The sequence below is a fragment of the Clostridioides sp. LIBA-7678 genome, from assembly GCF_056716065.1.
This window is the reverse complement of the sequence record NZ_CP196987.1, coordinates 4,152,350-4,195,724: the sequence shown is the minus strand read 5'-3', so window position 1 is coordinate 4,195,724 and position 43,375 is coordinate 4,152,350. Positions and strand designations below refer to the sequence as shown.

At 29.1% G+C, this 43,375-nt stretch carries 46 protein-coding genes and 4 tRNA genes (1 of these 50 only partly in view); 44 read left to right on the top strand and 6 right to left on the bottom strand.

Features of this window, described 5'->3' with window-relative positions; all coding sequences use genetic code 11:
* The first annotated feature begins 658 nt into the window (after positions 1-658).
* The 12 genes from rpmH to ACTG46_RS19385 all read left to right on the top strand — a co-directional run bounded on the left by rpmH (position 659) and on the right by ACTG46_RS19385 (position 10,930).
* Positions 659-796 (top strand): 50S ribosomal protein L34, encoded by a 138-nt coding sequence (gene rpmH / locus ACTG46_RS19440; protein WP_003420485.1) that lies wholly within the window; start codon positions 659-661, stop codon positions 794-796.
* Positions 797-873: 77 nt separating this feature from the next.
* The gene (gene rnpA, locus ACTG46_RS19435) at positions 874-1,218 is read left to right on the top strand and encodes a ribonuclease P protein component (protein ID WP_003420486.1); all 345 of its coding nucleotides are present in this window, start codon (positions 874-876) and stop codon (positions 1,216-1,218) included.
* A 32-nt stretch (positions 1,219-1,250) separates the two neighbouring features.
* Entirely contained in the window at positions 1,251-1,502 is a 252-nt protein-coding gene (gene yidD / locus ACTG46_RS19430; protein ID WP_021386578.1) for a membrane protein insertion efficiency factor YidD, read from the top strand.
* Positions 1,503-1,533: 31 nt separating this feature from the next.
* The gene (locus ACTG46_RS19425) at positions 1,534-2,241 is read left to right on the top strand and encodes a YidC/Oxa1 family membrane protein insertase (RefSeq protein WP_021386599.1); all 708 of its coding nucleotides are present in this window, start codon (positions 1,534-1,536) and stop codon (positions 2,239-2,241) included.
* Positions 2,210-2,839, top strand: a complete 630-nt coding sequence (gene jag / locus ACTG46_RS19420; RefSeq protein WP_054272092.1) for an RNA-binding cell elongation regulator Jag/EloR — start codon at positions 2,210-2,212, stop codon at positions 2,837-2,839. The genes ACTG46_RS19425 and jag overlap by 32 nt, the downstream gene beginning before the upstream one ends.
* Before the next feature lie 110 nt (positions 2,840-2,949).
* The gene (gene mnmE / locus ACTG46_RS19415) at positions 2,950-4,329 is read left to right on the top strand and encodes a tRNA uridine-5-carboxymethylaminomethyl(34) synthesis GTPase MnmE (protein WP_054272091.1); all 1,380 of its coding nucleotides are present in this window, start codon (positions 2,950-2,952) and stop codon (positions 4,327-4,329) included.
* Between the two features lie 92 nt (positions 4,330-4,421).
* The gene (gene mnmG / locus ACTG46_RS19410) at positions 4,422-6,317 is read left to right on the top strand and encodes a tRNA uridine-5-carboxymethylaminomethyl(34) synthesis enzyme MnmG (RefSeq protein WP_479923418.1); all 1,896 of its coding nucleotides are present in this window, start codon (positions 4,422-4,424) and stop codon (positions 6,315-6,317) included.
* Positions 6,310-7,029, top strand: coding sequence for a 16S rRNA (guanine(527)-N(7))-methyltransferase RsmG (rsmG, locus tag ACTG46_RS19405; RefSeq protein WP_074179467.1), 720 nt, complete (start codon positions 6,310-6,312; stop codon positions 7,027-7,029). Before mnmG ends, rsmG begins: the two co-directional genes overlap by 8 nt.
* Before the next feature lie 162 nt (positions 7,030-7,191).
* Complete coding sequence (noc, locus tag ACTG46_RS19400; RefSeq protein ID WP_054272088.1) at positions 7,192-7,977, top strand: nucleoid occlusion protein; 786 nt, start codon at positions 7,192-7,194, stop codon at positions 7,975-7,977.
* 136 nt (positions 7,978-8,113) lie between these two features.
* The gene (locus ACTG46_RS19395) at positions 8,114-8,887 is read left to right on the top strand and encodes a ParA family protein (protein ID WP_479923417.1); all 774 of its coding nucleotides are present in this window, start codon (positions 8,114-8,116) and stop codon (positions 8,885-8,887) included.
* 1 nt (position 8,888) lies between these two features.
* Positions 8,889-9,752, top strand: a complete 864-nt coding sequence (locus ACTG46_RS19390; protein WP_054272086.1) for a ParB/RepB/Spo0J family partition protein — start codon at positions 8,889-8,891, stop codon at positions 9,750-9,752.
* A 32-nt stretch (positions 9,753-9,784) separates the two neighbouring features.
* Positions 9,785-10,930 (top strand): aminotransferase class V-fold PLP-dependent enzyme, encoded by a 1,146-nt coding sequence (locus tag ACTG46_RS19385; RefSeq protein ID WP_054272085.1) that lies wholly within the window; start codon positions 9,785-9,787, stop codon positions 10,928-10,930.
* A gap of 103 nt (positions 10,931-11,033) precedes the next feature.
* Here ACTG46_RS19385 and ACTG46_RS19380 read toward each other — a convergent pair whose 3' ends face one another.
* Positions 11,034-11,609 carry a GerMN domain-containing protein gene (locus ACTG46_RS19380; RefSeq protein ID WP_479923416.1) on the bottom strand — a complete coding sequence of 192 codons (576 nt, stop codon included), beginning with the start codon at positions 11,607-11,609 and terminating at the stop codon, positions 11,034-11,036.
* A 259-nt stretch (positions 11,610-11,868) separates the two neighbouring features.
* Between ACTG46_RS19380 and rstA the strand changes: the two genes are divergently transcribed.
* The 19 genes from rstA (at position 11,869) to ACTG46_RS19285 (ending at position 24,703) form a co-directional block, all read left to right on the top strand.
* Positions 11,869-13,161 (top strand): toxin production/motility transcriptional repressor RstA, encoded by a 1,293-nt coding sequence (rstA, locus tag ACTG46_RS19375; protein WP_054272083.1) that lies wholly within the window; start codon positions 11,869-11,871, stop codon positions 13,159-13,161.
* Between the two features lie 104 nt (positions 13,162-13,265).
* Positions 13,266-13,868, top strand: coding sequence for a sulfurtransferase-like selenium metabolism protein YedF (yedF, locus tag ACTG46_RS19370; protein WP_054272082.1), 603 nt, complete (start codon positions 13,266-13,268; stop codon positions 13,866-13,868).
* A gap of 79 nt (positions 13,869-13,947) precedes the next feature.
* Positions 13,948-14,211 (top strand): putative Se/S carrier protein, encoded by a 264-nt coding sequence (locus tag ACTG46_RS19365; RefSeq protein WP_054272081.1) that lies wholly within the window; start codon positions 13,948-13,950, stop codon positions 14,209-14,211.
* A gap of 14 nt (positions 14,212-14,225) precedes the next feature.
* The gene (locus ACTG46_RS19360) at positions 14,226-14,411 is read left to right on the top strand and encodes a DUF951 domain-containing protein (protein ID WP_021386561.1); all 186 of its coding nucleotides are present in this window, start codon (positions 14,226-14,228) and stop codon (positions 14,409-14,411) included.
* Positions 14,412-14,513: 102 nt separating this feature from the next.
* Positions 14,514-15,710, top strand: a complete 1,197-nt coding sequence (locus ACTG46_RS19355; protein WP_054272080.1) for an aminotransferase-like domain-containing protein — start codon at positions 14,514-14,516, stop codon at positions 15,708-15,710.
* A 216-nt stretch (positions 15,711-15,926) separates the two neighbouring features.
* Positions 15,927-16,205, top strand: a complete 279-nt coding sequence (gene rpsF / locus ACTG46_RS19350; protein ID WP_003420522.1) for a 30S ribosomal protein S6 — start codon at positions 15,927-15,929, stop codon at positions 16,203-16,205.
* 36 nt (positions 16,206-16,241) lie between these two features.
* Complete coding sequence (locus ACTG46_RS19345) at positions 16,242-16,676, top strand: single-stranded DNA-binding protein (protein WP_021386628.1); 435 nt, start codon at positions 16,242-16,244, stop codon at positions 16,674-16,676.
* 18 nt (positions 16,677-16,694) lie between these two features.
* A complete protein-coding gene (gene rpsR / locus ACTG46_RS19340) occupies positions 16,695-16,922 on the top strand; it encodes a 30S ribosomal protein S18 (protein WP_003420527.1) in 228 nt (75 codons plus the stop codon).
* A gap of 142 nt (positions 16,923-17,064) precedes the next feature.
* Positions 17,065-17,385, top strand: coding sequence for a MazG-like family protein (locus ACTG46_RS19335; RefSeq protein WP_479923415.1), 321 nt, complete (start codon positions 17,065-17,067; stop codon positions 17,383-17,385).
* Positions 17,386-17,392: 7 nt separating this feature from the next.
* The gene (locus tag ACTG46_RS19330; RefSeq protein ID WP_479923414.1) at positions 17,393-18,349 is read left to right on the top strand and encodes a YybS family protein; all 957 of its coding nucleotides are present in this window, start codon (positions 17,393-17,395) and stop codon (positions 18,347-18,349) included.
* 10 nt (positions 18,350-18,359) lie between these two features.
* Complete coding sequence (locus tag ACTG46_RS19325; RefSeq protein ID WP_054272077.1) at positions 18,360-20,354, top strand: DHH family phosphoesterase; 1,995 nt, start codon at positions 18,360-18,362, stop codon at positions 20,352-20,354.
* Positions 20,355-20,804: a 50S ribosomal protein L9 gene (gene rplI, locus ACTG46_RS19320; protein ID WP_054272076.1), complete on the top strand. Its 450-nt coding sequence runs from the start codon at positions 20,355-20,357 to the stop codon at positions 20,802-20,804.
* Positions 20,805-20,822: 18 nt separating this feature from the next.
* Positions 20,823-22,151: a replicative DNA helicase gene (dnaB, locus tag ACTG46_RS19315; RefSeq protein ID WP_003420541.1), complete on the top strand. Its 1,329-nt coding sequence runs from the start codon at positions 20,823-20,825 to the stop codon at positions 22,149-22,151.
* 204 nt (positions 22,152-22,355) lie between these two features.
* A complete protein-coding gene (locus ACTG46_RS19310; RefSeq protein WP_054272074.1) occupies positions 22,356-22,664 on the top strand; it encodes a hypothetical protein in 309 nt (102 codons plus the stop codon).
* A gap of 81 nt (positions 22,665-22,745) precedes the next feature.
* A complete protein-coding gene (locus ACTG46_RS19305) occupies positions 22,746-24,035 on the top strand; it encodes an adenylosuccinate synthase (protein WP_479923413.1) in 1,290 nt (429 codons plus the stop codon).
* Between the two features lie 326 nt (positions 24,036-24,361).
* Positions 24,362-24,437 (top strand) — tRNA-Lys (locus ACTG46_RS19300).
* Positions 24,438-24,441: 4 nt separating this feature from the next.
* Positions 24,442-24,516 (top strand) — tRNA-Glu (locus tag ACTG46_RS19295).
* Between the two features lie 4 nt (positions 24,517-24,520).
* A tRNA-Val gene (locus tag ACTG46_RS19290) sits at positions 24,521-24,596 on the top strand.
* A 32-nt stretch (positions 24,597-24,628) separates the two neighbouring features.
* A tRNA-Thr gene (locus ACTG46_RS19285) sits at positions 24,629-24,703 on the top strand.
* A gap of 348 nt (positions 24,704-25,051) precedes the next feature.
* Here the strand turns inward: ACTG46_RS19285 and ACTG46_RS19280 are convergent.
* Complete coding sequence (locus ACTG46_RS19280) at positions 25,052-26,044, bottom strand: ATP-binding protein (protein WP_054277831.1); 993 nt, start codon at positions 26,042-26,044, stop codon at positions 25,052-25,054.
* Between the two features lie 8 nt (positions 26,045-26,052).
* Positions 26,053-27,111, bottom strand: coding sequence for a DnaD domain protein (locus ACTG46_RS19275; protein WP_479923412.1), 1,059 nt, complete (start codon positions 27,109-27,111; stop codon positions 26,053-26,055).
* A gap of 124 nt (positions 27,112-27,235) precedes the next feature.
* On the opposite strand from ACTG46_RS19275, the gene ACTG46_RS19270 reads away from it, so the two are divergent.
* Positions 27,236-28,699 carry a M1 family metallopeptidase gene (locus tag ACTG46_RS19270; protein WP_479923411.1) on the top strand — a complete coding sequence of 488 codons (1,464 nt, stop codon included), beginning with the start codon at positions 27,236-27,238 and terminating at the stop codon, positions 28,697-28,699.
* A gap of 235 nt (positions 28,700-28,934) precedes the next feature.
* On the opposite strand, the gene ACTG46_RS19265 is transcribed toward ACTG46_RS19270, so the two are convergent.
* Entirely contained in the window at positions 28,935-29,096 is a 162-nt protein-coding gene (locus ACTG46_RS19265; RefSeq protein ID WP_407814377.1) for a MerR family DNA-binding transcriptional regulator, read from the bottom strand.
* Positions 29,097-29,431: 335 nt separating this feature from the next.
* Here ACTG46_RS19265 and ACTG46_RS19260 point away from each other — a divergent pair, with 335 nt between their 5' ends.
* From ACTG46_RS19260 to rlmH, 4 genes are all read left to right on the top strand, one after another.
* The gene (locus ACTG46_RS19260; RefSeq protein WP_479923410.1) at positions 29,432-29,896 is read left to right on the top strand and encodes a GyrI-like domain-containing protein; all 465 of its coding nucleotides are present in this window, start codon (positions 29,432-29,434) and stop codon (positions 29,894-29,896) included.
* Positions 29,897-30,033: 137 nt separating this feature from the next.
* On the top strand, positions 30,034-30,831 hold the full coding sequence (locus ACTG46_RS19255; protein WP_479923409.1) for an MBL fold metallo-hydrolase: 798 nt from the start codon (positions 30,034-30,036) through the stop codon (positions 30,829-30,831).
* Positions 30,832-30,843: 12 nt separating this feature from the next.
* A complete protein-coding gene (locus tag ACTG46_RS19250) occupies positions 30,844-32,943 on the top strand; it encodes an EAL domain-containing protein (RefSeq protein ID WP_054277829.1) in 2,100 nt (699 codons plus the stop codon).
* A 67-nt stretch (positions 32,944-33,010) separates the two neighbouring features.
* Positions 33,011-33,490 (top strand): 23S rRNA (pseudouridine(1915)-N(3))-methyltransferase RlmH, encoded by a 480-nt coding sequence (gene rlmH, locus ACTG46_RS19245; protein WP_054272067.1) that lies wholly within the window; start codon positions 33,011-33,013, stop codon positions 33,488-33,490.
* 65 nt (positions 33,491-33,555) lie between these two features.
* Here rlmH and dpaL read toward each other — a convergent pair whose 3' ends face one another.
* Positions 33,556-34,773, bottom strand: a complete 1,218-nt coding sequence (gene dpaL / locus ACTG46_RS19240) for a diaminopropionate ammonia-lyase (protein ID WP_479924082.1) — start codon at positions 34,771-34,773, stop codon at positions 33,556-33,558.
* A 168-nt stretch (positions 34,774-34,941) separates the two neighbouring features.
* On the opposite strand from dpaL, the gene ACTG46_RS19235 reads away from it, so the two are divergent.
* Positions 34,942-35,835: an AraC family transcriptional regulator gene (locus ACTG46_RS19235; protein WP_479923408.1), complete on the top strand. Its 894-nt coding sequence runs from the start codon at positions 34,942-34,944 to the stop codon at positions 35,833-35,835.
* 107 nt (positions 35,836-35,942) lie between these two features.
* Here ACTG46_RS19235 and ACTG46_RS19230 read toward each other — a convergent pair whose 3' ends face one another.
* Entirely contained in the window at positions 35,943-36,824 is an 882-nt protein-coding gene (locus tag ACTG46_RS19230; protein ID WP_479923407.1) for a LysR family transcriptional regulator, read from the bottom strand.
* Between the two features lie 270 nt (positions 36,825-37,094).
* Between ACTG46_RS19230 and ACTG46_RS19225 the strand changes: the two genes are divergently transcribed.
* The 7 genes from ACTG46_RS19225 to tnpB all read left to right on the top strand — a co-directional run.
* The gene (locus ACTG46_RS19225; protein ID WP_479923406.1) at positions 37,095-38,483 is read left to right on the top strand and encodes an LVIVD repeat-containing protein; all 1,389 of its coding nucleotides are present in this window, start codon (positions 37,095-37,097) and stop codon (positions 38,481-38,483) included.
* A 26-nt stretch (positions 38,484-38,509) separates the two neighbouring features.
* Positions 38,510-39,466: a flavodoxin family protein gene (locus ACTG46_RS19220; protein ID WP_479923405.1), complete on the top strand. Its 957-nt coding sequence runs from the start codon at positions 38,510-38,512 to the stop codon at positions 39,464-39,466.
* 48 nt (positions 39,467-39,514) lie between these two features.
* Positions 39,515-39,724 (top strand): hypothetical protein, encoded by a 210-nt coding sequence (locus tag ACTG46_RS19215; RefSeq protein ID WP_219674269.1) that lies wholly within the window; start codon positions 39,515-39,517, stop codon positions 39,722-39,724.
* Positions 39,717-40,229 (top strand): DUF1097 domain-containing protein, encoded by a 513-nt coding sequence (locus ACTG46_RS19210; RefSeq protein WP_054277822.1) that lies wholly within the window; start codon positions 39,717-39,719, stop codon positions 40,227-40,229. Before ACTG46_RS19215 ends, ACTG46_RS19210 begins: the two co-directional genes overlap by 8 nt.
* Positions 40,230-40,265: 36 nt before the next feature.
* Positions 40,266-41,114: an acetyl-CoA hydrolase gene (locus ACTG46_RS19205; RefSeq protein ID WP_479923404.1), complete on the top strand. Its 849-nt coding sequence runs from the start codon at positions 40,266-40,268 to the stop codon at positions 41,112-41,114.
* A 273-nt stretch (positions 41,115-41,387) separates the two neighbouring features.
* Positions 41,388-41,621, top strand: coding sequence for an isochorismatase family protein (locus ACTG46_RS19200; RefSeq protein WP_479923403.1), 234 nt, complete (start codon positions 41,388-41,390; stop codon positions 41,619-41,621).
* A gap of 671 nt (positions 41,622-42,292) precedes the next feature.
* On the top strand, positions 42,293-43,375 hold the 5' portion of the coding sequence (gene tnpB / locus ACTG46_RS19195; RefSeq protein WP_479922843.1) for an IS200/IS605 family element RNA-guided endonuclease TnpB. Its footprint extends 27 nt past the window's final position; only the first 1,083 of its 1,110 coding nucleotides appear in the window; the start codon lies at positions 42,293-42,295; its stop codon lies beyond the right edge, outside the window.

The following is a 43,375-nucleotide window of genomic DNA, read 5'->3' as shown; positions in this document are numbered from 1 at the left end:
AATATAAACCTCCGAACAGAATAATTAATATTTTCCACAAAGTTATTAACAGAAAAGCAAAAACATATATAAATTTTACAGAATAACTAAATTTATGGATAATGGTGTTGATAAATTAATAATAGTATAAATTATTAAAAAAATATGAAAAGATATAAACAATATGTAGATAAAGTTATAAATAACATAAACATACAATAAATGGTGATTATAACTAGAGTATTGTCAGTAATCTTAAAAGTTATACACAAAAGTATCCACAAGCTGTGAATAATTTTTAATAAGTTGATAACATTTATGCACATTATCAACAAGTATATTTATAATATCAAAATATATGTCAAACTTCAATGATTTGTAACTAATTTATCCACAATATTAACTAATTGTTGATAAAAATATAAACATGTTAAAATTACTTTATTTGTGTATATAATTGAAAAAAATAATTTAGAATAAAATTAAATAGATTTTTACTAGTATTTTCAATAAAAAAAATACATAATATATATATGGTAGATTTTGTGATAGAAGCGTCCCAAAAACTCGTTGACAACAGTGGTAAAAGTATTTATAATTATATGTGTTATGTTTACTTTGAGGGTAAAGTTATTATTTTTATAAACGGAAAATGAAATCTGAAAGGCGGTGCAAAATAATGAGTAAAAGAACTTATCAACCAAAAAAGAGACAAAGAAGTAAAGAACATGGTTTCAGAAAAAGAATGAAGACGTCTAACGGAAGAAACGTGTTAAAGAGAAGAAGAGCTAAAGGAAGAAATAGATTAACTCATTAATTACAAAAGGGCCGCTGCAAAGGTGGCCTTTTTGTGTAAATAATTACAATTCATAGCTGTGTTTATGGAGGTTAACTATGGACTTTAATAGGACTAAAGGGTTAAAAAAGGACTCTGATTTTAGAAAAGTATATAAACACGGCAAATCTTTTGCAAACAAATATTTAGTAATATATATACTTAAAAATAAATCAGATTATAGTAGAGTGGGTATTTCTGTTTCGAAGAAAGTAGGAAAAGCCATCACTAGAAATAGAGTAAGAAGACTAATAAAAGAAGTCTACAGATTAAATATTGATGAAAAAATTAAGCCTGGATATGATATAGTATTTATAGCAAGAGTATCTAGTAAAGATGCTACTTTTAAAGACATAGACAAGTCTATAAAAAACTTAGTTAAAAGAACGGATATTTCTATTTAAATTGTATGCTATAAATATGGAGGTTCATAACTTTGAATAAAATAATTTATATATTAAAGGAAATAAGTAAGCATTTATCGAATTTATGTATTTATTTAGTGAGATTTTATCAAAAATATATATCTCCCTTAAAGGGACCTACCTGTAGATTTTATCCAACTTGCTCACAATATTCAATAGAGGCATTTAAGAAATATGGATTTGTAAAAGGTATGTATTTAACAGTAAGAAGAGTTTTAAAATGTCATCCTTTTCATCCAGGAGGTTACGATCCTCTAAAATAAAAGAGAGTAACTATTAGGAGGTATAAAAAAATTGAATATAATAGGAAATTTCTTAGGAATGATTCTTAAGGTAATATTTGAATTTGTTAACCACTATGGTATTTCTATAATACTTTTTACTATTCTTGTAAAGATTATTTTATTACCATTAACAGTTAAGCAGACTAAGTCAACAAAGGCAATGCAAGATATACAACCTCGTATAAAAGAGATACAAGAAAAATATAAAAATAAGCCAGAAAAACAAAATGAAGAAATTGTTAAGTTATATGGAGAGGCTAAAATTAATCCACTATCTGGTTGTTTACCTTTATTAATACAGTTTCCTATATTAATAGGATTATTTAGCGTTTTGAGAGAGCCAGTTGCTCATGGCGTTTTTGCAAATCAAGCTGCATTTTTAGCAGCTGATAATGGGTTTTTATGGATAAAAAGCTTAACAGCACCAGATTATGTACTAGCAGTATTTTCAGGAGCAAGTGCATATGTAATGCAAAAAGTAATGACTCCAAAAGATCAATTACAAGGCTCTATGAAAGTAATGACATATGTAATGGCAGGTATGTCTTTCTATTGGGGATTTATATTCCCAGCAGGACTTACATTGTACTGGACAGTAAGTAACTTATTCTCAATAGCTCAATATTACTTAATAATGAATCCTTTAAAAGCTAAACTGGCTGCTAACTCTAAGGAGGAAAAAGTTAATGAGAAAAAGCCTAAAATTAATAAAAAGTAAAAGCAAGGAAGAAGCTATAAGTAAGGCTATAGCAGAGTTAAATTTAAAAGCAGAGGATATAGAAGTTGAAATACTTGAAAATCCAAGCAAAGGGTTTTTAGGTCTTATAGGTGCTAAAGATGGTACTTATGAAATTTTTGTTATCGAGAGGGAACTAGATGTAGCTAAAAATTTTATAGAGGTAATGTTGAAAAATGCAAATGTTGATGCCAAAGTCAATGTATCTCAAAAAGATAATTTAATCATGGTTGATATTGAAGGCAAAGAAGCTGCAAGTTTAATTGGTAGAAGAGGGGAAACTTTAGATTCTATTCAATTTTTAACTGGATTAGCTCTTAATAAAATAAATAAGGATTCTCATACAAGAGTACTTGTAGATATAGAAAACTATAGATCAAAAAGAGAAGAATCTTTAATAAGATATGCTAATAAAGTTGCTAGAGAAGTAGCGAAAACAAGAAAAACTAAAAAATTAGATTATATGAATCCGTATGAGAGAAGAATAATACATTCAGCTCTTCAAAACGACAAATATGTAATTACATATAGTGAAGGTACCGATCCATATAGAAGATTAGTAATTGAGTGTAAAAGATAAAATCAACCTCCTAAACATTAGGGGGTTTTATTTTTTAATATTATTACATTATTGTGATTAGCCAAAAGTAAATCTATATGTAAAAAATTATAAATTAAGAGGTGATAAATTTGTTTATAGATGATACAATTGCAGCAATAGCTACAGCACCTGGAGAAGGTGGTATAGGAATACTTAGAATAAGTGGAGAAAAATCCTTAAAGGTTGCAGAAGAAATCTTTAAGTCTATGTCAGGAAAGAGTATTAAAGAATATAATAAGAGAACATTAATATATGGAAATATAGTAGACGATGAAAATGTAATTGATGAAGTTTTATTGGCATATATGAAAGGTCCAAATTCATATACAGGAGAAGATGTAATAGAAATCAATTGTCATGGTGGATTTATATCAGTAAAGAAAATATTAGAATTAATATTATCAAAAGATATTAGGTTAGCAGAAGCTGGAGAGTTTACTAAAAGAGCGTTTTTAAATGGGAGAATAGATTTATCACAGGCAGAGGCAGTAATTGATGTTATAAAGGCTAAAACAGATATAGCTCATGAAGTTGCTCAAAACCAATTAGAAGGCTCTTTATCAAAAAGAATAAGGGAACTAAGAGATAAAGTCACTGAGATATTAGCCCATGTAGAAGTTGCTATAGATTATCCTGAGGAAGATATTGAACATATAACATATCAGACTCTTAAGGAAAAAACTGATGAACTTAAAAAGGAAATTAAAAAATTATATGATACAGCTGAAAGTGGAAAAATACTTAGAGAAGGTTTAAAAACAGTAATAGTTGGGAAACCAAATGTAGGTAAATCTTCATTACTTAACTCTATTTTAGGAGAGAATAGAGCCATAGTTACTGATATACCAGGAACTACTAGAGATGTTATAGAAGAGTTTGTAAATATAAAAGGAATACCTTTAAAAATTGTTGATACAGCAGGTATAAGAGATACAGATGATATAGTTGAAAAAATAGGTGTTGAAAAGTCTAAAGAATCATTTACTAGTGCAGATTTGATTATAATGGTTTTAGACGCATCTAGAAAGCTATCAGAAGAAGATATAGAGATATTAGAAAATCTTAGAGATAAGCAAACAATAGTACTATTAAATAAGAATGATTTAAAACAGGAAATTGAAGAAGAAAAAATACTTAAATATGTAGAAAATAATAGTATAATAAAAATATCAGCTTTACAGCAAGAAGGTATAGAAGAATTACAAGATAAAATAGAGTCTATGGTATATAAAGGTAGTGTTAAAAATAACTCTAGTTTAGTAGTAACAAATTCTAGACATAAAGATGCACTTAATAAAGCATATAAATCTGCTACAGATGCTTTAATTGCTTTAGAACAAAGCATGCCATTTGACTTTGTAGAAGTAGACTTAAAAAATATATGGGATTATCTTGGTTATATTAATGGAGATACAGTAACAGAGGATTTATTAGATAATATATTCCATAACTTCTGTATAGGTAAGTAAGGTGTAAAACAAATTTGATTTTTTGATTATAGAGGTTTTAAAAAAATATAGTGTTTCTCATGAAACATTAATTTAAAAGAAAGGAATTATAAATGATAAAGTTTGAAGCAGGAAAATATGATGCTATAGTGGTTGGGGCAGGACATGCTGGATGTGAAGCTGCCTTGGCTACTGCAAGAATGGGATATAAAACTTTGATAATAACAATGTCTTTAGACTCTATAGCATTGATGCCTTGTAATCCATCAATTGGTGGAACTGGTAAAGGTCAATTAGTTAAGGAAATAGATGCCTTAGGTGGTCAGATGGGATTAAATATAGACAAGACATATATACAAAGTAGAATGTTAAACACTGCCAAAGGACCAGCAGTGCACTCTTTAAGAGCTCAAGCAGATAAATTTAAATATCATGAAGAAATGAAAAAGACATTAGAAAATGAACCAAATCTTGATATAGCTATGGATGAAGTTGTGGAAATTTTACATGAAGGAAATGTTGTAACAGGAGTTGGGACTAAGCTAGGATGTTCATTTAAATCTAAAGCTGTAATACTAGCTACTGGAGTTTATTTAAATTCAAAAATATATATGGGTGAGGTTGCATTTTATGAAGGGCCTAATGCATTAGGATATGCAAAATACCTTACAGATAGTTTAGTTGAATTGGGTCTGAGAATGAGAAGATTTAAGACAGGAACTCCAGCTAGAGTTCATAGAGATAGTATAGACTTTTCTGTAATGTCTTTACAGGAAGGTGATGAAAAAGTAACTCCTTTCTCATTTATGAATGAAAATATAGAAAAAGAACAAGAGCCTTGTTATTTAACAAGAACTACTGAAGAAACTCAGAGGGTTATATTGGAAAATTTAAAAAGGTCTGCTATGTATAGTGGAGTAATAGAAAGTACTGGGCCAAGATATTGTCCTTCTATAGAAGATAAAGTGGTAAGATTTAGTGATAAAACATCACATCAACTATTTATAGAACCAGAAGGTTTAAATACTAAAGAGATGTATATCCAAGGAATCTCAACTAGTTTGCCTTTTGAAGTGCAATTAGATATGTACAAGACGATAAAAGGACTTGAAAACTGTAAGATAATGAGACCTGCATATGCCATTGAATATGATTGTGTTGACCCAACACAACTAAAAATAAGTTTGGAAATAAAGGGAGTTGAGAACTTATTTAGTGCTGGACAATTTAATGGGACTTCTGGATATGAGGAGGCCGCAGCTCAAGGGCTTATGGCTGGCATAAATGCAGTTAGAAAGATAGAAGGAAAAGAACCTTTTGTATTAGACCGTTCAGAGGCATATATAGGTGTTTTATTGGATGACCTTGTGACTAAAGGGACTAATGAGCCTTATAGAATGATGACATCAAGAGCAGAATACAGATTGTATTTGAGACAAGATAATGCAGATATGAGACTAACTCAAAAAGGTTATGATATAGGATTAGTTAAAAAAGATAGATATGAAAGATTCATAAATAAAAAGACTGCTGTAGAGAAAGAATTTGAAAGATTAAAAAATGAAAGAGTTACACCAAAAGAAGTAAATAGCCTATTGGAAGCAAAAGGAGCGGCACCAATAAAGGTTGGAATTTCGTTATACGAGTTTTTAAAGAGACCAGAGGTTACTTATGAATTACTTGAAGAATTAGGAAAAGGCGCTGGCGAAGATGTTTCAAGGGAAGTCAAAGAACAATGTGTAATAATAACTAAATATGAAGGTTATATAGAAAAACAATTAAAACAAATAGATCAATTTAAGAAACTTGAAAATAAAAAGTTAGATGAAAAAATAAATTATGCATCTATAGAAGGACTTCGATTAGAAGCAAGACAGAAGTTGGATGATATAAAACCTATTTCAATAGGGCAAGCTTCTCGTATATCTGGAGTTTCTCCAGCTGATATATCTGTTTTGCTTATATATCTAGAACAAGTCAGAAGAACTAGAGGTGGCAAAGGTGAATAACATAGAACTTCTGAGAAATGGGATTGAAAGTTTTAACATAATTACTAATGAGAGTATGCTAGAAAAATTTAAAAAATATAGAGAAATACTAGTTGATTGGAATCAAAAAATGAATCTTACTGGTATAGAAGATGAAAAAGAGGTATATGTGAAGCATTTTTTAGATTCTATTTCAGCTGTAAAAAATGGATATATAAAAAATGGTATGTCTATAATAGATGTTGGTACAGGTGCTGGGTTTCCTGGTCTACCATTAAAAATATGCTTAGATGATTTAGAGCTTACCTTATTAGATTCTTTAAATAAAAGAATAAACTTCTTAGAGGAAGTTAGTAGAGAACTAGAGCTAGCTAATATTAAATTTATACATGGAAGAGCTGAGGATTTTGGTAAAGATGAAAAGTATAGAGAAAAATATGATATTGCTACAGCGAGAGCTGTAGCTGGATTACCAATTCTTATGGAATTTTGTGTACCATTTGTAAAGGTTGGAGGATATTTCATTTGTCTAAAGGGACCAAATGCTAATTTAGAACTAGAAGAATCACAAAAAGCTATTGATATTTTGGGGCTAGAATTTGTTGAAAAAATAGATGTCGAATTGCCAGAAATAGATTTAAATCATAATATATTAGTTTTTAAAAAAATAAAAGAAACACCAGTTAAGTACCCTAGAAAGGCTGGGAAACCAGCTAAGAATCCTATTATATAGTTAAAAGATTATTATAGGTAAGCTTAATTATTTCTCAGGAAATAATTAAGCTTATCTTAAACAAAACAAAAATAAAGGAATTATTAAAGTGGATGCAGAAATAAATTTGTATGTACATATAGAGAACAAAAATATTTATATCTAAAATAAGAGAGGTATGTTATGGAAGATAAAAGAGTTATGGAGATACCTATAGAAGATGTAGTTCCAAATCCATACCAACCAAGAAAAATATTTTCACAAGTTTCATTGGAGGAATTGAGTAATTCTATAAAGGTATATGGTATAATTCAACCTATAACAGTTAGAGCAAAAGATGGTAAATATGAACTAATTGCTGGAGAAAGAAGATTAAGAGCAGCTAAATTGGCAGAACTTAAAACTGTACCAGCAATTATAAATAATATGAACGATGAATCTTCTGCTGTTCTAGCGTTATTAGAAAATTTGCAACGAGAAGACTTAAATTTCATTGAAGAAGCAATTGGTTATGAAAACTTAATAAAAGAACATGCTTTTACTCAACAGCAACTAGCAGAGAAATTGGGCAAAAATCAATCTACTGTAGCAAACAAGCTTAGAATATTAAAGCTTCCAAACAACATAAAAATGAAGCTGATAGAGAATAACTTAACAGAGAGACATGCTAGAGCATTCCTTAAACTACCAAGTGAAGATTTAATGCAAAATGTACTAGATAAAGTTATAAAGAATGAATTAACTGTTAAAAAAACAGAGAAATTGATACAAGAGATATTAGAAGAAACCAAAATTCAAGAAGAGCCTGATAAAAAACAGAATATAAAGGGTGCTATGAGTATAAGAATTTACATAAATACTATAAAGCAGGCCTTTGATGCTATATCAAATACAGGAATTGATGCTAAGTATAATGAAATAGATAAGGGAGATTACATGGAAGTCGTTGTAAAAATTCCTAAAAAATAGAGATTACTGCTTACCAGTAATCTTTTTTTGTAATATAAGCCTTGTAATATAAATTGATTTATAGACATTATTTGTAATTATAAAATCACCTAGTCAACATTTAAAATTAATTTAATTCTTAAAGGGGGGGAACATCATGGGCAAAGTTATAGCTATATTCAATCAAAAGGGTGGAGTCGGAAAAACTACAACAAATGTAAATTTAAGTGCTAGTTTAGGAATCTTAGGAAAGAAAATATTAGTATTAGATTTGGACCCTCAAGGAAATACAACTAGTGGATATGGTATTAATAAAAATGAAGTAGAAAATACAATCTATGAAATTATGCTAGATGGGTTACATATTAAAGAAGCAATAATAAATACTGAGTTTGAAAATATCGATTTAGTTCCATCAGCTACTGAGTTATCAGGTGCAGAAATAGAACTTACTTCTAAAAGTAATAGAGAGTATATTTTAAGAAATTCCATAAAAGCAGTAGCAGATGAATATGATTATATATTTTTAGATTGTCCACCCTCACTTGGGATGCTTACAATAAATTGTCTAACTGCTGTAGATAGTGTCTTAATTCCTATACAATGTGAATATTATGCTTTAGAGGGAGTTAGTCAATTGATGGAGACTATAAAATTGGTAAAATCAAGATTAAATGCAGACATAGAGATTCAGGGTGTTGTTTTAAGTATGTTTGATGGGAGAGCTAATCTATCAATACAAGTAGTTGAAGAAGTCAAAAAATATTTTAAAGGAAGTGTATATACAACTCTAATTCCAAGAAATGTAAGGCTTGCAGAAGCTCCAAGTCATGGAAAACCTGTTATTTACTATGATAAAAGGTGTAGGGGCTCTATAGCTTATTTGGAACTAGCAGAAGAATTTATAGATTTAGAAGAGGAGGAATATTAGTATGGAGAATAAGTCTAAAAGAAGTAACAGATTGGGTAGAGGTCTTAGTGCATTGATACCAGAAATTAAAGGAGAAACTTCAGAAAAAGAGATAATCAACATCGATATAGACAAAATATATCCAAACGAAGTTCAGCCTAGAAAACAGTTTGATGAAGAAAAAATAAAAGTATTATCTGATTCTATAAAAAATTATGGCGTATTACAACCAATAGTAGTTAAGATGGATGAAAATGACAAATACATGATAATAGCGGGAGAAAGAAGATTTAGAGCATCAAAACTTGCAAATAAAAGTCAAATACCTGCTATAATTAAAGATATAGATATGAAAGACATAATGGAGATAGCTTTAATTGAAAATTTACAGAGAGAAGATTTAAACTCAATAGAAGAGGCCCTAGCATATAAAAGCTTAATAGAACATTATAATGTAACTCAAGAGGAAATATCAGAAGCTGTTGGTAAAAGCAGACCTCATATAACTAATACTCTAAGACTTTTAAATCTTGGACAAGATGTTATAGATATGATAGATAGTGGTAGAATTACAGCAGGGCATGGTAAGGCGTTGTTGAGAATTGTAGATAAGGATTTACAGCTACAAATAGCAAAAAAAGTAGAAGAAGAAGAGCTTTCTGTAAGAGAAGTCGAAAATATAGCTAAAAAAATATCTGAAAACAAAGAAGAAGTACCAAAAAAATCTAAGCCTAAGGATGTATTTATCTTAGATGTAGAAGATAAACTTAGAAATATATTTGGGACGAAGGTAAATATTTCTAAAGGAAAGAAAAAAGGTAAAATAGAGATAGAATACTACAATGATGATGATTTAAACAGTATTGTATCAATGCTTCTTGAATAAAACAAAACTATAAAACGGAGAGGAAGATTGTTATGATTTATTTAGATAATGCTGCAACTACATATCCAAAACCAGAAAGAGTGTATGATGCTGTTTTAGATTGTATGAAGAACTACTGTGCAAATCCAGGTAGAGCTGGACATAAGCTTGCTATGAGAGCTGCTAGGGAAATATATGATACAAGAGAGAATATAGCTAAGTTATTTAATGTGAGCAATCCTATGAATATAGTATTTACATCTAATGCTACAGATTCTTTAAATCTAGCAATAAAAGGTGTATTACAGGATGGTGACCATGTAATAACAACATCTATGGAGCATAATTCAGTAATAAGACCTATAAAAGCATTGGAAAAAAGAGGTATTGAAAATACTGTAGTAAAATGCGATTATGAAGGTTTTCTAGATTATGAAGAATTAGAGAAGTCAATAAAGGGAAACACTAAATTGATTGTAACGACACATGCATCTAATGTATGTGGTACTTTAATAGATATAAAGAAGGTTGGAGAAATAGCTAAAAAACATAATATATTATTTTTAGTAGATGCATCACAAACAGCAGGTGTCTATGATATAGATGTAAATGAATTTAATATAGACATGTTGGCAATGCCAGGTCATAAATGCTTATTTGGACCTCAAGGAACAGGTATACTATACGTAAGAGATGGTTTAAATCTAAATATATTAAAAGAAGGTGGAACAGGAAGTAAGTCAGAAGAAATGGTTCAACCAGAATTGTTCCCAGATAAATATGAGTCAGGGACTCATAATACTCCAGGTATAGCAGGTCTTAACCAAGGTGTATTATTTATATTTGAAAGAGGAATCAACAATATAAGACAACATGAAGAAGAATTATGTCAATATATGATAGACAAGTTAGAGGAAGTGCCAGATATAAAGATATATGGACCAAAAGATAGTAAAAAAAGAGCGTCTGTAATAGCTATAAATATAGGAAACATGGATTCTGGAGAGGTTACTTTTTTACTAGACAGTGATTATAATATAGCAACTAGATCAGGAATACATTGTTCTCCACTAGCACATACCACTTTAGGAACTTTAAAACAGGGTGCAGTAAGATTTAGCATAGGATATTTCAATACAAAAGATGAAATAGATAAAGCAGTAGAAGCTTTAAAGAAAATTTCAAAAAATAATAAGTAATATTAAGTATTATAGAATTAAAGAATATAAAAAATAGTGTAGATTATATAATCTACACTATTTTAGTATGCCTTAAATGTATCTTAAAGTGTGTCCTAAAAAATTACTTTAAGTAATCTCCTTCTTCAAGAACTATATGGCCACTTTCATAATTAGCACCATCAACAGTAAGTTTTATTTGTTCAACATTCATATTTTTTATGTAAGTACGAGCAACTGAATCAAGCATTAAAGTTTCTGCATCACTACCTAAGTTTGACTTTGTAAAATCAGAATTAACATCTAATATACCAGTTTTTACACCATCAATGTCTTTTGTAGTAAATGAGTTTAATTTTGCAGATTCTGGAACAACTTTAAGTTTTTGAAGCTCCTCAAATAAAGTATTTTCATCAACTTTGTTTAGGTCAACTTTGTTTTCTATTAAATCTGTCTGGTCTACATCGAAAGAGTAAATAATAACTGATTGAGTTTTATTTTCCTCTTTTGGAGTAGAAGTAGCTTTTTTATTAGGAACCTCTTTCTCGGCATTATTTTCTTCTTTTGGTTGCTCAACATTTGTATTACTCTTAGTTTCTTTTTTAGGTGTATCATTCCCAACTTGAGCATTAGTACAACCAATTGCGAATATAGATATAGATAATATACTTAACACTAACATTATTTTCTTATTTTTCATAAAAATTTCTCCTCTCATAAAAACTATTCTTATATATAATTATAGTCGTTATGAGCAAATATATGAATACAAAATAGTAACAAATTTAAAAAATGATTTATTTAAATTAATTAAATCCAAAATAAACTAAATTTTAGTCATTTTTATGGGAAATCATTTAATGTACACAGAAAATATTGTAAAATAAAAGTAGTGTTTTTAAAATAAATATAAGTTATAATTATATTATAAAAAAATGTCTTCAAAAGGTGGGAATAGTATGGAAATTTTGAGCTTAGGAGAAAAGATTAAAAAATTAAGAAAAGAAAAAAACATGACATTAAAAGAATTAGCTGGAGATAGGATAACAGCAGCACAAATAAGCCATATAGAGAGAGATAAATCTCATACTAGTTATGAACTGTTGGAATATCTAGGCGATAAGTTAGATGTAAGTGTAGAGTATTTATTAGAAACCAAAGAAATGCAGTCAAAAAAGATAACTGATAATTTAATACTACAGAGCGAAATCTACATAAAAGAAAATGAGTTAAACAAGGCTGAGGACCAAATAAAAGAAGTTTTAAATATATGTAAGAGATACGATTTAATGGAGAACTATGGCAGATGTAATTTTTTAATGGCTAATATTAACCTAAAAAAATCTGATTATAATGATGCTATAGAAAACTTTGAAAAGGCATTATACTTCTTTATAAAAAATAGTGATAGTGAAAATATACTTAAGTGCTATTTAAATATAGGAAAGATATACATGCAAGAAGACTTTTATAAAGGTGCTATAAGCCACTTTAATTTTGCAGAAGAAATTTTGTCAGAGAGTAAATTTGAGGATGTTAATATATACAAGGAACTATATAGTAAGATGGCATATTGTTACATAAAATTAGATAATCCAAATATGTCATTGAAGTACATAGATAAGATAAATGAAATAGACAATAGAAATGATAGAAAAGAAGATGTCGATATTTTGGTGTTAAAAGCAAATAACATGCTTGAGATAGGAAAATATGAGGAATCGAAAGATTATTTTAAAAAAGCATTAAAGATACTTGAAAATGAAGATAATAAAACTGGATTAGCAAATGTATATTTAACAATTTGTGATGTTTACAGAAAAATAGGTGAAACAGATAGAGTACTTGAATATTCACAAAAGGTATATGACATAAAGAAAAATGATGAAGATGAATATATGATGTCAGGATTATTCAAGATAATAGAAGCATATATAGATAAAGAAGATTATGATTTAGCTAGAAAATATTGTAAGATAGCCTTAGCTTCATCAATAAAAAATAAAAATAAGTTCAATGAATATAGAGCATTAAAATTCTACTCTAATATGTATAAGAATCAAAATGAGATTACCCTTGCAATTGAGTATTTAATCAAATGTATAAAAATAGTATCAGACCTAGGAAATAGTAGAATATTGGCTAATTTATATATAGACTTAGGTCAATTATATTCAAGTATCTCAAAAGAAAAAGAGTTAGAATATTATCAAAAAGGTGTATTTATGTATAAAAATCTAGAAATAATGTAAGAAAAATAAACCTATAAGGTTATAGAAACAATCTATAACAAGCAAGATAACATCTATGATAAAATATAAATTGTATGAATATTTTTAAGGAGATGAATCAAACAATGAGTATAAAAATAGATGCTAGAGGACTTGCTTGTCCTAAACCAGTTATAAATACAAAAAAGGAATTAGATAAAATAGAAGAAGGTATTGTAGTTACAACAGTTGACAATGAAACAGCTAAAGAAAATGTATTAAAACTTGCTAAATCTTTAAATTGTGAGGCAAGTATTGTTGACGAAAAAGAAAATTTTATATCTATAGAAATTATAAAAGGTCAAAATATCTTAGATAAACAAGATATTGTAGACAAGGAAGAATGTAAACTAGAAGATACATGTATATTTATATCTTCAGACAAAATGGGGCTTGGAAATGATGAATTAGGGAAAGTATTAATAAAAGGATTTATATATACTTTAACTGAATCTAAGCCTTATCCTAAATATGTACTTTTAGTTAATGGAGGAGTAACACTAAGTGCTGAAAATGAAGAAACTATAGAAAATTTAAAAATACTTGAAAATGAAGGCGTAGAAGTCTTATCTTGTGGTACTTGTTTAGACTACTACAATTTAAAAGACAAACTACAAGTAGGTTCAGTTACAAATATGTATACTATAGTTGAAACATTAAAGAATGCATCAAATACTATTTCTATATAATGTATGTTTGTTTAATAATATAAAAACTAATAATAATGATTAATTTAAAGAAAAACAGATAGTCAGAAAGGATTAAGCAATGAATCAGATGTATATAGTGTCATTTAATTCGACACATCATGCAATAAGATCAGAAAAGTTATTTGGTGAAAATGGTCTAAAGGTAATGGCTCTTCCAACACCAAGAGAAATAACAGCAAGTTGTGGGATATCAATTAAATTTTCTTTTGAAGACATGGAAAATATAAAAACAATTTTAACTGAAAATAATGTAGATATAAAAGGAATTTATTGTATAAGTAAATTAGAAGATGGTTCGAAAGAAGCAGAGAAGCTAGATTAGGAGGCTAATTATTTATGCCAATGGATTTAAAAATAGGAGACATTGTCGAATTAAAAAAACAACACGCATGTGGATGTAAAGAATTCGAAATTATAAGAACTGGAATGGATATAAAGATAAAATGTACCAAATGTTCAAGGTTAATAATGCTTGATAGAGAGACCTTAGAAAAGAGAGTAAAAAAGCTAATAAAAGAATGATATAAAATTAACATTTAAAAAATGTCAAATACCGTATATTAATATCCGAAATTTTGGTATAATAGAAAATGAAGAAAACATTTTCATGGGGGTGCTTTAATTATGGCAATTAAATATGCAAGAAGAATGGAAGGTTTACAAGGATCTGAAATACGTGAGCTTTTAAAACTTACTCAACAACCACAAATAATATCTTTTGCTGGTGGAATGCCTGCTCCAGAATTATTTCCAGTTGAAGAAATGAAAAAAGTATCAGTTGCAGTGCTTGAAGAAAATGGAAGATCAGCTATGCAATATACTACAACAGAAGGATATGAACCATTAAGAGAGAAAATAGCAGCTAGAATGAATGAGAAAAATCAAACTAATGTAGACAAAGACGATATATTAGTTACAAGTGGTTCTCAACAAGGTCTAGATTTTGCAGGAAAAGTATTTATTGATGAAGGTGATGTAATTTTATGTGAAAGCCCATCTTACATAGGAGCTATAAATGCATTTAAATCTTATCAACCTAAATTCATAGACGTTCCAACTGATTCTGATGGAATGATAATGGAAGAATTAGAAAAAATACTAGAAACAACTGATAGAATAAAAATGATTTACGTAATTCCTGACTTCCAAAATCCAACAGGAAGAACTTGGCCACTTGAAAGACGTAAAAAATTCATGGAAATAGTAAACAAATTTGAAATACCAGTAATAGAAGATAATCCATATGGAGATTTAAGATTTGAAGGAGAATCTTTACCATCTTTAAAATCAATGGATACAAAAGGATTAGTAATATTCTTAGGAACTTTCTCTAAAATATTCTGCCCAGGATACAGATTAGGATGGACTTGTGCTTCTCCAGAAATATTATCTAAATTTAACTTTGCAAAACAAGGTGCAGACTTACAAGCATCAACTATATCTCAAATGGAAGTAAGTAAATTCATGGATATGTATGACTTAGATGCACACGTTGAAAAAATTAAAGCAGTTTATATTAAACGTAGAGATGTAATGCTTAAGACTATGGAAGAAGAATTCCCAGAAGGATTAGTATTTACTCATCCAGAAGGTGGATTATTTACATGGGTAGAGCTTCCAAGTAATTTAAATGCTAAAGAATTAATGCCAAAATGCTTAGAAAAGAATGTTGCTTATGTTGCTGGAGGAGGATTCTTCCCTAATGGTGGTAGAGAAAATACTTTCAGACTTAACTATTCAAATATGCCAGAAGAAAAAATAATAGAAGGTATAAAAAATATAGCATCAGTTTTAAAAGAAGCTATGGGTGTTGAAGCTTAATTAAAAATAATAACTTATATAGATATATTATAGGGGATGGCTATTGCCATCCCTTGTTAATTTAAGAATATATAATTTGCCTTATATTAAACTTTGTCCAAAATTTAAATTGACATAAATGAGAATAAATGATAAAATGTGTAGGTATGAGATTTTAGTCTCATTTCTCTGCTCTAAGAGTGTAGAGCCGTTAAGTCCAAAGGGAGGTGAATTATAGTGAGAAATTATGAATTAGTTTATGTGGTAAAGCCAAACTCTGATGAAGAAGTAAGAGAGGCTATACTAAACAAAGTTAAGGAAGTTGTTGCAACTGACGGAGAAATAGTTAAAGTTGATACTTGGGGAACTAAAAAATTAGCTTATCCAATAGCTAAGTTTACAGAAGGTTTTTACGTATTAGTTAACTTTAAATCAGCAGTAGACGTTCCTAAAGAGATAGACAGAAACTTAAAGATAAATGAAAACGTAATAAGACACATGATAGTTGTTGCTTAATAACTGGTTTTATTATAAAAAATAGGTGGTGTTTTTATGAATCAAGTTGTATTAGTGGGAAGATTAACTAAAGACCCTGAATTAAGATACATCCCAGGTACAGGAACACCAGTGGCATCCTTTACAATAGCCATTGATAGAGACTATGTAAAAAAAGATGGATCTAAAGAAACTGATTTTATACCTGTTGAAGTAATGGGTAAATCTGCTGAATTTTGTGCTAACTACATAACTAAAGGTAGATTAGTTGCATTGCAAGGATCTATAAGAGTAGACAATTATCAGACACAATCAGGTGAAAAGAGAACTTTTACAAAAGTAAGTACTAGATCAGTACAAGCTTTGGATAGTAAGAATAAATCGGAAAATTCATATAGAGAAAGTGCTCCAGCTTTTGAGCCAAGCTTTGAACCTCAAGGTCTAGACCCACAAGGTTTCCAAGCTATAGATGATGACGATATACCATTTTAAAAAGGAGGGAAAAAAGTCATGATGAATAAAAAAAGACGTAAGAAAAAAAGAGTTTGTCAATTCTGTGCTGACAAAAACGCTAAAATAGATTACAAAAGTACTCAAAGATTACAAAAGTATATAACTGAAAGAGGAAAGATATTACCAAGAAGAATATCTGGAACTTGTGCTAAGCATCAAAGAGAATTAACAGTTGCTATAAAAAGAGCGAGAAATATAGCACTTTTACCATATACATTAGACTAAAAAAATGAGCCTTGTGCTCATTTTTTATTATAGGTATTTATATATCTAAATGAAGCGAGCTATAAAGCTCGTTTTTTTGTTTATATACTTAAATATATTATTATTTATGATATAATATTATATATTAAGGAGGGTTGTAAACGTGAAAATAGATAAAGGTTCTGAAATAACGAGAAACATAAAGATAATAGAATGGATGAAAACAGAAATATTAATGAGTATAAGTGATTTGTTTAACTTATTATTTAAAGGGGTAAAACCTTTAGATGAAGCAATTCAAGATACTCTAGCAAATATAATAATGATAACATATCTCTTAGCAAAGAGATTAGGAATTAGTTTTAGAGATGTGGATTATAAAGTCAAAGAAAAAATAAAAATTGGTATAGATGAAGAACATAGTGTTGAAAGATGGTATGGAGATTTATCTAATTTAAAAAAACATATGGATAATAGGGAGTGATATTAAATTGAATAATAAAATTAGACTATCTAAAGCAATGCATATAATAGTTTTAGCTGTAATAATCGCTTTAGTAATAGCCTATATTCCAATGCTAGGAATGTTTAGTATATTAGCAGCTGTTCCATATGTAATTATAGGTGCTATTACTGATAGAAGGTATTCTTTTATATCTATTTTGATTACATTTTGCGTACTAATTCTATTTGCAGACATTTCTTATGCATTAAATATATGTATAATGTATTCTTTACCAGGTATAGCAATAGGAAAGATGTTAAAGAGAAGTTTTGAACAAGAAGATAGCAATAAATTTGAACCCATATATGGTGGAACAATAATATTTGTACTTTCAATGCTTGTATATTTCTTTGTATTAAAAACATTTTTAAATGTAAATTTATTAGATGAAGTTTCTAAGATGATAGCAGAAATTGTAAACATCCAAAAGAATAGTTTTTCAGCAACTGAACTTAAAATATTTGAGAAGATGAAGCCAGATGAGATTGTAAGCTATTTTACAAACATGTTACCAATGATGCTATTTTTACAAGGGTTATTATCAGCATTTGTAACATATTATTTAAGTGTATTTTTTATCAAAAGAATTACAAAGATGGATATAAGATTTCCTAAATTTGCAGATTTTTATTTACCAGGAAATGCTATACTCACAACTTTCTTACTTTATTTGTTAGTCTTATTTATTCAAATTATTGGTTCAAAACTATATACAGAATTAATAATGACTAATTTACAGCTAGTTTTTAATTTAATGTTTGTAATTCAAGGTATAGCAGTTTGTATTTATTTTTTAAAGAAATGGATAAGACAGGGACCAAATAAAATTATGTTTCTTTCAGGGATAATTTTATGTTTATTTGGATTTATGGGAATATCTTTTGTTGGTATGGTAGATAGTATAATTGACTTTAGAAAGGTGAGAAGTTATAAATCCACTTAGGAGGATAGAAATGAGTAATAAACAAACCTTTAAATTAAATATGCCAGAAATAAATTTATATATAATTGTTATTGGTATTTCTAGTATAATTTTGCTTTATTACAACTTGTATGTAGGGTGTTTATTTTTCTGTATTTTTGTATATATGGTTTTTCACAATTGGAGAACAACTAATATTAGACGTCATGAATGGACAGAGTATATTCAAAATTTATCTTTAGACATAGATGAAACAACCAAGAAAGCCATAATAAATCTTCCAATACCACTGTGTATCTTGGAGTTTGATGGAAATATATCGTGGTATAATGGAAAGTTTTATGATATGATTGGTCAAAAAGATTTACTTGATAAAAATATAGAAGAGATAGTTAAAAATCTTAATTTAAGAAAAGTATTGAATGAAAATAAAGAGATGTACACAGAAATAAACTACAAAGAAAAAGAATATACAATAATTTATAATGTTATAAAAAATGATCAAGAAAAGAATCCTAAATATTTGATGATATTATACTGGATAGACAAGACAGAATATTTAAAAGTAAAACAAGATTATGATGACGAAAAAAATGCAATGATGCTAATACAAGTAGATGGATATGATGAAGTATTAAAAAGTGCAGCAGAAGACAAGAGAGCTTTAATTAATGTTGAAGTAGAAAAAATACTTTCTGCTTTAGAATTAAACTCAAATGGTGCATTGAGAAGAACTTCAAAAGATAAATTCTTCTTGGTAATGCATAAAAAAGAGTTAAAGAAATTAGAAACTGAGAAGTTCTCTATTTTAGATACAATAAGACATATTGATTATGGAAATAATCTTCCTGTTACTATAAGTATAGGAATTGGTATAGATGGAGATACATTAAATGAGAACCTAAAACTTGCTACAGGTGCACTTGATTTAGCACTTGGTAGAGGTGGGGACCAAGCCGTTGTAAAAACAAAAGATAAATTTGTATTTTATGGAGGAAAATCTAAAGCTGTAGAAAAGAAAACCAAAGTAAAATCTAGATTGATAGGTCATGCCTTAAGAGAGGTTATACAACAAAGTGACCAAGTTTATATAATGGGACATAAATATCCAGATATGGATGCTATGGGAGCTGCAGTTGGAGTTTATGACATATGTAAATCCTGTAACAAAACAGCAAACATAGTTTTACAATCGGTAAATGAATCTATAGAAATATTTATAAATAAAATAAATGAAAATAATTATTATAAGAAACTATTTATTGGAAAAGAAGATGCTATTGACAACTGTACTAAAAACACGTTGGTCGTGGTAGTTGATACTCATAGACCTAATTATACCGAATGTGAAGAGCTATTAAAGCTATCAGAGAAGATAGTGGTAATAGACCATCATAGAAGAGGTGTGGAATTCATAAATGATGCAGTACTTTTATTCCATGAGATATATGTATCTTCAACCTGTGAAATGGTTACAGAATTAGTTCAATATATGGATGAAGATGTAACAATAAATAAACTAACAGCTGAAGGTCTTTTAGCAGGAATAAGTCTAGATACTAAAAACTTTGCATTCAAAACAGGTGTTAGGACTTTTGAAGCTGCTTCTTATCTTAGAAAAGTTGGAGCAGATACTATTGAGGTCAAAAAATTCTTCAATTCTGATGTGAAAGATTTCATAATAAAAGCTGAAATAATTCAAAGTACTAAAATAATTAACAATAGAATATGCTTAGCATATTCAAGTACAGAGATAGATAGTATAAATGTTATAATAGCTCAAACTGCTGATGAGTTATTAAACATAAAAGAAGTAGAAGCTTCCTTTGTATTAGGTGAAAAAGATGATACGATATTTATAAGTGCGAGGTCTTTAGGACAAATAAATGTACATGTGCTTATGGAGAAATTAGGAGGCGGGGGACATATAGATATAGCTGGAGCACAGTTAAAAGATGTTTCTCTAAAAGAAGCTTATAAGATGGTAAATAAAATAATAGAGGAGTATTTGGAGGAGGAAGAATAGATGAAAGTTATATTATTAAAAGATGTAAAAGGAACTGGTAAAAAAGGGGAAATGAAAGAAGTAAGTGATGGATATGCAAGAAATTTCTTATTTCCTAAAAAGATGGCTGTGCAAGCAGATAATGTAGCAATAAAAGAGTTAAATGAAAAGAATAAGTCTAAAGAGATAAAAGCGAAAAAAGAATATGAAGAAGCTGTTTTATTAGGGAAACAAATGGAAGAAATCAATATAGAAATATACTCAAAAGCAGGAGAAGGTGGAAGACTTTTTGGTTCAATAACTGCTAAAGAGATTGCTGAGCAATTAAAGAAACAAAAAGATATAGATGTAGATAAAAGAAAAATATTATTAGATGAACCAATAAGAACTCTAGGTTCAACATTTGTAGAAATAAAAATACATCAAAAAGTAACTACTAAAATAAGAGTAGATGTAAAAGAAAAACAGTAATAACTAGAGGTGATAAAGATGGAAGATATGACGAGAATTCCTCCTCATAGTGTAGAATCAGAACAATCAATATTGGGTTCTATACTTCTAGATAAAGATGCTATAATAACAGTTACAGAAACTATAAAGCCTGATGATTTCTATAAAGAGGCTCACAAAATAATATATGAATGTATGATAACTTTAAGTAATAAAGGTGAGCCTATAGACTTGATAACACTGACAGAAGAACTAAGAAAACAAGGGCATCTTAATGATATTGGAGGAATCAGTTATATTACAAGTCTTTCTACTATAGTACCTACGACTTCAAATGTAAAATACTATGCTGACATAGTAAAAGAGAAGTCTGTGCTTAGAAAGCTTATAAAAGCTTCTAATGAAATAATAAATCTAGGATATAGTGGAGCAACTAAAATTGAAGATGTTTTAGAACAAGCTGAAAAGAGCATATTTGATATATCACAGGAGAAAACTAGTGATGATTTTAAATCTATAAACTTAGTTTTGATGGACGCCTATGATATGATAGAAAAATTATACACTAATAAGAGTGATGTAACTGGCATAACTACTGGTTTTAAAGATTTAAATAAAAAAATAAATGGTCTTCAAAGGACCGATTTAATATTAATTGCAGCCAGACCAGCAATGGGTAAAACTGCGTTTTCTTTAAACTTAGTACAAAATGCCGCCTTAAAAGGTGATGCGTCTGTAGCTGTGTTTAGTCTAGAGATGTCTAAAGAACAATTAGTACAACGTATGTTATCTTCACAGTCTAGTGTAGAATTAAAAAAGATAAAGACTGGAACACTTAATGATAATGACTGGCCTAGAATTATAGATGCTATGGCAGTGTTGTCAGATGCGAAAATACACATAGATGATACTCCTGGTATAAAAATATCAGAATTAAGGTCAAAGTGTAGAAAGTTAAAGATAGAAAAAGGTCTAGATTTAGTGCTTATTGATTATCTTCAACTTATGGAAGGAGAAGGTAATAACGAAAGCAGACAACAAGAAATATCTAAAATATCAAGGTCACTAAAGATACTAGCAAAAGAATTAAACTGTCCTGTTGTGGCATTATCTCAGTTATCACGTGCACCAGAACAAAGAGCAGACCATAGACCAATGTTATCTGACTTAAGAGAATCTGGAGCGATAGAACAGGATGCAGATATAGTCATGTTTTTATATAGGGATGAATATTATCATGCTGATTCTGAGAGTAAAAATATAGGAGAAGTAATAATAGCAAAAAATAGACATGGTGAAACTGGTTCTGTAGAACTAGTTTGGCTTGGTGAAGTTCAACGATTTGGGGATAAGTTGAGAGACCTATAATCTAATGAATATCCACAGAACATCCTTTCTTTCTACAGGAAAAATGTGGATACATGTCACTAAATATGTCTAAACCTTGAAATATAGCTAAAAAATTATCCACAGTATCCACAGATAGCCTGTTGATAAGTGTGAATAAGTAGATAAAGCAAGCTTTTAGCTTGCTTTATCTGTGTATAAATATTAATTATTAGGAGGAATAATATGGAGAAAATAAGCTTAACGTGTATATATCCCAATATAATTAAAGTACTTGATGAAATAAACTTATTTAGAGTAATTGATAATAACCTAAAGGAATCAATTGTTGTCTATGCTAGTATTGTGGATAGTCAATATTATATAAATATGACTAACACAAACTTTGGAAATATAACTAACATATGTAAGTTAGAAAAACTTCTAGATGTGGATAAATTTATGGAAAAAGTTATAAACTATGAAAAAGAAATCATAGAGAAAGATGAATTTTCAAAAATAGAAAAATATCTGTTAAATATTGGAGAACGCTAAAAAAGTTGAAAAAAATACGAATGTTTGATAGAATAAATAAGTAAAGCGTTCGAGAGTATATAAAATATAGAGGTGAATTACATGAAAACAGTTGCAATTGTTGGTTCTCAATGGGGAGATGAAGGTAAAGGTAAAGTTATAGATTATCTTGCTACTCAAGCAGATGTAGTAGTAAGAGGACAAGGTGGAAATAATGCAGGACATACATTAGTTGTAGAAGGTAAGAAGTATGCACTACATTTAATTCCATCTGGAGTATTAAATTCAAAAACAGTGAATATAATAGGAAATGGTATAGTATTTGACCCTAAAGGATTTTTAGAAGAATTGGAAATGTTTAAAGCGGATAATATAAATACAGAAAATATAAAAATAAGTGATAGAGCCCATGTCATATTCCCATATCATAAAGAACTAGATGCATTGTCAGAAGAAGCCAGAGGCGATTTAAAGATAGGTACAACAAAAAAAGGTATTGGACCTTGCTATATGGATAAAACAGAGAGATCTGGAATAAGAATCTGTGATTTAATGGACAAGGACAAATTTGCTATAAAATTAAAAGCTCAGATAGATGCTAAAAATGAAATAGTTAAGAATATATATGGAAAAGAAGAATTATTTGATTTTGAAACAATATATAATGAATATATCGGATATGCAGAACAAATAAGAAAATACGTTGCAGATACATCAGTTATTGTATATGATGCAGTGAGAGCAGGTAAAAAAGTATTATTTGAAGGAGCACAAGGTACTTTATTGGATTTAGATTTAGGAACATACCCATTTGTTACATCTTCTCACCCAACATCTGGTGGATTTGCAATCGGTGCAGGTATAGGACCAAACATGATAAAAGATGTTGTTGGGATAGTAAAAGCATATACTACAAGAGTTGGAGAAGGTCCATTTGTTACAGAACAAATAAATGAAACTGGTGACAAAATAAGAGAGCAAGGTCATGAATTTGGAGTAACTACTGGTAGACCAAGAAGATGTGGATGGTTTGATGCAGTTATAGTTAAGTATGCAGCTAGGGTTAATGGTTTAACTAGTATCTCATTTATGTTACTAGATGTTTTAACTGGATTTGATAAGATAAAAGTTTGTACATCTTATAAGATGGGTGATAAAATAATAACAGATTTCCCTGCATCATTAGACGACTTAGCAAAATGTGAACCTATATATGAAGAATTAGATGGATGGAATGAAGATATAACTCAAGTAGATAATTTTGATAATCTTCCAGAAAATGCAAAGAAATATATAGCTAAAATAGAAGAGTTGGTCGGAGTAAGTGTAGACATGGTTTCTGTTGGGCCTAATAGAGCTCAAACAATAATAAGAAAAAATATATTTGCTTAATATTTTATTAAACAATTTAAATTGTGAATAATAAGGAAAGAGTATCTCAAGATAATGATTATAGTTATTAGAGATACTCTTTTGTGTTAGATTTGTATTAAGTCTTTATTCAGTTAAAATTATTTATGTATGTTCTATGTGTAATTAAAGTTGAATTTCTGTATTCTAATTATATATTTTATTCAAAATGCTTGTTGAAAATAAGTAGTTCAAGAGGATTCTAATTATATGCTAAAAAAATAAAAAAACTATTGACTAAAAATTGTACAGCAGTTATAATATAACTTGTGAGTGAAAGAAACGACGAAAAAAGTCGAAAAAAATGTGGTCTATTAGCTCAGTCGGTAGAGCACCTGACTTTTAATCAGGGTGTCCCGCGTTCGAGTCGCGGATAGATCACCAAAATGGCTCGTTGGTCAAGAGGTTAAGACACCGCCCTTTCACGGCGGTAACAGGGGTTCAATTCCCCTACGAGTCACCAGTATGGGACTATAGCTCAGCTGGGAGAGCACCTGCCTTACAAGCAGGGGGTCACAGGTTCGAGCCCTGTTAGTCCCACCATTTTTGAATTAGAGATAAATACTAGATTATATGCTGGTGTGGCTCAACGGTAGAGCAGCTGACTTGTAATCAGCAGGTTGTAGGTTCGATTCCTATCACCAGCTCCACAAAGTACATAAATTCAAATTAATATAATTTTCTACGTTACAGGATACTTTTAAGTATCTTTTTTTGATTGAAAAATTAAATTTAATTACAATAAAGTATTAAGTTATTTGTAATGATATAATTTATAAGATTAAAATTTAGAGTATTTTTAGAATAGTATTATATAATCTGCTAAGTTTACAATATTGATAAATTATAAGTAATATAAAGAATTAGATGTATTAAAGATACTTTAGAAATGTACTTATAGTAGAGAGAGTAGTTTCTTTAGTATAAGTTTTAAACAGAGAAGCAAGTTTGTCTTACCTCTCTATTTAAAAATAAAAAAATGTTTTTTAAGGGCTACTTTATTTAAATCTTTCCCATCTCAAATCATCACCAGTAAATTCTAAAATCCTAAATTTGTCTAAAATTCTAGAAAGAGTTCTTTGAGTATAAGTATTTCCTATTTGGGATGGTGTTAAGTTGGTTGAGATAATAATTTTTTTACCAGTAACAAGTCTTGTGTTTACAATGTTGAAGATTTCTCCACTAGTAAAAGAGTTATTAAGTTCAGTACCAAGGTCATCTATTATTAATAAATCACAATCAAACAAGTTTTTATAATTATCTTCACTTATCGGATTATTTGTGTCTCTTCTAAATTTATAGTCTTCAAGAATATCTAATATTCTAAAAGAAGTTTGATAAATTACAACATTTCCTTTGTCCAATAATTCCTTTGCAATACAATTGCACATATATGTTTTTCCCAGTCCAGTAGAACCATAAAACAGTAGATTTTCATCATTATCTTCCTTGAAATCATGAACAAAATTTTCGCAGACACTTAAATTATTTAGCATATTTTCTCTAGGAGATATTTCTCCATCAGAGCCTTTCTTAGGAGAAAATATATTCAAGTTAAAATTCGAAAAATTTTCCTGACTTAAAATCCTGTCTAAATTAGACATTTTATAAGCTTCATTTACAATTTCTTGTTTAAGGCAAGAGCATTTTTCCCCATTAGGTAAAAAACCTTTATCTTTACAAGAAGTACATTGAAACTTTATTTCTAAGTAATCAAGAGGGATATTATTCTCAGCTAAAAGTTCCTCCTTCTTTACTTTTAAAGATTCTATAGTATTTTTAGATTTATTTACAATCTCATCTTTAGACTTAGGATTTAAAAGTACTATTTTAGCTAGACTAAGGCCTATTTTAGAAATCTCATCATCTATAGATTTTATTTCAGGAATTCTATTATATACCTCATTTTTTCTATGTTCTAATAAGAGTTCGCTATTATCTCTTCTCTTATCATATTTAGCAAGTATTTTTCTTATTTTATCTTCATTCATTTAATCACCTACTTAAACTTTTCTTTTTGACTTTTTTTAATAATCTCATCGAGTTCATCAGATGTATACTGAGTGAATGTCTCATTGAAATTATGAAACTTAGTTTTCTTGTAAGTATTGTTGTTTTGAGTAGTATTAATCTGCTTCTTATTAATATTCTCCTTAACTATACGTTCTTCCTCTTTTTGCTTTAAATCATTTAAATTTTTTATATTTTTTTCATTCCAATTTTTAATTATACCATTTATATAAGATATACTTGGGTTTGAAATATTTTTAGATTTAGAGCAAGCATTTATTATTAAGTCCATATCCATACCAAATTTATCAAACCAAGTGTCCATAAGTTCTTTTTCTGACTTTGATGGTTGTCTTGAAAATCCTAATTCATTGAAAATAGTTTTGTATAAAATATATCTTTCACTTCTAACTAAAAAGCTATCTTCAACATCTTTTGGTGTATATAAATTTGAATCATACCAATTCCTGATAATACCCTCAATGTATTTAACTGGTTTTGATGTACCAGTTTTATCTTTTACATATTCATAAGCACAAAGTATCATATCAGGACTCATATTGTATTTATTCATTATATCCATGATACTTATCTTTTCACTTGGGTCGAGATAGCGGCCAACTATTTTATTTATGGAATTGAACATTTTTCTAATACTTGGATTTTCAGAAGTAGATACAACTTGGTCTGTATTAGATTTTACAGATGAATTATTACCTAATATATTCTCAATATAGAAATTTTTTAAATCTAAAAATTCTATTGAATAATTAAAATTATCATATTCTCCATTGTCATGTATTTTTATAATCTTCTTTTCCTCCCAAAATTTCCAAGCAGATAACACATCAGACAAAGGTATATTTAGGTTTTTGGCTATTGAATTATTGTCGAACTTAGGATTAGAAGTAATATCACATGCTTGTCTATAGCCTAAAAGATAAACTTTTACGTATAACCCGTCCGCCATTGGCATAAATATATCTATAAAGATATTGGGAATAGTGATTTCACCTAAATCTATTTCATTGCTTTCTTTGAAAAACATTTTATCACCTCAGATTAAATTATATCATTTTTTATATTATATTTGTCTGTAAACAAATAAAAGGTCGCAAGATTAGCATGTAAATATTTTCTAGAAAGATTCATTTTGAAAGGGAGGAGATATTTTGGTTATAAAATTCAACCAAAAAGTAAGAAGAACATTATCAGTAGCAATTTTATTTATGGTATTAATAATAGGTTGCTTTATAGAAAAGGATGACAGTTTAGAAACGTATAAAGAAAAAGCTAATTCAAAGATAAATCAATATAATATGGATGTTATATTTGATGATGAAACGAAGAGACTAATGTGTAATCAGAATGTTGAGTACATAAATAATACAAAATCAAACATGGATAAAATATATTTTCATATATATCCAAATGCTTTTTCAAAAAAAGAGTTTGCTCCTTTTGAAAAAGAGGAAATGACAAAAGCTTATCCTAATGGGTTCAATGAAGGGTACATAGATATAAAGAATATATTAAATAGGAATAGTAAAATGGAGTATAAGATTAAAGGGGATAAAAATGATATATTAGAAATAGAATTAGGGAAAGAATTAAAACCGAATGAAAGAATTTCATTAGATATAAAATATAATGTAAAAATACCAAATTCAGTTGGAAGATTTGGATATGGGGAAAATACTATAAACGTTACTAACTGGTTTCCTATAGCTTGTGTTAATGATGAAAGAGGTTGGAATCTAAAGAGTTATGAAACAATTGGTGACCCATTCTATAGTGAGACTAGCGATTTTCATGTGAAACTATTAATTCCAAATAAGTATAAGATTGCTCACACAGGAAAACTTATTAATGACAAGCATGACAATAAAAAGATGCTATATGAAATAGAAGCTGAAAGTGTTAGGGATTTTGCATTTATATTAAGTAGTAAATTTGATGTAACTAAGGTAGATTCAAAAGGAATAGCAATTAATACATACAATTTAAATAAAAAACTTTCTAAAAAAGCAACTGAAGTGGCAAAAGATTCAATTGATATATTTAGTGAATTATTTGGGAAATATCCATATAAAGAATACTCTGTCGTAGCGAGTGACTTTTTTATAGGTGGAATGGAATATCCTATGCTCGTTATGATAGACCAAAGCTTATATAATGAGAAAAATGAATTTCTACTTGAATATGTTATTGCCCATGAGACAGCACATCAATGGTGGTATTCTGCTATTGGAAATGATGAAATAAGTGAACCTTGGTTAGATGAAGCACTTACTGAATATTCTACAATAGTGTATTTTGAGCAAAAATACGGTAAAGAGATGGCAAATAAACTTCTAAAAACTATGGAGATACAGACAAAGAGTTATTTGAGTGAGAATATATTTAAACCAGCAAATGAGTATAAAAATTCTACTGAATATAGCTTGAATGTTTATACAAAAGGTGCAATAGCGTTTAATGAAGTGAGAAAAGAAGTTGGTGATAAAGTATTCTTTGAGACTTTAAATGAATACTATAATAAATATAAACATAAAAATGCTAATGGAAGGGCTTTTGTGGAGATATGGAGCAATAAAGGGATAGATATAAATAAGATTATAAGTGAATACAAGTAAATTTTGTATAGGGAATGTTTCAAAATAAGAATTTGGAGCATTTCCTTTTTTATGTAAAGAACAGAAAAATAGAAATGGAAGTTCTTAAGAACCTCTAGTCTACAGGATAATTGTTCTTAAAAAAAGAAAAGTATCATGTCTAATTGTTATTTCAAAATAAGTATTATATCATTATACTTTATTTGAGTGCATATTTACCTTATAGCTACAACAATAGTTTTTTATTTAGCAGAGTTTATATGACTTGTACTATTCCCAAATTTTTTTCATCATCATAGTATCTATACTGATTTTCTTCATTTCTAAATGATGGTTCTAAAATATCTTCTTTATCGTAATAACGTAGAGCTTTTACAGTCAAACCAGATATTTTAGAAAACTGACTTATTCTATACATAATTACCTCCTTTGATTTTAATTGTAAACTATCCTCTGCACTGGAATGTTAGGAAAATTATAACGTATTAAAGATAGCTATATAATAAACTATTTATATATAATGTCTTATGGAATATAGAGTTAATATTCCTAGCAATTTATAATATCTTTTTAAAGTAACTTGCTTTATGGTTTGCATATTGAAAACATTGTATATAGTATTCAAATATGCTTATGCAATTTAATAAATATTACTTTGGGGCTTGAAAAGAGCATTGTAGGACAAGCCACAATATATGCTAGATGATATCATGTTAACTATAAATATAAAATAAACTTATTGGAGGAAATGAAATGTCAAGAATAACAGATATTACTGTGGTCGAACAGAGTGCATATTATGCTTTAGTAATAAAGAAAACAATTAACTTCATGGTTGAATTTCAAGAGTTTTCTGCTGAAGGATATGCCAAAATCATGGACTATATAAAAAGTAAAAATACTTTTGTAGCAGGAGCACCTATTGTCTGCTTTCACAATATGGACTTAGAAAACTTAAATATTGAAATAGGCTTTCCTACTGCAACTAAGATGGAAGGCGTAGATGATATTCAGGGTATAGAAATACCTGCACAAAAGATAGTTACTGCAATTGACCAAGGTGATTATATTTTGCAAGACCCTACATTAGAAGAATTGTTTGCATGGGTACAGAGTAGCCCCTATGAAATGATTGGAGAAATTTATTATCAATACTTAAATACACCAAATCGCCCAACAAATGAACTATTGACTAAAATGATGTTGCCTATTCGTTAATATGAAGTATCAAAAATAAAACATGAAAATTTAAAACAGGAGTTGAACTTAAAATTTGATTGGAAAAAATCAATTTCGAGACAACTCCTGTTTTTTTGGTATAATATAATTTATAAGGCAGAAAAAGAGGTGAAGGAATGCTAAAGTATTGTTCAGTTGGAAGTGGCAGTAGTGGAAACTGCCATTATATAGGGTATAAAAATACTAATATACTAGTAGATGCAGGGTTAAGTGGAAAGAGAATAACTACAGGTCTTAAAGACATTGATGTAGATGCAGATAAATTAAAAGGAATATTTATAACACATGAACATGTTGACCACATAAAAGGGGCAGGTATATTATCAAGAAAGTTTGATATACCAATATTTGCTAATATAAAGACATGGTGTTCTATGAAGGATAAGTTAGGAGATGTCAAAGATAAAAATATGAAAGTTTTTGAAAATGATAAAACTTATTCACTAGGAGATATTATAGTGAGACCTTTTTCAATAGAACATGATGCATCTGACCCAGTTGGATATAATTTCTATACAGAGAGTGATGAAAAGATATCTATAGCTACTGATATAGGATGTATAACTCAAAATATAAAAAAACATCTATATAAATCTAAGTTAGTAGTATTAGAATCAAATTATGACCCTAATATGCTTATGATGGGTTCATATACATATGCTTTAAAGAAAAGAGTAATGTCAAACACTGGACATTTATCTAATGAAGATGCCGCTAATTTCTGTGTTGAGCTGATTAATGAAGGTACAGAATCTATATTATTAGCTCACTTAAGTAAAGAAAATAATTTTCCAGAATTGGCATATGAGACTTCAAAAGGAGTATTAGCATCAAATGATATAGTAGTTGGACAAGATGTGAAGCTAGATGTACTATCACGAAATGATATTTCTAATGTTTATGAAATGAAGTAGAGGTGAATAACTTTGCTAAAAAGAAATTTCGAAAATGTTGAAGATAATAAAATTTTATATTCTATAAAGCAAGGAATGATTTTAGCCATACCTGCTATTATGACTGGCTCAACTGCTCTTGTCATTTTAAATCTTCCAATAAGGGCGTATCAAGAATGTTTATCAAATTTATTTAATGGAGAAATCACAAAGATTCTTAACTTTATAAATGGCTCTACTTTAGGAATAATTTCATTAATAATATTATTAACAATAAGTTATAGTTATGGGAAAATATATGGGAGCAAGTATACAGTACTTGTTCCTATAGTTGCAATGTGCTCTTTTTTAGTGTTTTCAAGTGGCAATGAACTTAATTATATAGAAGTATTTAACACAAAGTGGCTATTTACAGCTATTATTGTCGCTATGACATCATCTGTATTGTTTGTAAAACTTACAGAATCTTTTGTCACAAGTGTAAAGTTTCATACAGAGGGAGCAGATGCAGACTTTAATATGGTAGTCTCAGCTATAGTTCCATTTATAATTGTAGTATTTTTATTTTCTATTTTTAGAGTAATAATGATAAGTTTAATTGGTAGTTCAAACTTTCAAGATATATTTTACGATTTATTTTCAAATGTATTTAGCAAAATGGGGAGAAATCTCATGAGTGCCTTATTATTTATTTTCTTGATGCATTTTATGTGGTTTTTTGGAATTCATGGGAGTAATGTTCTAGATACAGTTGCAAAAAGTTTATTTGAAAATAGTATGGCAATTAATATCAATTTAGTTAATAATAATCAATTGCCAACAGAAATCTTTACTAAGACTTTTTTTGATACAATGGTCTTGTTGGGTGGATGCGGTTCTTTGCTATGTCTAGTAATTGCGATTTTTCTTAGTGAAAAACGTATAAATGTAAGAAAGCTAGCTAAAATTGCTTCCATACCAGCTCTTTTTAATATAAATGAGATGTTAGTTTTCGGAATACCAATTGTTTTTAACCATATTATGTTTGTACCTTTTGTAATTACGCCTATAATCTTGACTATTACAAGTTATATAGCTATGTCTATAGGGTTTGTTCCATGTACAGTTTCTCCTGTAGAATGGACATCGCCTATATTTTTAAGTGGTTATATGGCTACAGGCTCTATAAGAGGAAGTATGTTACAATTGTTTAATCTATGTATCGGGGTTATGATTTATATACCATTTATAAAGATGTCGCAAAATAGATATACATATATGTTTAAAAATAATATAGAAAACTTAACAAATTTAGTAAAAAGGTATGAGTTAACAGGTGAACAGCCAAATCTTTTAAATTACAGTGGTAAAATAGGGTCAATTTCAAAAATGTTAGCTTCAGATTTAAAGTTCGCTATGAAAAGAGGAGAGATAGAACTTTTTTATCAACCTCAAGTCAATTATAATGGAAGTGTTGTAGGAGCAGAAGGATTACTTAGATGGAAACATTCAATAGGAGGATTCATTTATCCACCATTAGTTATAATTTTGGCTAAAGAAGAAGGGTTCTTAGATGAGCTTGGAGAGTATATTATTGATAAAGCATGTATTGACTTAAAGAAGAGTGAGAAGTTATTGAGAAATCCTGTTAAATTCTCTGTAAATATATCTCCAGACCAACTTGATGACCCTAAATTACCAGAGCAAATAAAAAATATCATTAATAGGAATGATATAAATCCTAATATGTTAGGTATAGAAATTACAGAACAGGTTGCATTATCAGGTTCGCAAATAATTATAGAACGTATCAATGCGATACATAACTTGGGAATAAAGCTAATTATGGATGATTTTGGTATGGGTCATAGCTCACTCATATATCTTCAAAATAATAATTTTGATATAGTTAAATTGGATGGTTCGTTAGTTAAAGAGATACTTACAAATAAAAGAAGTAGTGAAATTATAATGTCTATTGTAAATCTTTCAAAAAATTTGGAGTTTGACATAGTTGTTGAATATGTTGAAAATTTGAGTCAAAGAGATAAGCTATATGGATTAGGATGTGAGATATATCAAGGATATTATTATAGCAAAGCTGTAACTTTTGAAGAGTTTATAGAGTATGCAAATCAAGAAAGAGTGAGATAATTTTATAAGAGTTTATAGATTATATTAGGATATAAATGTGTAGCAAAATTAAGTTTAGGAGAAACATATGAATATAAGTATAGTTGTGGTAGGTAAAATTAAAGAGAAATATTTAAAATTAGGTATTGATGAGTTTAAAAAAAGACTTTCTAAGTACTGTAAGTTGGAAATTATAGAGTTGGACGATGAGAAAGCTCCAGAGAATTTGAGTGCTAAGGAAATGGAAATTATAAAAGATAAAGAAGGTAAGAAAATTTTAGGGAAGATAAAGCACAATAGTTATGTTATAGCTTTAGCCATTGATGGAAAGAATTTGTCTTCTGAGGAGCTTGCTAAGACTATGAGTGATTTAGCAGTTAGAGGTAATAGTAGTCTCTGTTTTATAATCGGAGGTTCTCTAGGGCTTTCTGATGAAGTCCTAGGAAGAGCTGATTATAGGTTATCTTTTTCTAGGATGACTTTTCCTCATCAGATGATGAGGTTGATATTGTTGGAGCAGATTTATAGAGCATATAGGATAAATAATGGGGAACCGTATCACAAGTAAGTGATATAACAGAATAAATAGAGTAAGGTAGATAAGGTAATGAATACCTAATCTACCTTACTTTATTAAATTGACGTATAAGCGCCATCCCACACTATTCTTTTATAATTTTCAGGATCAGTATCACCCTCTGTACTTATAACAAGTATTTTTGAATCTTTATTTATGTTTAGCTTATCAGCTATTTCTTTTAATCCATCTTCCTCTAAAATCAAACTTAAAATCCCTAAACCTACCGCACCAGATTCTCCAGATACAACCTTAGGGTCTCCCTCTAGTGGGTTAGCAAGTATTCTCATTGCTCTTGCAGCTACATAATCAGGGCAAGAAATATACATATCAGAATAATCTCTTAAAATATTCCAACCTATAGTGTTAGGTTCACCACAATTAAGCCCTGCCATTATAGTTTCCATAAAACCTGTAACAGCATGTGGTTTTTGGTCATTTATTTCTGCTGATTTAAATATACATGCTGCTTCATTTGGTTCAACTATAGTAGTTATTGGTCTATTGTTGCCAAATACATATTCTAGATATCCTTGTACAGTTCCAGCAAAAGAGCCAACCCCTGCCTGAAGGAATACATGAGTAGGCATTCCATTATCTAAAGAATTTATTTGCTCTATAGCTTCATCGATAAGAGTAACATATCCTTGCATAATCCAAGTTGGAATTTCTTCATAACCATCCCAAGCAGTATCTTGTATTATAACACCATTATTTTCATCAGCATATTTAGTAGCTAATCTTACTGCATCATCATAATTTAAGTCTGTTATAGATGCTTCTGCACCTTCTTTTCTAATATTATTTAATCTTATCTCAGAAGACCCTTTTGGCATAAATACTACTGATTTTTGTCCAATTTGATTTGCAAACCAAGCAATCCCTCTTCCATGATTTCCATCAGTGGCTGTTACAAAAGTTAAGTCTCCAAGCTTTTCTTTTATATTTTTACTATTTAGCATTTCAAAAGAAAGATTAGAAATATCCATATTTAATTTTTTTGCTATATATTTTCCAACCGCATATGAACCACCAAGACTTTTAAATGCATTAAGTCCAAATCTATATGACTCATCTTTTAGCCAGATATTACTAATACCTAATTCATTAGCTAATTCACTTAAACTGTGAAGAGGAGTTACTTTATACTCTGAAAAGCTTTTATGGAAGTTTCTAATTTTTTCTATTTGTTCTTTGTTAATAAAGTCTACACTTACTTTAGATTTGTGTAAATTTCTTGCATTTTCATTTTGTATATATTTGATATCTTTTATATTTCTCATAGTTTTTATCTCCTAAAATTATTTATTATTTATTTCTTAATTATAATTATATTGACTAATTAGCAAAAAATATATAATAATATAGGCAATAAATATCGTTATATTATCAAGTTGTGTATGATTAAAAAAAATCTAAATTAGCAAAAGGAGACTAGATTTATGAAGGATAATATTGTTACTAATAAAAATAAAAAAGAAGTAACACAACAAGGTTCATTTGAATTTCCAATTACAGTCTATAAGACTAAAATAAGTGAAAATATTTTGGGGTATATTGATTGGCACTGGCATGAAGAGTTACAATTTTGTATTGTAACAAAAGGTAATATTAATTTTAATGTTGATGGAGATTCAATAATTTTATCTGAAGGAGAAGGGATATTCATAAATGCAAGGCAATTACATCAGGCAAAAAATTATAAAGGAAGAGATTGCTCTTATATAAGTGTAGTTTTTAATTCAGACTTTATATCTAGCTTTGCAGGAAGTCTCATAAATATAAAATATATACAACCTTATATAGATAATTCTAGAATTAATTATTGTATTTTGAAAAATGATATTGACTGGAAATCGGTTATACTAAACAATATCTTTAAAATTTATGAAGAGTATAATAAAAAGGAAATGGGATTTGAATTACATATATTTATATTATTAATAGAAGTATGGAATATTTTAATAAAATCTTATTTTGTATCATTTCCTAATGATAATGCTAGAAATAATAGTTTGCATATAAGAAATATAATTGGCTATATATGTGACCATTATATGGAGAAAATCGAACTTAATGATTTAGCAAAAGAAGTTAATTTATCTAAAAGTACTTGTTGTCGTGAATTTAAAAAATATATGAATTGCACTATTTTTGAATATATTATTAATTACCGCTTGGTAGCTAGCTCAAATTTATTAATTTCAACTAATGATTCGATTTCAGATATAGCTTATCAGTGTGGATTTGGTAGTACTAGTTATTTTATTGAAAAATTTAAAATGAAAACAGGAGTATCGCCGTCTATTTATAGAAGACAAAAGACAAGTTTTTAATAAGATATTATTTTTATATAGAATAAAGTTTAAAAAATAAAGAATAAAAAATAGCATTAACCATGAAAAATGGCTAATGCTATTTTTATAATCAATATTAATTAATTTTATATTATAGAAATAAATTTTTCTAATGCTGGGTTTGTATTGTTTTTATTCCATACAACTACAACTTCAATTCTATTCTGTACTTCCTTTATAGGAACAATTGAAATATCATGCTCTATCATATTACCTACAGCACAAAATGAAGGTAATATGGATACACCCATATTAGAGGCTACTAGAGATTCAATAGTATTGAGATTATTTGAACGTTGTACCACATTAGGTACAAATCCTGCTTCATGATATCTATCTTGTATCATAGATTTTTGACCATATTCATCTCCTGTCTCCTTTACAAAAATAAATTTCTCATGTTGTAACTCAATTAAATCAATACACTCTTTATCATAAAGAGGATGTCCAGGGGGTAAAAGGGCAACTAAAGAATATCTTGCTACAGTTTTATATTCAAAACCTTTTAATGGCTGATTTTCCGGATTAATAACAAAAGCAAGGTCCATAAAATTATTTTTCACTAAGTTTAAAAGCTCAGTCATCTCGTTAGTACAGAGTTCCATAGATATGTTAGGGTATGTATGAGAAAATTCTTTTAAATATTGCTGAAGTTTGTTTTTTTCATATCCGATTAAAATTCCAATGCTTAAAGTTCCAGAAAAACCATTTGCAAACTTTTGTGTTTTTGCAATAGCATCATTGATATTTTTTATTATAGTGCGTGCCTCAGATAAAAAAACTTTTCCGGCTGGAGTTAGCTCAACGTGTCGTTTGCTTCTTGTAAACAGAGTTACATGTATCTGTTCTTCTAAGGCTTTAATTTGTTGTGTAACAGCAGTTTGAGAAATATAAAATTTTTCTGCTGTTTTGGTAAAACTTAAATTTTCTGCTACAGATATAAAATATTCCAATTGTTTAGTATTCAAAGAATCACCCCTTTTTAAACTTATCTTGCTTGTAAACATTAGTTATATAATTAAAACTTATTATAGTATAAGGAAACTTACTTTTAAATAATATTAGAAAATATTTGTATAAAAATATATGTTTAAATGTGTATTTACATTAAATTTTATAAATTTATTAATAAGAATAACTTATATATTCCCATAAAAACGATATTGGATTTGACTGAGTTTATCCCATAAAATGAAAGTATATCAATTGATAATAACCTAGATAAGAAAGGAGAAAAAATGGAAGATAAATTTTATGCAAAAGGTGAAGGTAATAACGGGTATATCAAAAACCTTGAAGTTTGTTCCTTTAACAACTTAGATGGAACTTGTGGAATGTTTCAAATGGCGCTTTATAAAAGAGATGAGAAATATTATTTATATGGGTGTTGTTTTGGGGGAAGTAAAAAGAATGGAGTAATGATTAGTGACATTACAAATCCTTATAATCCAGAATTTATTAAACACTTTCAAGTGTTAGATCCAAAAGAATATCCTACAACAACAACTCCAAAAATTCAAATAGCAGATGATTTAATGATAGTAGCCATGAGCTGTGGAAGTGGGCCAGGAGCACTTGTTGACCAAGCTAAATTAGAAAGTATTAAGTGTGAAGCAGGAATTAGAATATATAGTTTAAAAGAGGACCCACTAAATCCTAAGTTTTTAGGATATTGGGATTGTGGATTAAAGCATGTAATGGGTGTTCATAGATTTATGTATAATGGTGGAAGATATGTACACTTATCAAGTGACTGCGTTGGATTTGAAGGAATGATTTACAGAATCATAGATATAATAGACCCAACTAATCCAGTAGAAATAGGTAAGTGGTGGAGACCAGACCAATATGCAGATGGATATCCAAATAGAACATTTGATCCAGGAGCACCTCATTGTCCAGAATTTATGGATAAGGGATGGCTTCATGGACCTCCTTTTGTAAGAGATAAAAAAGCCTATTGTGGTTATGGAGGAGCCGGTTTAGTTGTGTTAGATGTTGAGGATTTAACAAGACCAAGATGTTTGGGCGAGTTACCATTTATGCCTGCGTTTTCTAGCAGACTTGCAGGAGCAAGAACGCATACAGCACTACCATTACCAGGAAGGGATTTGGTTGTTGTTCAAAATGAAGGAGAACGTTTTCAGTTTTTTAAATCGGAGAATATTACAGATGTCCAAGCTATGAATAATATACATATGGTTGATGTTAGCAATCCAACAAAACCGACATTAATTGCTCAGTTCCCATATCCTGAAGTACCAAAAGATTTTCCTTATCCTAATTTTAATGTTGCAGGGCTAGGAAAACCAGGACCATTTGGACCACATAACCTTCACGAACCAATGGATAATAAGCCATGGTTAGAGCAAAGAGGAGATAGAGTGTATTGCTGTTATTTCCATGCAGGTTTAAGAGTTTACGATGTATCAGACCCATATTATATCAAAGAATTAGCATATTTTATACCACCAAATCCAAATAAAGCACCAGAAGAGTCTTATTTCCTAGGATTCCCTGGACCACGTTTAGCAGTAACAGAAGATATTATTGTTGATGATAGAGGATACATCATTATAGATGCTCTAGATGATGGGTTCTATATATTAAAAATGAAAGAAGATTAATAAACACTAAAGAGGGAGAGTTAAATATGAAAATACTAGGTATTTCTTTTGGAACGAAAAATGGAAATAATGACACAATGTGTAAAGTAGCACTTAAAGGAGCTCAAGAAGTTGGAGCTGAAGTAGAATTTATTCAAATGTCATCTCTTAATATTAAACATTGCACTGGGTGTTGTGCATGCGTTAAGACTTTATTATCTGGAAAAGGTAGTATGTGTATACTAAAAGATGATTTTGAATGGTTACTTGATAAAATAAAAGACGCAGATGGGATAGTATTCTCAGACCCAATATTCGAAGAAGGAGCATCAGGATTATTTCATACTATAATGGACCGTTTTGGGCCAAGAGTAGACAAGGGAAATAATATTATAGGAACAAAAGTTGCAGAAGCTACGGGGGGAAAAATTCCAGACCCAAGAATACTTAAAGATAAAGTAGTATCATTTATGGGAATAGGTGGTTCAGACTGGGGTACAAGAGTTCAATGTGAACATGCTATGCTAGCCCTAATACCAATGTGGAAAGTGATAGATAATGCTTGGTTTCCATGGGCAAAGGAACTAGTCATGAATGATGAAAAACTTGCTCAAGTTAGTCAAATAGGGATAAATATAGTTGAAGCAGCAAAAGATTTCGAAAAAGCTTCATACCAAGGAGAAGAAGGAGTCTGTCTGCATTGCCATAATAGGCTATTCTACCTCGAACCAGGTACTAAAAAGTCAATATGTGCTCTATGTGGCATAGTTGGAGAATTAGATACAACAAGTGGAAAAACTATATTTAGTTTTCCAAAAGAGCAATTAGGACATGCTCATGACACTTTACCAGGTAAGTTTATACATGGTGATGATATTAAAAGAATGGAAGGGCATTATGCAGAAGTTCGTAAAACAACAGAATTTAAAGAAAGAAAAGTAGCTTATAATTTTATAGAACCATTGATTAAAGAAAAGCAAGTTGAAGTTTCATTAGGAGAATAATTGAAATATAAAGGCTATTTTTAAGGAGTGTTATAGGAGGCCTATTATATGAAAAAGAAATCAAGTTTTAGACAAATTGTATTTGTTAATACAGTAAGAAGTATCCCTATAGTCTTTATAAGGTCAGTTGTAGCACTAATAATGCCACTATACTTAATTTATTTTGTAGTATCTACGATTGTAAATCCAGTAGCAACCAGGTTGGTAGAGATAAGGCAATCTAGAGAATATGCTAATTACAATATGGAAAATGGATAGAAAGAAAAAAGAAATATTAACACTGTCCATAGGGATTGCTTTATTACCTCCTTTATGGGCAGTGTTAGCACCTTACATAGGGATAAAGACTGGAGCTGTAGCATTAATTTGTGCAGGATTATATGTAACCAATGGCAATAAACAAAAAGATGGATTAAAGATAATGTTTGGTTTTTGGTGTGGAGATTTGTGGGCAGTATTGGCAATTTTAATTATGGAACATATAAATTTCAATCAAAACCTAGAATTATTTTTAACACTTAGTATATTAGGATTTTTTGCAGTTATAATCGCATCTTTATTTGAAAAAATACTTTTCTTACCATCATGGCTTTGTGGCTGGGCTATAGGTCTAACTATTATGACAGGTGAAAGCCTTATTAACTTACAGAGCATTTGTATTCAAATTGCTGTAGCTATGGCAGTAGGAGTGTGGTATGTGGGAGCAGGTGTAGATTTGTTTACTAGGGGTATTTTAAACAAAGACAAAACAATGGAAAATTGAAGCATGTGAATATAATTTGATTATGGGAGGGTGTTTATGGGGTTTGAATTTAAAATAATGAGGAGTTTAATATATGTAGGACTTGCTAAGGAAGAGTATAGACCCAAATTAATGGATTGGTTATATCGCTATCATATTCCAGATAGTATTAGTAATTTTGGGCCATATTGCACTAAATATGCTTTTTATCAGGCATATCCTACACCAAATGAAGGTGAACGTTTTGGTGTACGTAAGATGCAATTAACAGAGCATTATTGGCTTGTAGATGAACATATGCCTGAGATGGCAAATAGAATTATGACAGAATACATGCCTATGGATGTTCTTCGTTGGCAAGGATGCATACCAGATGTGGGGAATAAAAAGGTTCATGAGAATGCAGAAAGTGGAGATGCAGGGCGTGCAGTAGGTGGTGACAATGGATGCCCACCATTTATATTTGCTTTTGTCCCAATAAACTGGGAAGAAGATTTTAGAGGAAAAGGACGTACTGTACAAGATGGTCCAAACTATCGCTGGCAATTTATGATTAAGTATCCAGAAGGTATCTCTAAAGAAGAAGGAGAAAAATGGTTTTATGATGAGATAGTTCCATACTTTACAAACTGTTGCTATGTTAATCGCTTTGTAAGCAGTAAAATCATGATTAACTATGGAGCAACTGCATTTGACCGTGTAGTAGAACTATGGTTTGAAGGAGAAGAAGAGTGGTATAAAGCTGTAGTTGAAGATGCAAAATCATTTATTAAAAAACCAGCATGGGCACAAGAAGAGGAGTTTCCATATCTAAAGCCACAATTCAATATCGCATCAGTATTTTTAGGTGATATAGCAACGATGGATGCATATTCACAGTATCGTGGATATATTCCAATGAGATAAAATTTATAAGATATTTATTAAAAAGTGTTTATGGTGTATTTAAAGATTAAGACATTCCTTTTATGATATAGAGTTGAAATAATAAAACTGCTATCATAAAGGGAATATTTTTATGTCTACAAAATACCAAAAGATTGTGAATACTATGTTTACTCAGGTATTCCTAGATTTAGATTAGTAGAATTTTTACAAAGAAAAACTCAATAATATTGTATTCACTTTTTATGGTAAAATATAAAGAAATTTTAAAATAACATCTAAGGAGGAGTAAATATGATTTTATTGGTAGTTGATACACAAAAACTAATAACAAATGAAAAGTTATATAATTTTAATAGTTTTGTAGCAAATGTAAAAAGCTTAATTGATACAGCTAGAAAAAGTAACATAGAAGTAATATATGTACGCCATGATGATGGGACTGAAAATGAGTTGACTAAGGGTAAAGATGGCTTTGAGATATATGAAAAATTTAAACCATACAATAAAGAAAAAATATTTGATTAAAAAATAGCTACGCATACTCATGACTTTAGTCGTGAGTTAGTAGCTAAAATAGTCAGCATATAGGGAAACTTATATGTAGAGATAGGATAGAACCTATCCAATACTACCTGAATTGCTGGAAACCCCTAAAGCTAACCAAACTAAAACATAAGGCTGAAATAAACCTAAGTGTGAGAGTTACGAAAGTAGAAAAAATTGGTTAGATGGTATAAGGTTAAACCCTAAGTACTTTAAAATGGGCAATCAGCAGGTAAGCTCCTAAGTAGGAGAAACTTCAACGACTATTCCTCTTGAGGGAAGTACACTACAAGCTATTGGTAGTGGAAGTGGGTAGACCTTAACGGATAATGCCGAAGGATAAGATATAGTCTGTGCTTGCATGAAAGTGTAAGAAGTTCATAAGAGAACTGCATAGGTAGTAGCGAACCTATGTGAACGACAACCTCAAAAATGATAAAAGTTAGAACTTACGGTTCTTACATATGTTATTTAAAAATAAATATAAAACCTTCAAAAAACTTGTTTTAAAAAATTGTACTTGTTAATATTAGAGTGGATAATGAAAAATGGAAGTGACTTGGATATGTATATTTAGTAAAATACCATATAGTATGGTGTGTAAAATATGGACATCTAGTATTAACATAATCATAAAAAACAAGTAAAGTGAGGTGATAGTAGTGGAAAAAGCTTATAAATTTAGAATGTATCCAAATAAAAAACAGCAAGAGTTAATTAACAAAACTTTTGGATGTTGTAGATTTGTATATAATAAGTATCTTGCTAAAAAAATAGAAGTTTATGAAAATAATAAAGAAACTTTTACTTATAAACAGTGCAGTTCTGATTTGACCAATTTAAAAAAAGAATTAGAGTGGCTTAAAGAACCTGATAAATTTTCACTACAAAACACCTTAAAAGATTTAGAAAACGCATATAAAAAATTCTTTAAAGAAAATGCAGGATTTCCTAAATTTAAATCAAAGAAAACTAATAGATTTTCATATAGAACTAACTTTACAAATGGAAATATTATGTACTATAGTCAATATATAAAATTACCTAAACTTGGTATGGTTAAAGTAAGGGATAAACAAGTACCTCAAGGGAGAATACTTAATGCTACTATATCCAAAGAACCAAGTGGTAAATATTATGTATCATTATGTTGTACTGATATAGATATTGAAGCATTTGAAAATACTAATAATCAGATAGGCTTAGATTTAGGAATTAAAGAATTTTGTATCTCAAGTTGTGGACAATTTATAGAAAATCCTAAGTATCTTCTAAAGTCATTAAACAAACTTGCCAAATTACAAAGAGAACTATCGAGAAAAACAATTGGTAGTTTAAATAGAAATAAAGCAAGATTAAAAGTTGCAAGACTTCAAGAACATATAGCTAATCAAAGGAAGGATTTTCTACAAAAACTATCTACTAAATTAATACGAGAGAATGATATTATTTGCATAGAGGATTTACAAGTAAAGAATATGGCTAGAAATAGTAAACTATCTCGATTAATTTCTGATGTGTCATGGTCAGAATTTATTCGTCAATTAGAATATAAGGCTAATTGGTATGGTAGACAAATTGTAAAGGTAGGTAGATTCTTTGCAAGTTCACAAATATGCAATAAATGTGGGTACAAAAACGAGGAAGTGAAGAATTTAAGTATAAGAGAATGGATTTGTCCTTGTTGTAATGTAACTCACGATAGAGACATAAATGCGAGTATAAATATACTAAAA

Coding starts and splice junctions, on each gene's coding strand:
- rpmH (WP_003420485.1), top strand. CDS start 659: ATGAGTAAAAGAACTTATCAACCAAAAAAGAGACAAAGAAGTAAAGAA.
- rnpA (WP_003420486.1), top strand. CDS start 874: ATGGACTTTAATAGGACTAAAGGGTTAAAAAAGGACTCTGATTTTAGA.
- jag (WP_054272092.1), top strand. CDS start 2,210: ATGAGAAAAAGCCTAAAATTAATAAAAAGTAAAAGCAAGGAAGAAGCT.
- mnmG (WP_479923418.1), top strand. CDS start 4,422: ATGATAAAGTTTGAAGCAGGAAAATATGATGCTATAGTGGTTGGGGCA.
- noc (WP_054272088.1), top strand. CDS start 7,192: ATGGAAGATAAAAGAGTTATGGAGATACCTATAGAAGATGTAGTTCCA.
- ACTG46_RS19395 (WP_479923417.1), top strand. CDS start 8,114: ATGGGCAAAGTTATAGCTATATTCAATCAAAAGGGTGGAGTCGGAAAA.
- ACTG46_RS19390 (WP_054272086.1), top strand. CDS start 8,889: ATGGAGAATAAGTCTAAAAGAAGTAACAGATTGGGTAGAGGTCTTAGT.
- ACTG46_RS19385 (WP_054272085.1), top strand. CDS start 9,785: ATGATTTATTTAGATAATGCTGCAACTACATATCCAAAACCAGAAAGA.
- ACTG46_RS19380 (WP_479923416.1), bottom strand. CDS start 11,609: ATGAAAAATAAGAAAATAATGTTAGTGTTAAGTATATTATCTATATCT.
- rstA (WP_054272083.1), top strand. CDS start 11,869: ATGGAAATTTTGAGCTTAGGAGAAAAGATTAAAAAATTAAGAAAAGAA.
- yedF (WP_054272082.1), top strand. CDS start 13,266: ATGAGTATAAAAATAGATGCTAGAGGACTTGCTTGTCCTAAACCAGTT.
- ACTG46_RS19365 (WP_054272081.1), top strand. CDS start 13,948: ATGAATCAGATGTATATAGTGTCATTTAATTCGACACATCATGCAATA.
- ACTG46_RS19360 (WP_021386561.1), top strand. CDS start 14,226: ATGCCAATGGATTTAAAAATAGGAGACATTGTCGAATTAAAAAAACAA.
- ACTG46_RS19355 (WP_054272080.1), top strand. CDS start 14,514: ATGGCAATTAAATATGCAAGAAGAATGGAAGGTTTACAAGGATCTGAA.
- ACTG46_RS19345 (WP_021386628.1), top strand. CDS start 16,242: ATGAATCAAGTTGTATTAGTGGGAAGATTAACTAAAGACCCTGAATTA.
- rpsR (WP_003420527.1), top strand. CDS start 16,695: ATGATGAATAAAAAAAGACGTAAGAAAAAAAGAGTTTGTCAATTCTGT.
- ACTG46_RS19325 (WP_054272077.1), top strand. CDS start 18,360: ATGAGTAATAAACAAACCTTTAAATTAAATATGCCAGAAATAAATTTA.
- rplI (WP_054272076.1), top strand. CDS start 20,355: ATGAAAGTTATATTATTAAAAGATGTAAAAGGAACTGGTAAAAAAGGG.
- dnaB (WP_003420541.1), top strand. CDS start 20,823: ATGGAAGATATGACGAGAATTCCTCCTCATAGTGTAGAATCAGAACAA.
- ACTG46_RS19310 (WP_054272074.1), top strand. CDS start 22,356: ATGGAGAAAATAAGCTTAACGTGTATATATCCCAATATAATTAAAGTA.
- ACTG46_RS19305 (WP_479923413.1), top strand. CDS start 22,746: ATGAAAACAGTTGCAATTGTTGGTTCTCAATGGGGAGATGAAGGTAAA.
- ACTG46_RS19280 (WP_054277831.1), bottom strand. CDS start 26,044: ATGAATGAAGATAAAATAAGAAAAATACTTGCTAAATATGATAAGAGA.
- ACTG46_RS19275 (WP_479923412.1), bottom strand. CDS start 27,111: ATGTTTTTCAAAGAAAGCAATGAAATAGATTTAGGTGAAATCACTATT.
- ACTG46_RS19265 (WP_407814377.1), bottom strand. CDS start 29,096: ATGTATAGAATAAGTCAGTTTTCTAAAATATCTGGTTTGACTGTAAAA.
- ACTG46_RS19260 (WP_479923410.1), top strand. CDS start 29,432: ATGTCAAGAATAACAGATATTACTGTGGTCGAACAGAGTGCATATTAT.
- ACTG46_RS19255 (WP_479923409.1), top strand. CDS start 30,034: ATGCTAAAGTATTGTTCAGTTGGAAGTGGCAGTAGTGGAAACTGCCAT.
- rlmH (WP_054272067.1), top strand. CDS start 33,011: ATGAATATAAGTATAGTTGTGGTAGGTAAAATTAAAGAGAAATATTTA.
- ACTG46_RS19235 (WP_479923408.1), top strand. CDS start 34,942: ATGAAGGATAATATTGTTACTAATAAAAATAAAAAAGAAGTAACACAA.
- ACTG46_RS19225 (WP_479923406.1), top strand. CDS start 37,095: ATGGAAGATAAATTTTATGCAAAAGGTGAAGGTAATAACGGGTATATC.
- ACTG46_RS19220 (WP_479923405.1), top strand. CDS start 38,510: ATGAAAATACTAGGTATTTCTTTTGGAACGAAAAATGGAAATAATGAC.
- ACTG46_RS19215 (WP_219674269.1), top strand. CDS start 39,515: ATGAAAAAGAAATCAAGTTTTAGACAAATTGTATTTGTTAATACAGTA.
- ACTG46_RS19210 (WP_054277822.1), top strand. CDS start 39,717: ATGGATAGAAAGAAAAAAGAAATATTAACACTGTCCATAGGGATTGCT.
- ACTG46_RS19205 (WP_479923404.1), top strand. CDS start 40,266: ATGGGGTTTGAATTTAAAATAATGAGGAGTTTAATATATGTAGGACTT.
- ACTG46_RS19200 (WP_479923403.1), top strand. CDS start 41,388: ATGATTTTATTGGTAGTTGATACACAAAAACTAATAACAAATGAAAAG.